The organism is [Chlorobium] sp. 445 (assembly GCA_002763895.1).
Classification (GTDB): Bacteria; Bacteroidota; Chlorobiia; order Chlorobiales; family Thermochlorobacteraceae; genus Thermochlorobacter.
The window spans coordinates 1-57671 of record NSLH01000011.1; the positions used below are offsets into that span (position 1 = coordinate 1).

General features: G+C 46.6%; 45 protein-coding genes, 3 tRNA genes and 5 pseudogenes. 25 read left to right on the plus strand and 28 right to left on the minus strand.

The features are described 5' to 3' along the window. The first annotated feature begins 365 nt into the window (after positions 1-365). Positions 366-956: a HupE / UreJ protein gene (locus tag CMR00_06000; protein ID PIO48156.1), complete on the plus strand. Its 591-nt coding sequence runs from the start codon at positions 366-368 to the stop codon at positions 954-956. A 30-nt stretch (positions 957-986) separates the two neighbouring features. On the opposite strand, the gene CMR00_06005 is transcribed toward CMR00_06000, so the two are convergent. Continuing rightward, positions 987-2063 carry a phosphoesterase gene (locus tag CMR00_06005; GenBank protein ID PIO48157.1) on the minus strand — a complete coding sequence of 359 codons (1077 nt, stop codon included), beginning with the start codon at positions 2061-2063 and terminating at the stop codon, positions 987-989. A gap of 209 nt (positions 2064-2272) precedes the next feature. Between CMR00_06005 and CMR00_06010 the strand changes: the two genes are divergently transcribed. Beyond that, positions 2273-2713, plus strand: coding sequence for a hypothetical protein (locus CMR00_06010; protein PIO48158.1), 441 nt, complete (start codon positions 2273-2275; stop codon positions 2711-2713). A 46-nt stretch (positions 2714-2759) separates the two neighbouring features. On the opposite strand, the gene CMR00_06015 is transcribed toward CMR00_06010, so the two are convergent. Then, positions 2760-3512, minus strand: coding sequence for a hypothetical protein (locus tag CMR00_06015; GenBank protein ID PIO48159.1), 753 nt, complete (start codon positions 3510-3512; stop codon positions 2760-2762). 176 nt (positions 3513-3688) lie between these two features. On the opposite strand from CMR00_06015, the gene CMR00_06020 reads away from it, so the two are divergent. Together CMR00_06020 and dnaG are read left to right on the plus strand one after the other, a co-directional pair. After that, positions 3689-3970, plus strand: coding sequence for a hypothetical protein (locus tag CMR00_06020; protein PIO48160.1), 282 nt, complete (start codon positions 3689-3691; stop codon positions 3968-3970). Next, entirely contained in the window at positions 3966-5609 is a 1644-nt protein-coding gene (gene dnaG, locus CMR00_06025) for a DNA primase (protein PIO48161.1), read from the plus strand. The genes CMR00_06020 and dnaG overlap by 5 nt, the downstream gene beginning before the upstream one ends. A gap of 35 nt (positions 5610-5644) precedes the next feature. On the opposite strand, the gene CMR00_06030 is transcribed toward dnaG, so the two are convergent. Next, the gene (locus CMR00_06030) at positions 5645-6481 is read right to left on the minus strand and encodes a fatty acid hydroxylase (GenBank protein PIO48221.1); all 837 of its coding nucleotides are present in this window, start codon (positions 6479-6481) and stop codon (positions 5645-5647) included. A gap of 189 nt (positions 6482-6670) precedes the next feature. Between CMR00_06030 and CMR00_06035 the strand changes: the two genes are divergently transcribed. Both CMR00_06035 and CMR00_06040 read left to right on the plus strand, forming a co-directional pair. Next, entirely contained in the window at positions 6671-8656 is a 1986-nt protein-coding gene (locus tag CMR00_06035) for a hypothetical protein (GenBank protein PIO48162.1), read from the plus strand. Positions 8657-8722: 66 nt separating this feature from the next. Continuing rightward, the gene (locus CMR00_06040; protein PIO48163.1) at positions 8723-9286 is read left to right on the plus strand and encodes an RNA methyltransferase; all 564 of its coding nucleotides are present in this window, start codon (positions 8723-8725) and stop codon (positions 9284-9286) included. Between the two features lie 16 nt (positions 9287-9302). On the opposite strand, the gene CMR00_06045 is transcribed toward CMR00_06040, so the two are convergent. Next, a complete protein-coding gene (locus CMR00_06045; GenBank protein ID PIO48164.1) occupies positions 9303-10070 on the minus strand; it encodes a hypothetical protein in 768 nt (255 codons plus the stop codon). A gap of 194 nt (positions 10071-10264) precedes the next feature. Between CMR00_06045 and CMR00_06050 the strand changes: the two genes are divergently transcribed. From CMR00_06050 to CMR00_06070, 5 genes and pseudogenes are all read left to right on the plus strand, one after another. Continuing rightward, the gene (locus tag CMR00_06050; GenBank protein PIO48165.1) at positions 10265-10585 is read left to right on the plus strand and encodes a hypothetical protein; all 321 of its coding nucleotides are present in this window, start codon (positions 10265-10267) and stop codon (positions 10583-10585) included. 5 nt (positions 10586-10590) lie between these two features. Beyond that, a complete protein-coding gene (locus CMR00_06055; GenBank protein PIO48222.1) occupies positions 10591-11445 on the plus strand; it encodes a hypothetical protein in 855 nt (284 codons plus the stop codon). Then, positions 11421-12155 carry a hypothetical protein gene (locus CMR00_06060; GenBank protein PIO48166.1) on the plus strand — a complete coding sequence of 245 codons (735 nt, stop codon included), beginning with the start codon at positions 11421-11423 and terminating at the stop codon, positions 12153-12155. The genes CMR00_06055 and CMR00_06060 overlap by 25 nt, the downstream gene beginning before the upstream one ends. Positions 12156-12231: 76 nt before the next feature. Then, complete coding sequence (locus tag CMR00_06065) at positions 12232-12468, plus strand: hypothetical protein (protein PIO48167.1); 237 nt, start codon at positions 12232-12234, stop codon at positions 12466-12468. 80 nt (positions 12469-12548) lie between these two features. Next, positions 12549-15154 (plus strand): annotated as a pseudogene (locus tag CMR00_06070) (DNA mismatch repair protein MutS). A 95-nt stretch (positions 15155-15249) separates the two neighbouring features. On the opposite strand, the gene CMR00_06075 reads toward CMR00_06070, so the two are convergent. The 4 genes from CMR00_06075 to CMR00_06090 form a co-directional block, all read right to left on the minus strand. Further along, entirely contained in the window at positions 15250-18027 is a 2778-nt protein-coding gene (locus CMR00_06075) for a hypothetical protein (protein ID PIO48168.1), read from the minus strand. A gap of 131 nt (positions 18028-18158) precedes the next feature. Further along, positions 18159-18458: a hypothetical protein gene (locus CMR00_06080; GenBank protein ID PIO48169.1), complete on the minus strand. Its 300-nt coding sequence runs from the start codon at positions 18456-18458 to the stop codon at positions 18159-18161. A 27-nt stretch (positions 18459-18485) separates the two neighbouring features. Continuing rightward, positions 18486-19415, minus strand: a complete 930-nt coding sequence (locus CMR00_06085) for a nucleoside triphosphate pyrophosphohydrolase (protein ID PIO48170.1) — start codon at positions 19413-19415, stop codon at positions 18486-18488. 41 nt (positions 19416-19456) lie between these two features. Then, positions 19457-21097 carry an NAD(P)H-hydrate dehydratase gene (locus CMR00_06090; protein PIO48171.1) on the minus strand — a complete coding sequence of 547 codons (1641 nt, stop codon included), beginning with the start codon at positions 21095-21097 and terminating at the stop codon, positions 19457-19459. A 184-nt stretch (positions 21098-21281) separates the two neighbouring features. Between CMR00_06090 and CMR00_06095 the strand changes: the two genes are divergently transcribed. After that, entirely contained in the window at positions 21282-22934 is a 1653-nt protein-coding gene (locus CMR00_06095; GenBank protein PIO48172.1) for a hypothetical protein, read from the plus strand. A gap of 43 nt (positions 22935-22977) precedes the next feature. Here the strand turns inward: CMR00_06095 and CMR00_06100 are convergent, their stop codons facing one another. From CMR00_06100 to dapB, 5 genes and pseudogenes are all read right to left on the minus strand, one after another. Next, the gene (locus CMR00_06100) at positions 22978-23799 is read right to left on the minus strand and encodes a phosphoribosylformylglycinamidine synthase (protein ID PIO48223.1); all 822 of its coding nucleotides are present in this window, start codon (positions 23797-23799) and stop codon (positions 22978-22980) included. 235 nt (positions 23800-24034) lie between these two features. Next, positions 24035-24813 (minus strand): annotated as a pseudogene (locus CMR00_06105) (ABC transporter ATP-binding protein). Positions 24814-24841: 28 nt separating this feature from the next. Continuing rightward, complete coding sequence (gene aroF, locus CMR00_06110) at positions 24842-25882, minus strand: 3-deoxy-7-phosphoheptulonate synthase (GenBank protein ID PIO48173.1); 1041 nt, start codon at positions 25880-25882, stop codon at positions 24842-24844. A gap of 295 nt (positions 25883-26177) precedes the next feature. Next, positions 26178-27272, minus strand: coding sequence for a hypothetical protein (locus CMR00_06115; protein PIO48174.1), 1095 nt, complete (start codon positions 27270-27272; stop codon positions 26178-26180). A 138-nt stretch (positions 27273-27410) separates the two neighbouring features. Continuing rightward, complete coding sequence (dapB, locus tag CMR00_06120; GenBank protein ID PIO48175.1) at positions 27411-28157, minus strand: 4-hydroxy-tetrahydrodipicolinate reductase; 747 nt, start codon at positions 28155-28157, stop codon at positions 27411-27413. 90 nt (positions 28158-28247) lie between these two features. Between dapB and CMR00_06125 the strand changes: the two genes are divergently transcribed. Next, positions 28248-28338 (plus strand) — tRNA-Ser (locus tag CMR00_06125). 41 nt (positions 28339-28379) lie between these two features. Here CMR00_06125 and CMR00_06130 read toward each other — a convergent pair. The 3 genes and pseudogenes from CMR00_06130 to CMR00_06140 form a co-directional block, all read right to left on the minus strand. Next, positions 28380-30516, minus strand: a pseudogene (locus CMR00_06130) (S9 family peptidase). Between the two features lie 12 nt (positions 30517-30528). Next, positions 30529-32307 carry a DNA repair protein RecN gene (gene recN / locus CMR00_06135; GenBank protein ID PIO48176.1) on the minus strand — a complete coding sequence of 593 codons (1779 nt, stop codon included), beginning with the start codon at positions 32305-32307 and terminating at the stop codon, positions 30529-30531. Between the two features lie 112 nt (positions 32308-32419). Further along, positions 32420-34291 carry a hypothetical protein gene (locus CMR00_06140; protein PIO48177.1) on the minus strand — a complete coding sequence of 624 codons (1872 nt, stop codon included), beginning with the start codon at positions 34289-34291 and terminating at the stop codon, positions 32420-32422. A 222-nt stretch (positions 34292-34513) separates the two neighbouring features. Here CMR00_06140 and CMR00_06145 point away from each other — a divergent pair, with 222 nt between their 5' ends. Continuing rightward, positions 34514-35164 carry a hypothetical protein gene (locus CMR00_06145; GenBank protein PIO48178.1) on the plus strand — a complete coding sequence of 217 codons (651 nt, stop codon included), beginning with the start codon at positions 34514-34516 and terminating at the stop codon, positions 35162-35164. Here CMR00_06145 and CMR00_06150 read toward each other — a convergent pair. The 9 genes from CMR00_06150 to CMR00_06190 all read right to left on the minus strand — a co-directional run bounded on the left by CMR00_06150 (position 35161) and on the right by CMR00_06190 (position 41329). After that, positions 35161-36132 carry a hypothetical protein gene (locus tag CMR00_06150; protein PIO48179.1) on the minus strand — a complete coding sequence of 324 codons (972 nt, stop codon included), beginning with the start codon at positions 36130-36132 and terminating at the stop codon, positions 35161-35163. The genes CMR00_06145 and CMR00_06150 overlap by 4 nt on opposite strands. Positions 36133-36217: 85 nt before the next feature. Then, on the minus strand, positions 36218-36514 hold the full coding sequence (locus CMR00_06155) for a hypothetical protein (GenBank protein ID PIO48180.1): 297 nt from the start codon (positions 36512-36514) through the stop codon (positions 36218-36220). Continuing rightward, positions 36478-37299 carry a hypothetical protein gene (locus CMR00_06160; GenBank protein ID PIO48181.1) on the minus strand — a complete coding sequence of 274 codons (822 nt, stop codon included), beginning with the start codon at positions 37297-37299 and terminating at the stop codon, positions 36478-36480. Before CMR00_06160 ends, CMR00_06155 begins: the two co-directional genes overlap by 37 nt. 24 nt (positions 37300-37323) lie before the next feature. After that, positions 37324-37557 (minus strand): hypothetical protein, encoded by a 234-nt coding sequence (locus tag CMR00_06165; GenBank protein PIO48182.1) that lies wholly within the window; start codon positions 37555-37557, stop codon positions 37324-37326. Beyond that, entirely contained in the window at positions 37445-38056 is a 612-nt protein-coding gene (locus CMR00_06170) for a hypothetical protein (GenBank protein ID PIO48183.1), read from the minus strand. The genes CMR00_06165 and CMR00_06170 overlap by 113 nt, the downstream gene beginning before the upstream one ends. After that, the gene (locus CMR00_06175; protein PIO48184.1) at positions 38040-38771 is read right to left on the minus strand and encodes a hypothetical protein; all 732 of its coding nucleotides are present in this window, start codon (positions 38769-38771) and stop codon (positions 38040-38042) included. Before CMR00_06175 ends, CMR00_06170 begins: the two co-directional genes overlap by 17 nt. Continuing rightward, positions 38680-39120: an ATP-binding protein gene (locus CMR00_06180; GenBank protein PIO48185.1), complete on the minus strand. Its 441-nt coding sequence runs from the start codon at positions 39118-39120 to the stop codon at positions 38680-38682. Before CMR00_06180 ends, CMR00_06175 begins: the two co-directional genes overlap by 92 nt. A gap of 20 nt (positions 39121-39140) precedes the next feature. After that, positions 39141-41093, minus strand: a complete 1953-nt coding sequence (locus tag CMR00_06185; GenBank protein PIO48186.1) for a hypothetical protein — start codon at positions 41091-41093, stop codon at positions 39141-39143. A gap of 14 nt (positions 41094-41107) precedes the next feature. Then, positions 41108-41329: an iron-binding protein gene (locus CMR00_06190; GenBank protein PIO48187.1), complete on the minus strand. Its 222-nt coding sequence runs from the start codon at positions 41327-41329 to the stop codon at positions 41108-41110. Positions 41330-41484: 155 nt separating this feature from the next. On the opposite strand from CMR00_06190, the gene hisC reads away from it, so the two are divergent. From hisC to CMR00_06225, 7 genes and pseudogenes are all read left to right on the plus strand, one after another. Continuing rightward, the gene (gene hisC, locus CMR00_06195; GenBank protein ID PIO48224.1) at positions 41485-42576 is read left to right on the plus strand and encodes a histidinol-phosphate transaminase; all 1092 of its coding nucleotides are present in this window, start codon (positions 41485-41487) and stop codon (positions 42574-42576) included. A gap of 19 nt (positions 42577-42595) precedes the next feature. Then, positions 42596-43351: a hypothetical protein gene (locus CMR00_06200; GenBank protein PIO48188.1), complete on the plus strand. Its 756-nt coding sequence runs from the start codon at positions 42596-42598 to the stop codon at positions 43349-43351. Between the two features lie 29 nt (positions 43352-43380). Continuing rightward, complete coding sequence (locus CMR00_06205) at positions 43381-43710, plus strand: hypothetical protein (GenBank protein PIO48189.1); 330 nt, start codon at positions 43381-43383, stop codon at positions 43708-43710. 172 nt (positions 43711-43882) lie between these two features. Further along, positions 43883-44188 (plus strand): NADH-quinone oxidoreductase subunit NuoK, encoded by a 306-nt coding sequence (locus tag CMR00_06210; GenBank protein PIO48190.1) that lies wholly within the window; start codon positions 43883-43885, stop codon positions 44186-44188. Between the two features lie 33 nt (positions 44189-44221). After that, positions 44222-46136 (plus strand): annotated as a pseudogene (locus tag CMR00_06215) (NADH-quinone oxidoreductase subunit L). Positions 46137-46503: 367 nt separating this feature from the next. Further along, positions 46504-50676, plus strand: coding sequence for a hypothetical protein (locus CMR00_06220; GenBank protein PIO48191.1), 4173 nt, complete (start codon positions 46504-46506; stop codon positions 50674-50676). Next, positions 50601-50954 (plus strand): hypothetical protein, encoded by a 354-nt coding sequence (locus tag CMR00_06225; protein PIO48192.1) that lies wholly within the window; start codon positions 50601-50603, stop codon positions 50952-50954. Before CMR00_06220 ends, CMR00_06225 begins: the two co-directional genes overlap by 76 nt. Before the next feature lie 14 nt (positions 50955-50968). Here CMR00_06225 and pruA read toward each other — a convergent pair. Then, positions 50969-52461: pseudogene (gene pruA, locus CMR00_06230) on the minus strand (L-glutamate gamma-semialdehyde dehydrogenase). A 272-nt stretch (positions 52462-52733) separates the two neighbouring features. Continuing rightward, positions 52734-53309, minus strand: coding sequence for a hypothetical protein (locus CMR00_06235; GenBank protein ID PIO48193.1), 576 nt, complete (start codon positions 53307-53309; stop codon positions 52734-52736). Positions 53310-53664: 355 nt separating this feature from the next. Here CMR00_06235 and CMR00_06240 point away from each other — a divergent pair, with 355 nt between their 5' ends. From CMR00_06240 to CMR00_06255, 4 genes are all read left to right on the plus strand, one after another. After that, on the plus strand, positions 53665-54651 hold the full coding sequence (locus tag CMR00_06240) for a squalene synthase (protein PIO48194.1): 987 nt from the start codon (positions 53665-53667) through the stop codon (positions 54649-54651). A 237-nt stretch (positions 54652-54888) separates the two neighbouring features. Beyond that, positions 54889-55272: a hypothetical protein gene (locus CMR00_06245; GenBank protein ID PIO48195.1), complete on the plus strand. Its 384-nt coding sequence runs from the start codon at positions 54889-54891 to the stop codon at positions 55270-55272. A gap of 87 nt (positions 55273-55359) precedes the next feature. Continuing rightward, positions 55360-55434: transfer RNA gene (locus CMR00_06250), tRNA-Arg, on the plus strand. 120 nt (positions 55435-55554) lie between these two features. Then, positions 55555-55629, plus strand: a tRNA-Gln gene (locus CMR00_06255). 215 nt (positions 55630-55844) lie between these two features. Here CMR00_06255 and CMR00_06260 read toward each other — a convergent pair. Further along, positions 55845-57647, minus strand: coding sequence for a hypothetical protein (locus CMR00_06260; protein PIO48196.1), 1803 nt, complete (start codon positions 57645-57647; stop codon positions 55845-55847). Positions 57648-57671: the final 24 nt, after the last annotated feature.

Here is a 57671-nt window from a genome sequence, read left to right on the forward strand (position 1 = left end):
TTTCATTGATTCAGAGCGCGCCGAAGAGCATCCGAAAAATTTTCACGAAGGTGAAATTTCGTTACGAGCTTACAAGCCCCGACGCTGAACTGGCTGACTTAGAGCGTTCGGTTGAACTTTCCATGACGAAGTATTGCAGTGTTTCAGCCACACTTAAAAAAAGCGGGTGCGTGGTCGAGTATGAATCTGTAGTGAAGCGACCAGAGGCAGCTACGTTATCGTAGTTTTTGAAATGCGCGCTGGTAAGGATGTTGGCATGGAAGAGCGTTCTTCATCTTAGCACTAGCGCGCTCTTACTCAAATGCTTAAAAGTGTTTGAGTAAAGTCTTATTTTTAACTTTGGCTGCAAATTCTAGCACATCGCAATGTCAAGTTTTTATACCTTTCTTCGGTTAGGGTTTGAGCACATCTCAGATTTGAAAGGTTACGACCATATTCTTTTCGTCACTGCACTTGCTGCAGTCTATCCACTGCAGGCGTGGCGTCAACTTGTCTGGCTTGTTACAGCTTTTACGGTTGGGCATAGCCTCACACTTGCACTTGCAACTTTACGTCTTATTGACGTACCGACTGATCTTATTGAGTTTCTGATTCCTGTTACAATCATTTTCACTTGTCTTGTCAATATGCTCTGCATGGGCGAGTCGACTGGTGAGCGCAACTGGCTCAAATACGCCGGGGCAACCTTTTTTGGTCTGATTCATGGATTAGGTTTCTCGAATTTTCTGCGTCAGATTCTCGGGGCTGAAGAAAATTTGCTTGGACCGCTTTTTGCGTTCAATTTGGGATTGGAAATCGGTCAGTTGTTTATTGTTGCGGTAGCCTTAGGGTTTTCGTTTGTTATTGTCGATGTGCTGAAGACGTCTCGGCGCGAGTGGAATCTTGTGCTTTCGGGTGGTATTGCAGGCATTGCACTTGTACTGGTCTTTGAGCGTATCGAGCCACTGCTCTCATAGTGCGGTGCCTCGTTTATAGTAAGCTTGGTCTTATGCTGCAACAAAATTCCCTGCCCGCAAAATTTGGATGCACTGCTGCAAGACCTTTGGTATTGTTTCTTTGAGTGGGAATGGTGCGGTGCAGCCTGCCGCGTTTTTGTGTCCGCCACCACCATAGTATTTTGCAAGCAGATTTACGGCAAAATCACCACGAGAACGAAAACTAATTTTTGTGTTGCCGTCTGGCATTTCAATGAACATGATGGCAATTTTTGTCTCTGGCAATCCTAAGAGGTACTCCAGCAACCGCTCGGTATCAGAAAGTCCCACGCCTGTCTCACGCAGCAAGGATTGTGGTACAAAAAGGTATGCGATAGCCCCGTCTTCTAGCGTATGCAAGTTTGCAATGCTTTGGCTAATGAGTTGCAGTGTGCCGAGCGAGAGTGTGTTATAGATATTGTCGTAAATTTCCATTGGTGAGGCCCCCGCATCGAGTAACTCTGCAGTAATGCGGTGGATGCGCGATGTGGTTTTTGGCAGCCTAAATGAGGCGGTATCGGTCATAATTGCTGTGTAGAGCCCTATGGCTACGGTTTTGTCGAGCAGCGAGCGTTCATAGTAGCGTTCCATTTCACGAATGAGTTCATACATCAGTTCGCCTGTTGCTGCAGCGGCGCTTCGGCAAATCATCACGTCGGCAAATTCCTGTGGCTCGAGGTGATGGTCTATACACACTACTTTGACCTTGCCCGATTTTTTGAGTTCGAGGATGTGTCGTTTGATAGCGCGCGTGCGTCCAATGTTATTGGTATCAAGCAGGAAGAAGAGGTCAGCGTCTTGTAAGCACTGAAGATGCTGTTCATTTTTTTCGTCAAAGATCCACACCTCTTTCATGAAAGGCAGGAATTGATAATTCCTCGGTACAAGTGTCGGATTGATGAGTGTTGCCTGCTTACCGATACTTCGAAGCGCTGCCATCAGGGCTACCTCGCTGCCAAGTCCATCGCCGTCCGAGTTTTCGTGTGTAGAAATCACAATGCGCTTTGCTGCATCAATCATCTCGACAGCAGATTGCCACGGCGGGTTCTCAATCTGCAACGTCTCATCTTGCTTGTCGACTTGATGCATCGTGGTAGATTTTTTTCTGCTTGTTTGAATTAAAAGATCAAGTTACGCAAATCTTTTAGTATTTCAAGTTAGACGTTAAAAGTAGAGAATTTAATGTTTTTTTAATACGCAAATTTCATGTGAATTGCTTGGGAGTGCTTACATTATGGAGCCTTAAGCAGACTTGGGGAGAAGTTATGATATCAAAGTGTATAGTTGCGCTACTGATTTTGACAAGTCTTGTCTTTTTACAAAAGCAAGAGGCGCCCTTCCGCAACATTTCTTGGGGCATGCCGCCCTCTGCAGTCCTTTCAGTTGAAACTGCAACTCTCATCAAGGACGGTGGCAACCGTCTATTCTACAAAGCTGAAGAAGAAGGCTATCCGATTATTCTCGTCTATACCTTCATAGAAAATCAACTGGTGCAGGCAACTTGCATTTTCCAATACGACGGGCTGATTTCTACCAGCGACCTTCTCAAAGACCTTGAAAGCAAAGTGTCCAAAAAATTTGGCTCTCCTGAAATTGTTAAGACCAACTACAAAGGGGTTTGGCTCCACAACGGCACGAGTATCAGTCTGACGCTCACTGACGACCAAAAGGTCGTCTTAAACTACTTGAGCAATCATCATGCCAAGCAGTTTGCTGACAAGTGGAAATCCTCTCTGTGATTTTACCTTGCGCATTGCTGAGTGTGATTTAGTGCAGTACCCCCTCTCATCGTTTCTGGTTCAGTTCCACCATCAAGGTATTTTTTACCCAATCATAATCAGGCTTGATAGATAAGGCATGTTGATAATACTGCTTAGCTAAGCCATAATTTTCTTCCTCGAAGGCGATTTTACCTAACCACGCATAGACTTCTTCTTTACCCCAGTCTGGGAACATTGGTGACTCGAGCTGATAGGTTTTGAAAGATTGCTCGGCGCGATTGAGTGCCTCAAGGGCTTTCTTGAGCCCACCGCCAAAGGACTCTGGGATAAGAAATGACGTGATGCCTTCGACGAGGTGCAAGCGTGGATTGTTTGGGTCTGTGATTTTGGCTTTGCCTAAAATTTCAGCGATGCGCAGCGCATACTTCATCACTTCTGCTGGGTTTGCAATGATTCTTTGCGCGTAGATATAGGCTTCTAAGATATGCGCTTCTGCCAGATCGCTTTTCATTGTGAGCGCTTTTTCAAGATGACTCATTGCGGTCTCAAACGAGCGTTCAGTGCCTACCTCATCATCTCGGTTGATGCAGCGAATGGCATAACGCACGCTTGCTAGGGCAATATAGTAGTGCAGAATTGGCACGTGGTCGTACGCTGCAAGCATTTTCTCAAGTGCTGCCACATAGTTGAGCAAGATGTTATCTTCAAGTACATCTGGATTATGCAAAGCGGCACGAATTTCATGGAAGAGCATTTCCCGCTTTCTGGCATCAGGCTTTGCTGACGCTGTGCTAAGAGAATTGGGTTGCATCGTCATCTTTATCGTTTTGGCACAAGTTAAGATGTTTTCTGTCGTGGAATTCTGCCCAGCATTGCTAGCATAGCGCAAGTCTATGCGTCGTCAATGCTTAGCAAAGGCAAGGTACAAACGTAACGTTTTTTTTATACTCACACAGAGTTTTTACAGAAAAATAAAATTTGCCATGCACAAGTATGAGACTAACCGAAGAAAAAATAGAGGAAATTCGTCGATTGGCTAACATCGTCGATATCGTCTCCGATTATGTCTCACTTCAACCTGCAGGCAGAAGTTACAAAGCGCGCTCACCTTTTACGAATGAAAAAACACCATCATTTTTTGTCTCACCTGAAAAGCAAATATACAAGTGCTTTTCAAGTGGCAAAGGTGGCAATGTCTTCACCTTCGTGATGGAAATGGAAAAGGTAGGGTTCATTGATGCGGTGAAAATCGTCGCCAAAAAAAGTTGGCATTGATTTATCCGAGTATGAGCAGTCGCCACAGGCTGGGGCGCAAGAACGCATTGAGTATGATGTGATGCGCTTTGCTGCCAAGTTTTTTCATCAAGCCCTTACTTCACCTGAAGGCAAGCTTTGTCTTGACTACTTTAAGAGTCGTGGCTTGAGCGCCGCGACCATTTCTCACTTTGGGTTAGGTTATGCTTACAATGATTGGGATAGACTGATTTGCGCCGCACAACAAGCCAATTTTTCACTTGACCTTCTCAGTCAATTAGGTCTTGCCGCCTATAGCGACAGATCTCAAAAGCATTATGATACCTTTCGTCATCGTGCGATGTTTCCTGTGTTTTCTTCGGCAGGTAAAGTTGTCGGTTTTGCTGGTCGCCTGCTTAGCCATGAAAAAGATGCACCGAAATACATTAACTCTCCAGAGAGCAAACTTTACGAAAAATCCAAGTTGCTCTACGCGATGAACTTTGCCAAAGATGAGATTCGCAAAAAAGGTGAAGCTATTTTGGTTGAAGGTTATATGGATGCGATTGCCTTACACCAAGCAGGCATTTGCAATAGCGTTGCCTCAAGCGGAACAGCACTGACAAGCGAGCAAGTGCAGCTTATCTCACGCTATGCTAAACAAGTGATTTTCCTCTACGATGGCGACCGCGCTGGCATTGCTGCTATGCTGCGCGGCATTGACGTGATGCTCGAGCAAGGTATTGCGCCGAATATCGTAACCCTGCCCGATGGACACGACCCCGACAGTTTCGTACGTGAGTTCGGCGCCTCAGAAATCAGTAAGTTTATTGCAGCGCATCAGACCTCTTTTCTTGATTTCAAATTGCATGCGCTTGAGCACAGCGGTGCGCTTTCCGATCCGCAGAAATTTCGAGCTGCACTCACCGACCTTGTCGCAATGCTGCTCAAGCTTCCTGACGAACTTTCACAAGAAATTTATTTCAAGACACTAGCGCAAAAACTTGACATTAGCCTCTCTTTGCTTCAGCGCGAAAAAGAGCGTGCGCTTGCAAAGCGCGAAAAGAAGCCAATCTACTCTCGTGCTTACCGCACTGCACCAGATGCTCAGCCAGAGCGTGCAGATACGGCAGTCTCAAGCCCGCTCTCATCATCAGCTGAAAACCTCTCGGTCGTTGAGCGCACCTTTTTGAAAGCTTTTTTGGAAAGTTTGCTGCATGGCTCGGCGGTCATTGAGTTTGTCGACTCACATTCAGCGCTCTTTCATTTTCGGCATCCTTTGGTCAAATCTGCAGTTGAGTTTGTGCTCTCTCGCTATCATCATGCAATAGCACAAGGCGAAACCACACTCGATCTTCCCAGTGCACTTGCCTACATTGATCAGCCCGAACTGCGTGATTTCATTTCCGGCTTACTCATGGAGCCGCCGATCTCAGAGCGCTGGCCACAAGAATCTTCTCATCAACATGCGCGTCGCTGCTTGCAGGCTTTTTTTGATGCTACAAGCAAACTTATTTTGGAGCGTTACGATACCATTCTGAATGAAAATCTTGCCCGCTTGCAAAATGGCTTAAGTGAAGCCGAGCAAGTCTCGCTGTTAGAAGAACGCAAAGCTATTCTTGCACGCCGTCAGGAAGCCAAGCGTGAATTTGACCTTGCTGCGAAATTTTGGCTTAACTGAATTATCGTCTCAAGCACATTGTCTTTGAGGTATACCTAAGCCTGACTTTTTGCTTCGTTGAGTGGTCTGAATGCGTAGAGGTGTTGCTCAATATAACTTTTGGCATCGTACCAGAAGCGAACATGAAGCGGCGCATTCGTGATGCTGAGCGGATAGTGCTCATCTGTGATGCCGTATCCTGTGGGTTTTTCTTTTGGTAGATACGCAGTGCCGAAAAGCCAATCCCAAATTGCAAGTTTGGTTGCATAGTTTAGCCCGCCTTCTTTGATTTCTTGCGCATGATGCCAGCGGTGCATTTCAGGTCCATTGATGATAAATTGTAGCGCGCCACTTCGCACATCGATATTGCTATGAATCCACATGCCCCAGATGCCATCAATAGCGCCTTTTATCAAGAGTACTTCAGGTGAGGCGCCCAGCAGGATAATTGGTGCAAACTCTATGGTTTGATTGATGAAAATCTCCAGCGAGTGCGAGCGCGTGCCTGCAATCCAATCGACTTGCTTTGCGGAGTGATGCGCTTCGTGCAGTCGCCACAGGATTTTGTTGTGGTGCTGCAGTCGGTGAAACCAGTAAATGTAGAGGTCGTGCGTAATTAGAAAAAATAGCACCTGTGCCCACAGCGGCCAGTCGCCTACGAGCTTCAAGCGTGAAAGCCCAGTTTGCTCATCCAGCCAGTAAATTAGCGCCCCAATGAGCAGTGAGAGCACATAACTTTGCAGCAGCGCATAGAAAATCAGGTCGGAGAAAAATCCTTCTCGAAAGAAAGGTTGGTTCTTATCATAAGGAAAGCGTCTCTCCAAGACAATAAACAGCAACGCCGCTGCAAGAATGAGAAATGGCAAAAGCGTCGCAAATGTCCCTAAGGTCATTGTTGCAAAGGTTTTTGTTTGTGTGCAAAAATATGACTTGTTTTGCAAAGTCTTAAATTGCATTATTGTCTTGGCGTTCAAGCCTTGTGACGACTTAATTTTTTGTGCATTCTTTTTTGTGTCTTGTGTAACTTTGATGCATCGTCTGCACGCGCTGTGAGGCTTTGCACACACTATGAAGCACATACCATGAGACTTTTTCGAGTCACCATTTTTTTCCTTGTCCTGAGCACCCCTGTTTTTAGCAACATTGTGTTTGGCCAAAAACGCTATGTTATTGATAGTTTGATGCAAAACCTTCCTGCTTCTTCTGACACAAGCTTAGCACGTCTCTATAACGCCATTGCATGGGAATACCGCTGGTTTGATTTGGATTCAGCACTCAAGTATGTACGGCTCGGCGAAGCTCTTTCACGCCAGATCAATTTCCGAGATGGACTTGCGCAAAATCAAAACTTTGCCGGGGTTATCTATTTTAACCGTGGCGATCTCTCCAAAGCCATGGATTTTTTTCTTAATGCTCTTCAACTCTCCGAACAGCCACCGCGTAACCCCGTCGAACTTGGTTATGCTCTCAATAACATCGGTAATGTCTATAAGCAGCAGGGGGCACTGAAACAAGCCATTGAATCCATGATGCGCGCGCTGCAAGAATTTGAGAGCCTTGGCGACAAGCGTGGCATTGCTTACTGCTGCATCAGACTTGCAGAGAGCTATAAAGCACAAAAAAACTACGATGCCGCCCTCATGTATGCCTACCGCTCACTCAAACTGCGCGAAGACATGGGCGACAAAGACGGTATTCAAAGCATTCGGATTCTCTTAGGCATTATCTATAGTGAAATTGGCGACTATGATAAGGCCCTCAATTTTCATCACAGTACACTGGAATCGTTGCGTGCCACTAACTCGCACTGGGGCATGGCAACAAGCCTCAATAACATCGCTCAGATTTACCTCAAGCAAGGGCGCTTAGATACAGCGCTTTCTACGGCGCAAGTTTGCTACAACGTCGCTAAAGGATTCAGCAGCAAAGAAAAATTGATGGACATTTCACGCACGCTTGGCGACATCTACGCTGCAAAGGGGGATTTTGCAAATGCTTACACTTACCTCAAACGCGCCGAAATGCTCAAAGACTCTGTTCTCAATGAGCAGAATGTACGTGCTGTGGCGAATATGCAAGCCCTCTATGATGCACAGCGCCGCCAAAATCAGATTGAACTTCTAAAGAAAGAAACTGAGTACCAAGCCTTCATTCGCAATTCACTTATCGGCACAGTGCTGCTTTTGTCTGTCATCGCCATTTTAGCAGTGAGCAGTTACCGGCAAAAAAAGCGCGCAGCAGCGCAATACAAAGCTCAAAACGATAGCCTTATTAAACTCAATGCCCTGCTTGCTCAAGAGCGTCAAAGAGCGGAAGTTGAACGGCAGCGTGCTGAAAAAGCCAGTGCATTCAAGACCGAACTTTTGAGTATTGCTGCACATGACCTTAAAAATCCGCTTCAATCTATTCTCGGCTTTTCTATGCTCATTCTTGAAGAGATTACGGAGCGGAGTTTGCTTGCAGACAAAATCAAAGCCATACAGCGTGCGGCTGAACGCATGCTTTCACTTATCAAAGAACTTTTGGAGACCGCTGCGATTGATAGTCAGAAAATCCAGCTCAAAAAACAGAAAACATACCTCGTTGATTTGCTCTACCGTGTCCTTGATGCCAATCGTCTGCAAGCCGAGATGAAATTGCAACAACTCGGCTTTGAAGTTCTTAGTCCAAATGCTGTAGTCGAGATAGACGCCGATTGGATGCGTGAAGTGTTTGAAAACCTTGTGAGCAATGCTATCAAATTCACGCCTTTTGGAAAACACATTAGCGTTGCGCTCTCTGAAAGAGAAGACTATGTTCGTGTGGAAGTCAGAGATGAAGGGCAAGGCTTGAGCGCAGAAGATATGCCCAAACTTTTTGGCAAATTTCAGCGTCTTTCTGCCCAACCTACGGGCAACGAAACTTCCACCGGGTTGGGTCTATCTATTGCAAAGCAAATTGTAGAACTGCATGGTGGCAAGATCTGGGCAGAATCAGAAGGTCCAGGCAAAGGCGCAACATTTATCGTTGAATTGCCTAAAGCACAAACTGACGACGCTCACGCCACGACGCTTACCGTTCGCGCTTAGCTCAATGGCAAGGGTTCAGACTTTCTGATTTTTTTGCTCTAAGACTTCAAGGACGCTCATTCCAAGATGCCGCTTCGCAAACTCTCTGGTGCCGAGATGCAGCGTCTTTCGCCGGATGAATTTCATCGTGCGCCGAAACATCCGATTTATGTCATGCTTCAAAACATTCGCTCTATGTGGAATGTCGGCTCTATTTTCCGCACTTGCGATGCTGCCCGCATTGAGCAAATTATCATCACGGGCTACACAGCCACGCCGCCACGCAAAGAAATTGAAAAAACAGCACTCGGCGCTACCGAAACCGTTAAATGGTCATATTTCGAGCATGCACTCGATGCCGTAGCTTGGCTTAAAACAAAAGGTGTGCGGGTGTGCGCCCTCGAAATCACAGATAGCAGTCGCGCTTACGATACCGTTCGTCCCGAGGAATTTCCGCTATGCTTGGTTGTCGGCAATGAAGTCAGTGGTATTGATGATGAGGTCTTAGCAGCATGTGACTTTGCCCTTGAAATTCCACAATATGGCACGAAACACTCACTTAATGTCGCTGTGGCTGTAGGTATCGCTGTCTTTGAGCTGGTTAAAATTTCTCGTCAGCACGCTGCCGCATCGCAGTCTGACTCACGCTAAGACCGCTTTGCTTGCATTACAGCTTCACGTTTTGCTCTCTACTTTGCTCGAGTGCCCTGTGTATGGTGCGGTCAACCAGTGTCGCTTTTCGGCGCACACGAATGTTGATGCTCTCCACGAACAGTGAAAATGCAATAGCAAAATACATGTAACCTTTTGGAATCTCGAAGTGCAACCCTTCTGCGACCAGCACCACGCCAATCATCAAGAGCATGGCTAAGCCCAGCACTTTCATGGTTGGATGCTGCTCGACAAACTCGCCGATGCCTTTGGCAAAGAGTGCCGTGACCGCTGTTGAGAGCACAATTGCCAGCGCCATAATCAAGACTTCGCGCGCTAGCCCAATTGCTGTCACAATCGAGTCTATCGAGAAGACAACGCTCAAAACGGTAGATTGTAGCAACACACCGATGAACGTATCCGCCGGTCTTGCGCCTTCTTCTTTTTCACCTTCGAGTTTGCTATGAATTTCTGTAATCGCTTTGAACATCAGGAAAAGTCCGCCTATGATCATGACCACAGCTTTGCCTGAGATATCAAGCCCAAAGACTTGAAACAGTGTTTGGTTGAGTGAAGCCACCCAAGCAATTGCTAGCAGAAATAAGAGGCGCAATGCCAACGCAATCAGCAGGCTTGAAAAGCGTGCACGTTCTCTCAACTCAGATGGCAAGCGTCCAACAAGAATTGCAATGAAAATCACATTGTCAATTCCTAAAACGATTTCCATGATGGTGAGACTAAAGAGACTGAGGATATTTTCTGGCTGCAGCAATATGTCAATCATACGATATAAATCTCAAGGATTAGTACAGAGGCTTTCTTTTGTTTTGTTTGTCTTTGTAAAGTGCTGGGCGCGATGCATTTACAACGCTATGAATGTTTGCGAAAAACACAACATTGGTTTAACAGTAAGATTATTAAATTCAGTCGAAACAAAACAACAAGCAACTGTGCAATCACTACAAACTTTCTTGAAATATGCTTGACCTCTTGAAGAAGTTAGATGCGAAAATTCAATCTGCAAATGACCCGCGCGATATTGTCGACGCACTTAACGATTATGCTTGGAGCGTGATGCGCACCGACCTTAAAAGTGCCATGTCCCGCACCGAGCAAGCCTTAGAACTCTCAAAAATTTTCTCTATGAAGCAGGCATCGCTCGCAGTCTGCGCAACCGTGGTCTTTGTCATCAACAATACTCAGACTACGAATCAGCGCTGCGTGATATCAACGAAGCCCTGTATCTTTTCCGAAAAGTCGGTGATGTCTCTGGCGAAGCCAGTGCCCTCAATAACCTAGGCAGCATTTACTCTGACTTAGGCGACTACCCACGCGCGCTGGATTACTTTGAGCAGAGCCACAAACTCTATGGCAGTCTAGATTACAAAATCGGTGAAGCGGCATGCATCAATAACATTGGCAGCATTTATTTTAAGCTCGGAGAGTTTTCACGTGCACTGGGCTACTTCCAACAGAGCTTGCAACTCTACAAAGAAATCAAGCATAAGCAAGGAGAAGCCACCTCACTTGCCAGCATTGGTAATGTGTATTCTGAACTGGGCGCACATACTCAAGCTCTGAACAACCTACTCGAGAGCCTCAGACTTTTCGAAACCTTGGACGACAAACAAAGCGTAGCAACCACACTCAAAGATATTGGTGCGGTCTACGAAAAACTTGACCACAGTGAGCAAGCAATTGAATATTTCGAGCGTAGTCTTTCGCTAATGGAACAAATCGGTGATAGACACGGGCAATCTGTTGTTCAACTTGCTTTAGGCAGTTTCCTTTTCTCGAAGGAAATGTTGGATAGTGCGAGAATGCATCTTGAAAAAAGCCTTGAAGTTGCCGAAGAAATCAATGCCAAGCCTGAAGTCTACAAGGCACACAAAGCTCTTGCGGAACTCTACAAACAAAGCTGCAATTATCGTGCGGCGCTTGAGCATATTGAGCAGTATTATCAAGTCCGTTCCGAAGTGATGGGTGAGGAACTCAACCGCAAACTCACCAATCAACAAATTACCTTTGCTGTCGAGAAAGCCGAGAAAGAAGCCGAAATCTATCGCTTGAAGACAGTCGAGCTTGCTAAAGCTAACGAAGCCCTGCAGGAAGCCAATGCACTTAAACGGAACTTTTGCACATTGCCGCCCACGATCTGAAAAATCCACTAACCGCTGTGATGACCTTCGCTGAACTTATTGCTGAACAAGCTGATGATGTAGAGTTTGTCAAAAGTCATGCCCGCTCAATTTACCAGTCAACCGAGCAAATGTTTAACCTTGTCAAATCTCTGCTCGAACAAGCAACGATTGAGAGTGGCAAAGTAGAACTGCACAAAAAGCCTGTCGACATTGCTATGATTGCAGAATTTGTCGTCAAGCACAACGAAGTGCAAGCTCAAAACAAAAATCAACACATCAATCTTTCTCTCGAACGCGAGGCTTATGCAGAAGTCGATGTCGAAAAAATGCAAAGCATTTTCGATAACCTTGTCTCAAATGCCATTAAGTACTCTCCACCGGGTCGAAACATTTGGGTGAGTGTTAAAAAGAAACTACTTACGATTGATGGCATTACACCCACAAATGGCGCGATTCCTACAAAGGTCATTTTTGAAGTGCGCGATGAAGGCTTAGGGCTGACCGAGGAAGATAAGCAAAAGCTCTTTGGCAAATTTCAACGCCTCTCTGCACGTCCTACTGGCGGCGAGAGCTCATCAGGCTTAGGGCTTTCAATTGTCAAACAGTGGGTAGAGTTGCATGGCGGTCGAGTCTGGGCAGAATCGGAAGGTCAAGGCAAAGGCTCAACATTTTTCGTAGAACTTAACGCCATCGAAAAACCAGAGTCAGCAGATATCGTCAATGTCTGATGCTCTCCTGTGTTGTCATTTAGTGCTGCAAATTCTGTTGGCACATTCCTAGTAAAAGCAAAGAGGGGAATCAAGCTTGCAACTTACACCGTCTTACCTGCAAATCGAATTCATCGATTTACTTGGTTTTGCATGTAAGCCCTTCTCTCTTTGCTCAACTAGTGCATTACTCCATGCACAATGCTCAATTTGCCTACCATGTAGCTTCTTCTTGCACTTTTTGCTCTTTTTTCCTTTGCTTTTTTTGCTTGCAACTTTTTGCTTTGCTACACTGCTCCACGCACGACTCGCACAAGTTCAAAAAAATCTTTAAAATTGAGGTCTAATCTTTATACGCTTCTTCCAAAACGAGCAAGTTCTTCTGTGGCAAAGAAACAAGATGATACGCCGCTGATGCGGCAATACGAGAAAATTAAGTCGCAGTACCCTGGCGTTATTTTGCTTTTTCGTGTTGGCGACTTTTACGAGACCTTCAACGAAGATGCGAAACTTGTCTCTGAGGCTGTCGGCATTGTGCTCACCAAGCGCGCCAATGGGGCTGCGGCTGAAGTGCCACTGGCTGGCTTTCCACATCATGCCCTTGAAAATTATGTCGCCCGTCTTGTGCGCAAAGGCTTTCGCGTTGCGGTCTGTGAGCAGATGGAAGACCCTAAATTTGCGCGCGGCATTGTCAAGCGTGAGGTTACCGATGTTATCACGCCCGGTGTGAATTTTAGCGACAAACTGCTTGACGAAAAGCGTAACAATTATCTCTGTGCCCTACACTTTGCTAAAGACCTTATCGGTGTTGCGTTTATTGATGTAACGACCGCTGAATTTCAAGCCTTCGAAGTTGCACGTGCTCACCTTGGTGATGCCTTGCAAGCCATTCAGCCTTCAGAAATTCTCTACTCCAAAAACAAAAAGCTGAACGTGACTTTCTCACCTTGCTTACCTCTGCGCACATGGCTTTCACCGAACTTGACGAATGGCTTTTTAATCTCGACTATGCTGAACAAACTCTGCATAGCCATTTCAAAACACAGTCGCTCAAAGGTTTCGGTCTTGAAACCATGCATGCTGCTAAAGTCGCTGCTGCAGTCATTCTCAACTACCTTGCCGATACACAGCGCAGCAAGTTAGAGTATATCAACAAACTCTCGCGCTTCGATTTAGGTGAAAGCATTGTGCTCGATGCACAAACCAAACGTAATCTTGAAATCATCTACTCCATGCAAGATGGCTCGCGCGAGGGCACACTTATTGCAGTTCTTGATAAGACACTGACTTCAATGGGCGCACGGCTACTCAAACGCTGGATTTCTCAGCCGTCCAGAAATTTAGACATGATTTCTTTGCGCCTTGATGCTGTCGAAGAACTTGTCTCATGCAAGTCGGTACGTGAGACGTTGCGCGAGACACTCAAAATGCTTTGTGATCTTGAACGCGTACTCACACGCATTGCTACAGGACGTGCTACACCAAAAGATGTGCTCTTGCTTGGCGAGTCGCTCTCTTATCTGCCCACAATTCAATCGCAACTGACTGCACTACATACTTCTCTGCTCTCCAAGCTTCGCACCGAGATTCAACCTTGCGACGAGCTTGTCGTGCTTATTCGTTCTGCAATTTCGCCCGATGCGCCCGTCTCACTCTCAGATGGCGGGGTCATTCAACCAGGCTACAATGCTGCACTCGACGCGCTGCGCAATTTAGCCAGCAATGCTAAAGACCAACTGCTCAAAATCCAAAGTGAAGAACGCGAGAAAACTGGTATCTCATCGCTCAAAGTGCTCTACAACAAAGTCTTCGGCTACTACATTGAGGTCAGCAACGCAAACAAGAACAAAGTGCCACCATACTACGAGCGCAAACAAACCATGGCAAACGCTGAGCGTTACACGATTCCTGCGCTCAAAGAATATGAAGCCCAGATTCTTTCTGCTGAAGAAAAAATCCTCGAGCTTGAAGCGCGTCTCTTTGCTGATGTATGCCAAAGTATTGCCCTTGCATCGGAGCGTATTCAATCAAGTGCACGCGCTATTGCTGCGCTCGATTGCCTGCTCTCTTTTGCAGAAGTCGCCTCACTTTACAATTACACAAAACCGACCGTTACACTTGACGACACTCTGACCATTGTGGGCGGCAGACACCCTGTTTTGGAACGCTTAATGCCACTGGGCGAAAAATATGTGCCGAACGATTGCATCTTTGATGATGAGACACGCATCATGCTCATTACAGGTCCAAATATGGCAGGCAAAAGTTCATACTTGCGGCAAGTCGGTCTCATCGTCTTACTTGCGCAGATTGGATGCTTTGTGCCTGCAGAGCGCGCCGTTGTTGGGCTCGTAGACAAAATTTTCACACGTGTTGGCGCTAGCGACAATCTTGCTGCAGGCGAAAGTACATTTCTTGTTGAAATGCATGAGACCGCAAACATTCTCAACAACGCCACATCCAGAAGTCTTGTTTTGCTCGATGAAGTTGGACGCGGCACCAGCACTTACGACGGCATGTCGATTGCCTGGGCTATGACAGAATACCTTCATGATGTTATTGGCGCAAAAACACTCTTTGCCACACACTACCATGAACTTTCTGAATTAGAAGCACATCTTGCCAAGGTTAAAAACTTTAACGCCACTGTTGCAGAGACGGCCGACAAAGTTATTTTTCTTCGTAAAATTGAGCGTGGTGCGGCACAGAGCAGTTTTGGCATTGAGGTTGCTAAAATGGCGGGCTTGCCTGCCAGCGTAGTTGCGCGTGCAAAAGAGATTCTTGCCCGACTTGAGCGCGAGGAAGCAGCACGGGTCTTGAAAGAAGAAGATTTGCGCAGTAAAGTCCAGCAAATAGAGCGTGCATCAGTCCCCTTGCAAGATCACTTTCAAATCTCACTTTTTGATATGAGTGATGGCAAACTGCGTGAAGCACTTCTTGCACTTGACCTCAATCGGCTTACTCCCATAGAAGCCTTACTCAAACTTGCTGAGCTGCGTCGCCTTGCTGAGTCTTTATAGCTTTTTTACGATGGCTTGAAGCCAAAGCAACTCACACTGCACAGTGCACAATCCTGACCGAGTTTCATGCAGCCATGGATTACGATCGTTGAGTCTCACTTAATCAGCATCATTTTCTTTGACTCACTGAATGAACCTGCACGCAAGCGGTAGAAATACACGCCGCTTGAAAGTGCTGAGGCGTTAAACTGCGCCATGTAACTTCCTGCTGCCAAGCGTTCGCTTACCAGCGTGGCGACTTTTCGTCCAAGCACGTCAAAGACTTCTAAGCGGACATCTTCGCTTTGCGGGATTGTAAAGCGGATTGTTGTCGTTGGGTTGAAAGGATTAGGATAATTTTGTGCAAGCTCAAACTGCTGCGGCAGTCCGCTGCGTGTCTCTTCCACCACGGATGAGATGCCCGACACGGTTGTAATCACTGGACGAATCATCAAGTTTGAGGTGCGTGGTATGCCTGTGAAAGGTGAATTTGGTCCGTCAAAATTTGCCCACTGTCCATTTTGAAAGATTGAAGAGCGATTTGTCGGCGATGATCCGTTGTCGCCTGCAAGGATCAGGGTATCTGTAGAAGTTGGATTTGCCAGCGAAAGCACAAGATGATAATCCGTACCTGCATTGACATCCGCACGTGTGCCCAGCAAATCTAAGTAAGCATTACCGCCGCTGAGTTGTGAAAAACTTTGTGTTACCAAGTTTCCAATGCGTGTGCCAGGCAAGCCTGCATTATCACTGAATACTTCGAGGTTCAGCGGTCCTACGCCTGTTACAGGTGCGCTGCCTCCTGCTGGCGTCAGTCGAATAAATGCACCCGTTACGCGCCCTGATACAGTAGGCGTAAAGCGCACGGCAAAACGGCGTGTGTTGCGCAAGCCAAAGGCTACTCCGACCACGTTTTGATCGTAGGTTAGCACTGTTTGCCGCGTTGTAGCATTGCTTTGCACTGTGCGAGCAACGGCTTCAAGCGCATCTAATTTGCCTGCGCCCCATGTGTTGTTCGGCACAGCGCCGGTGAAAGCATCTGCATTTGCAGTTTGTTGAATCGTGGTGCGTATTTGCTCCCAAGTTAGTGTCGGATTGATCGCTAACATTAAAGCCGCAACGCCTGCTACCTGCGGCGCTGCCATACTGGTTCCGTTGAGTACTTGATGCTGCCCACCAACCGCAATGCTTGAAGCTGCAGGTGGAGTGGTTATTGTTCTCGAAAGTGCAGAAATAATCATTTGCCCCGGTGCAGCAATCTCAGGCTTGACTCGCCCATCACGTGTAGGTCCAAGACTGCTAAATGTAGAGATGTCTCCTGTACGATCTGCTGCGATCAAGCCGAATGTAGAACCATTTGATGCCTGCCAGAACCAGCGTGTTACATAACTGCCTGCGCTAATGGCTCGGCGTGCGCTGTTTAGCCCTCCTCCAATTGTTTGCTGATTATCTGCTCCAATAACGCGCACTGTATAAGCACTGCTCAGCGTATTGCGATACCCATCAAAGACAACAGGCAAACTGGGATTGGATAGCGTCAGTCGCCATGTGCCCGATGCTGGTGGTCTTGTAGTATCGCCATCGACCACACCGAAAAAGACACGTCGATGATTATTGCCCGCAGCGATGGTATTAGAAAACGATATGGTGCCTTTCGTATTATCTGCTACCGTGCTGCTTTGTCCATCTGATGCTGTAAACATCGCACTTCCATCTGGCGCGATAAGCGTAGCTGTAACGGTAGCATTGTTATTGAACCACACTTCAAACTGAAAGCCATCATTTGAGGTACCTGCGGTGAAAGAAGCTGTGGTGCGTTGCACTTGAAACTCGATTGTTGCAGAGCCACCTGTGGCAATTGTCCCTGCAATGTGCAGTGAATCTGCGCCGCTATTACCTGCGGCTGGCACGCAGACTCGTCCCGGCGTGTTACTAAATGCATCAATTGCGGCCGATCCTGCATCTGTGCCATCATGCGGTCCAAGAGTTGAGCCAAAGCTCATGTTTACGACAATTGGTTTGCCGGCTGCATTTGCGCGGTTTTGTGCATACTGCAAGCCATCAATCCATGTGCCACGAATTTCCCGACCCACACCTGCACGCACGATGATAATATCTGCTTCTGGAGCAATCCCTGTAAAACGTCGATTGGCAAGGTTGCCTGTTGTGGCTGCAAAAGCTAGACCATTGCCCACCGCTATACCTGCCACATGTGTGCCGTGTCCATTTTCATCTCGTGTGCGCAATGGTGTTCCACCAGCCAGCGCAGCATTGATTTGTGCTTGCGTGTACTCTACGCCATAGTTAAAGCCTTGTGGCGGCGCTTCACCGGCTTGTGCCGTGAGCGTCTGGTCCCAAATTGCTAAGATGCGTGTGCGCGTAGTATCGCTCGGGTCACGAAAATCCAAATGTTGCCAGTCAATGCCCGAGTCAATAATCATCACAATGGCGCCGCGCCCTGTGTAACGCTGTCCTGCTAAGAATCCCGCATGCAACAGATTTGCACCAGTTTCGGGCAGACTTACATCATCGGTGATTTCGCTTGTTGGCACCCTGTCAATGTAGTCTGTCTCTGGCGCTTGCACGAGCTGTTCCAAATCGCAAGGTGTGAGCATTGCAGTAACGAATTTGCCGAAGTCAGAATTGATGTGGATGCCGCGGGCGCGCAGTGCCGCTGCATTTTTTGTCCAGATTACAGCATGCACACGTCCATCGTGCAAAGTAACATCGCGTGCAAGCGTAGCTGCTACTTCAGGGAATTTATCGTCTCGAGCACCAGTTGCACGCGCTTGACGCAGCAGGTCCTGGAAGGCCGGGTGCAATTTCGCACGCTCTAATTCTGAGAGTGTTACAGCGCGCTTTTGTGCAAAGAGTGGTAAGGCAAAAAAACACAAAGCAGCAAAAAAGAGATCGCTTGCAAGCGTTTCATCTTGTTTTGTCGTTTTGCATTATTGATTTTGTTGATATAGTTCTGCTTTCTGCGGAGCTTCTATGGCTTTCACACTTGGTAGTTTGGCAATTTTCTTCATCTCTTCAATTGTGCAGCGCGCCGTGATAATTTCGCCAAGCGCACTATTGACTGCAATACCAAGTTTGCGAATGTCGTCGGCTGAAGAGCCACGCACGATGATGCCGTAAATTTTTTTCCTTCTTTATTTGTCGATACATCATAATCCGACTCCACAATATCAGCTTGACCTGAAATAAGCGGCAAAAGACGTGGGTCAAATTTTGCCTTCTCAGCATCTGTCAGTTCAAGTGAACTCTGGCAGGCAGCCAATATCATCAGCAGCAACAGCGTAGTTTGCAAGACATGTTTTTGCATCGCTTATGTGAGTTGATTTGAATCGTTCTATTGTACTGGAGTGATCACGTGCTTGCTTTTGGATTCCTTTGCTTTCGCTGCATTCCAGAACGCATCGAGTTCTGCCAGAGAAAATTCGCTCCACGTTTTTCCGCTTTGTAAGACTTGCTCTTCCACGAAGCGAAAGCGCTCAATAAACTTTTGTGTGGTTTTGCGCAGTGCATCTTCTGGATTGACCTTAATAAATCGGCAGTAATTGACAAGTGAGAACAAAATATCGCCAAGTTCTTCTTCTCTTTCTTCGGCACTAGTAGCCGCATGCAACTCCAAAATTTCTTCTTGAATTTTCTTGAGTACCTCGTTGCTATGCTGCCAATCGAAACCTACGCCTGCAGCTTTCTCTTGCACACGATACGCACGCAAGAGCTCTGGCATTGACTTCGGGACGCCCTCGAGTACAGATTTTCGCCCTTCTTTCATCTTGAGTTTTTCCCAGTTGCGAGTTACTTCATTTGCGGTTTCTGCATGCTCTGAACCAAAGACATGCGGATGTCGGAAAATGAGTTTTTCAGCAATCGCATCCAAAACGCCTGCCATGTCAAATGCCTCTCGCTCTTTTGCTAAAACTGCTTGAAAGCAAATATGCAGCAGCAAGTCGCCCAGTTCTTTTTTAAGCTCATGCTCATCTTTTGTATCCACAGCATGAATCATTTCATAGACCTCTTCAAGCGTCAGGTGCACCAGTGAATCTGGCGTTTGTGCCCTATCCCATGGACATTGCGCTCGAAGCAATTCAACAATTTCGTAAAGGCGCTCAAACTTCTTGCCCAGCGCATCTGGTTGAATGCTTTGTAGATGTTGCTTTACACTTGTCGTGTTGTGTGTTTGGGTTTTGCTTGAGTTGCGCCTGACACGTTTTGCTGCCCTTGGCTTGCTTGTTGTCTTTGCGCTTGAACGGCTGTCTTTCTTTTTTGGCATCGGCTCTAAGAATCTGTTTAATCAGTTTTGACTTGACGAGATTAAAGCGCACGCAAAACATCGGTTGCTGAAACCATTCCGACTTCCTCTTCCGCTGTTCTACCTGCTTGACCATGCAAGTATGCGGCAATTGCTGCAGCTACATCGATTGAAAGTCCTTGCGCTGCCAATGAGACAATCATACCAGCGAGCACATCGCCGGTGCCTGCTGTTGCAAGTGCTGCTGTGCCTGTGTCATTCAAATACAGTTTGCCATTAGCGGCAATCAGTGTGGGCGCGCCTTTGAGCAATAGTCCGATTGCGTAACGCTTCACAAACTCGCGCACGAAGTAGAGCCGATCTGCATCAACCTCTTCGGCATCAATACCTGTGAGGCGTTCAAATTCACCGAGATGTGGCGTAAGCAGTGCCTGAGAGAGTTTCAATTGCTCCAATAAGCCAAGTTCTGCGATTGTGTAAAGGGCATCGGCATCAATGACGAGCTTTTTGTCTTGGAAGTCAGGCGCCGTGAGCAATCGTGCAATAAAGGCTTGTCGCTCAGGCGTTCTGCCTAGTCCGCATCCGATGAGAATGGCATCTGCCCAGCGTGCCCGTTCATAGATTTGTTTTTCATCTTGTCCAATGAGCACGGCTTCAGGAATAGCAAGATGCACAGTGTTGAATGCTGAAGGCGGCACCGATGCGCAGACATAGCCGGCACCCATTTTTACTGCGGCACGAATTGCCATCAAGGCTGCACCCATCATGGAACTTTGCTCTGTCTGTGAGCCGACGATTGCCAAAACCTTGCCGTTTTCGTGCTTTGCGCTGTTAGGCAGGCGTAAAGGCAAATGCGCACCGACAAATTCTTCATCAATCAAATTGCAGTGCTCATCTTTGGTCAGAAATTCAGGAATGGAGATATCTGCCACTACCACTTCCCCAGCACACTCTCGCCCTTTGCCAAAGAAAAATCCTGTTTTCAAAAAGCCCAGTGCAATGGTTAAATCAGCTTCAACTGCAACTTCATCCACTTCGCCGCTCGTCCCATCGACCCCTGTTGGGATATCGATGGCAATAACTGTTGCGCCTTCACTTGCACCTTTTTCATTGATGAGTAAAATTGCGTCTTTGATTAGAGGACTAAGTGCAGGTCGCAATTCTTGTTGCAATTCCACAGGCAGTGGCGTCGGCTCAGCAAGTGCCTCTTCGGAGATTTTCGGTAGAAAAGGATTGTTTTCTTCGCGCCGTTTTATACCGCGCGGGTGATCGGTACGCTTATAGCCTGTACCTAAAATGGCGTCAATGACAAAATCATATTTGGTTTCAATCACAAATGCTGGAATCATCTCATCTGCCTCAACGGCACGCAATCTATCAGTGTAGCTCATGTATTGCGAGAGAATTTTCAGTGTCGCTGCACCATCTTGTTTGAGCAGAGAGGTTGGACAGAGATAGACCAAATCAACCTTTGCCCCTGCATTGACCAGATGACGCGAGAGCACAATCCCATCGCCGCCGTTGTTGCCTTTACCACAGAGCACTAGAAACGATTTTCCTGCAAGATTGCCATACTTTTGCAAAAGAATGTTGCACGACTCCTTTCCTGCAAGTTCCATTAGCTGTTTTTCGGTGATGCGCAGCTTGACGACAGCATCATAATCTACTTCGCGCATCTCTTGCGCCGTTAGCACTTTTCGCATAGTCTTTTGCCGTATTAAAGTTGATTAAGAATACAAGATAGTGCATCGCAGACAATCTCGTGTTGTGCAAAGCTGAGCACAGCTCACCTTTCAGTTTTTTGTAAGGAACGAAACCGCTGGCTTATGCATTTTTTGTAGATGCAAGTCACATGTTTTTTACTTTAACTGTACCACAATACTTTGTATGGCATCCAAGCGTCCGCTTACTTTCCTTGCTGCACTACTTACACTTCACTTTTTTATCCCTGCATCACCCAGCCTTGCTGCGCGTCATGCCGATTCACTTGCTGGCGCAGCACCTGACTCTATCCTAGCCTACGGCGTTTTACTTTCACAAAAAGCCGTCGGGGCTGAAGCACGCGCCAGTGCGCTTTACCAGCTTGCGCTGTCTTACTTCAACATGAATGACCGTAATCGCGCACAAACACTCTGGCATGAGGCGCTAGGTGAAGTCAATCGCTTAGTGCAACCCGAGACACGCTCACTTTATCTTCTACAACTTGTGAATTTAGGAATTACGCTTGGACTTGAAGATAGCGCTTACGCCATTGCTTCTCAGATACCTTCTCCCAGAGAGAAAACACTTGGGCTCTTTGCGCTTACACAATCTTTTCTTGCAAAAGATAAAGCACGTTTCGAGAAATTAGCTGACGAGACTTGGACTGCCGCCGAAGAACTTTCTCAAGTTCCCTCAGCCGTTGCAATACTCTCACGCCTGTCACTTCTTTACCTCAAAAGTGGCGCTACAAAGTCTGGTCAAGAAGCTCTCAATCAGGCTTTAGGGATTCAGTTGTTGCCCAGTGTTGAAACTGTAGAGCTTTTTGGCAAGCTCGCTGTAGAGTTTTTCCAAGCTGGTCAAGCTCAGTATGGTGATAAACTTTTGAAAACTGCGCAGTCTTCTCTTTCCAAGATAAAAAATGACAGAGAGAGCGTTTCGTCAGCGCGCTTTGCCTTATCGCTTTTGCTGATTGATGCTGGTGAGTTAGAGCGCGCCCGTCCTATCGTTGCAGCTATCACGAATGTCATGGATCGGCTTTCTGCAATGCAAAAACTTGGCTTCGGCTTTGCTCAGCGCAATCAACCTGCGCAAGCAGTACAACTTGCCCAACAGATGCGTCAGATTAGTCAATCGATTCGCAATACTTCCGACCGTGCTACCGTTTTAGGTTTGATTGCAACACTCTTGGCAGAAGCTCAATCTCAAGCAGATGCCGCAGCAGATGAAGCGCTGGCAGCCATCAATGCCATTCCTGTGGCTTTCGACCGCTCTATACTGCTCGGCGAACTTGCTGCCAACTTTGCAGAAGTGCGCCTCTTCGACAAGGCTGAACTTGCTCTGAGTCAGGTGAGCATCCCACAACATCGTGCCACGTCGGCGTATCGTGTCGGTAGAAGATTTGCTCTTGCCAATAGGCCTGACAAAGCCAAGCCACTTTTTGCCGAAGCTCTTGCGCTGCGCGATAAATTTACCAATGCAGAGTTTAAAGCCCGAGCACTTATGCACATAACCGCAGAGAGTTTCAAATTTCAGTTTGACCTTGCTGATTCAGCCTTTAGCGCTGCGCTCACAGCTATTGCTGATGTGTCAGCGCCTACCCAACGTGCTGAACTCCTACGCGCTTTTGCAACTGACCTTGCCAGCCTTGGCAAACTTCAACATGCGATGCTTGTTATCCAAAAATGGAGAACCCTGCTCAAATGGCAATCTCACTTTCCGACCTTGTGCGCATTGGCTACGAGAAAAAAATACCCTTTCCCAATGAGACCATTGCCACACTTAAATCCATTGTGGAATCTAGTCCGTAGCAGCGCCTGCAGCATTCGCCTCTCTGTTTAGCTTTGGTATCACCACTCTATCGCAGCGGCATTGCGTAAATGGTCTAATGTGGGGGTTCATAGATAAGTCGGAAAAAGATGCCGAAGCGGTCAGCATCACGCCGCAGTGGCACACTAACCACGATACCGATGAGCACATTGTCTGCAATGCCCAAGCGCATTTGCGGACGCAGTGTGATGCTGGCTTCCCTGTCTGAAAAGTACTTGTTGATTTCTACTCCGATGAAATTGCGCGTGCCACGAATCATATAGTGAATGTTGGTGTGCCATTCGTATTCGAAAAAGAGTGAGGCTGTCTTGAAAAAGGTATGCTCAATTCTTAGGCCTGTATAAATCATCGTGTGAAAATTGTATCCCCATCGCTTTGCTACAATGAAAAAGGGATTATAGAGATTGCCCTTGAAAAACGGGGCTTGGCGTAGCACATTCAAATCGCTTAGTTCAAGCTCATTGACGTAACCGAGTGCCATGGAGGTTGCAATGTCTTCAGAGACAAAGAAACTCCACTGCACTGCCGCTTTGAGCGACTCTATTCGGTTTGATGGCACAAAGCTCTCACTGCGTGCCGAGTATACTGTAATAGGCACTTCAAACTCCACGCCTAAACGATGAATCGGCGCAAACTCATATTCAATGAGCATGTTGTAACGATCATAGTCCAATTGGTCGGTTAGCCCAAAGCCGAAGTTCCACTCCGCCTCACCTTTGCGCGCCCCTAAATCACGAATCAAATCAATAAACAACGGCTCGGCATGAAGCACTTTATCTGGTCCCTCAATTTTGTCCTCGACCTCATAGATATACAGTGTATCTTTAATTGTTTTTTTATCAAGAGGTCTTTTCTTATCCAAAGTATCTGAAGTCATCTTAAACGCTGCCTCTGCAGAAAGTGGGAGCAAAAGGTAAAAAAGAAAAAGACTAAACCGCATGAATTTTACTCGGTACAATTCCACCTCCTGTTAACGATCGTTTTTTGAAGTGATGCGCGTTTTGCTTACCCTTTCTTCTTGACCTGTTTTTCTTGATAGTTTTTCATACTTGCTTGAACTCCATGCTTTTTGTGCTGCTCTCACAAGATGCATGCGCTCAGACCTTCTTCTACTACGCTTGTTTCTTACCGAGTTGCTCTATTTCTTGTTCAATCTCTACATCATGGTAGGAGTTACGATCGACAAAGTTGCGAATGATGGGATCTTTGGTTTCAGCAAGTTTCTCTGGTGTGCCAAAAAGTATATTTTTCCCTCATGCATCATCGCCACGCGATCGGCTACTTTGTAGACACTTTGCATGTCGTGCGTTACAACAACTGATGTTACGCGCAGCGTTTTTGCTAAGTTTTGAATCAGAGTGTCAATCGAGTCGGACATAATCGGATCAAGGCCTGTTGTTGGCTCATCGTAGAAAATGTATTCAGGGTTAGTTGCCAGTGCGCGTGCTAATCCTACTCGCTTGCGCATACCGCCTGAGAGTTCTGAGGGCTTTAGATGTTCAATGTTTGGTAGCCCGACCATTTCTAATTTTTCGGCTACAATTCTGCGAATCTCTTTTTCTGAGAGTGTCGTGTTTTCTCTGAGTGCGATACCGACATTTTCACCGACGGTCATAGAATCAAAGAGTGCGGCGCCTTGAAAAAGAAACCCAAAGCGCAGTCGCAATTTGTAGAGTTCAGCTTTGCTCAGCTGCGAAATGACTTTTCCATCCACGCGCACGGTACCTTCGTCGGGCATGAGCAACCCCACGATATGCTTGAGCAAAACGGATTTGCCACACCCGCTTCTGCCAATAATTACCATGGTCTCGCCCGTCTGAATGTCAAGCGTTACGCCTTGCAATACATGCTTATCACGAAAAGTTTTTCTCAAGTTTTCAATTTGGATCATCAGACCCTTCTAGCAGATGATTGAATTTTTAACTGACTTCTTCTTCTGCAAAAATAGGCAGTTTTCTTTTCACGGCAGTTGCAACAGGCACAAGTTCTTTCAGGAGTTGCTCAAATTTTTTCGGCTTCAGCGACTGCGGTCCATCGGAGAGCGCGCATTCTGGTTTTGGGTGCACTTCAATCATCACGCCATCTGCACCGGCTGCCACGGCTGCTTTTGCCATAGCTGGTACATATTCCCAGAAGCCTGTGCCATGCGATGGATCAGCAATAACAGGCAAATGCGACAGCGCTTTGATGACTGGAATGGCAGAAAGATCAAGCGTATTGCGCGTGTAGGTCTCAAAGGTGCGAATACCGCGCTCGCAGAGAATAATGTTCGGATTACCGTTGGAGTAAATGTATTCGGCTGCCATTAGAAATTCTTCGATTGTCGCAGCCAGTCCACGCTTGAGCAAAATAGGATGCGGATACTTAGCGACCGCTTCCAGCAGGGAGAAATTCTGCATATTGCGTGCCCCAATTTGTAAGATATCGGTATGCTCTGCCACCAACGGTAAGTTCTCTGTGTCTTTCACTTCAGTTACCACCAGCAACCCATACTTTTCTGCCGCATCTTTGAGCAGTTTCAAGCCTTGTGCTTTCAAGCCTTGAAACGCATACGGTGAAGTTCTCGGCTTGAATGCGCCGCCGCGCATGATTTTCACACCCGTTTGCCTCAGCAGCACCGCAACTTCGTTGATTTGTTCTTCACTCTCGACAGAACACGGTCCTGCCATAATCTGCAACTCTTCAGCACCGATTCTGATGCCACCGACTTGCACCACAGTATCTTGCAGTTTGACTTCACGGCTGACAAGCTTAAACGGCTTCGTGATACGCACGGCATCCACCACGCCGCTCAAACTCATAAAAATCTCGCGCTCGATAGGTCCCTTATTGCCTGTAATGCCGATAGCGGTTCGCACATCGCTTGGAATTGGATGCGGCGTGAAGCCTAAGGCACGAATGCGCTCGCAGACCGCATTGATTTGTTCTTGCGTAGCATTGCAACTCATAACAACAAGCATGGGAATGCTCCTTTCTTTGAATGGTTTATGTTGGTATTGGAAAAAGAATCAGAGACAGCGTGATGACTAAAAAGTCAAGCAGATTAGCTACGCCAAGCGCAGCCTTGCCAAGTGGGGCGTCGCCAATATCGAGTGGCGCAGTATGTTGGCTTGTAGGTTATCATAAAGTAATTATAAGCAAAAATGCAGTATCGCGCAAGTTTTCTCTATCTTGTTATCTGCCTGCAATTAGGACTATTGCTTGAATGAACTTGCTCTAGAATGGTGTTAAAATTCCCGCTCTGATTTTCATTGTTTAGGCTTCTCTTAATAGGCGCGAAAACATCAGACAACATATGTCGTTATCGTTGTTAATCTTCAAGATTGGATTTCGTCCCGCGTCTTTTTCAATCTCAATGCCATCGCTGTACGGCGTGAAGGCTAAAATTTGTGCCATGCGTATGGTAAAATTTCGTTTTGACCCCATGAAAATCACACGCTTATCGGTCAGGTAAAGATTTCCGCTATCGATGTAGGTGAGTTCTTCGCTCGTGATGCGCTGCGGTGCAATGGTGCCGACCCTGTAATAAATGCCTTTTGCAATTCTCATGCGCCCGCTAAGACCAGCATAGTTGATTCTTTTCGTGACGGTTCTCAGTTCATACCATTCCGCATGGCTCTTGAGGTAGCACCTCTCATTTTTTTGAAGTTTAATATTAACAAACAGATTAGGCAGTTGAGATAAATCTGCATTTTCAATATACCAATAGAGGCGCAGCCGGTCTAATTGCGCTTTTGTATGGGCATCGAACTTTGGGGCAACGCCTAAATTTTTGCATAGCATTTCAAATTCTGCATCTTCGTCAGGCGAGAGTCGGCCATCCTGAATTACTCGGCTTATAAAATTTGCAAGGATATCATGGCTAAGCTCTGCATAGATTCTCTCTGCAATTCTTTTTGGTAGCAGGAGGTCTTGTTGGAGTTTTTCTAAGAAGGCATGTTCTTGCTCGTCTAATCGATTATCGGTAAGTGCTTGTTTGAGACTTTCTCGATAGATTTCGCTTACGACATTTTCATGCAGAATCTCGATCTCTCTGTCAGAAAGGTTCAGCAGTTTTTTTAAGTGCTGCAGTTCCTCAATGTCTTTTTCAGAAAAAGCTTTATCCTGCAAGCAATGCTCAAGATAGCGTTTGTAGAGCTGCATAATTTCACTCCTGAACTCCTCAACGCGGTTGAGCTTTTTGTATTTAGCGAGACTTTGGCTTAGCTCTTCAAAGCTAATCTCTAAAATTGGTTTTGAGGCAAGCAGATTATTAAGTTCAATGAGCGCATTCTCAGGCGGGTGTTTTCCGAACAACTTTTGAAAAAATGTACGTTCCTCGAGTGGCTTTACCTTGAAGACTTGAGTCATGATTAGCACTGGAAGTTTAGCTGTGTAAATGTATATCCATGTATAAGACCGTGCCGTTACTCGAACAACTGGTCTATAGACTGCTGGTCTATAGACTAATTATGCCGATCTGTGACAATTCGTTCAGTTAGAAGTGTCTTACAGGCGTTCGAGTTTCAATTTTTCAGCAAGGAAATCCTCGAAGGAAAAGAAGCCTTGTCTGCCTTGTAGCCATTCGGCGGCTTGCAGTGCGCCTTCAGCGAAGCCTCTACGACTTTTTGCAGTGTGTGTGAGAACCAGTTCATCAGCAGGTGAATCAATGTGAAGGGTATGCGTGCCGAACACACTTCCCAGACGCAGCGAAGCAACCAGCAACTGCCCTTTTTGAACTGGAGCGTTATCGGCAAGCGATGTGCGTAGCGTGGTTTTTCTTGGTAAGGCAGAAAGCACATGATCAACTGCTTTGAGTGCCGTGCCGCTTGGGGCATCTTTTTTTCGGATGTGATGAATTTCAGATAAGGCGAGGTCAAACTCTGGGAAGGGCGCAATCAGTGATGCTGCTACTTTGACTAATTGCAAGAACAGATTCACACCCAGCGAGAAGTTTGGGGCATAAAGCAACGCACCGTTGGCGGCTTGCACCTTTTGCTGCACTTCACCCAGCTGATCATACCAGCCCGTTGTGCCAACCACAATCGGCTTTTTGGCTTGCAACAGTATTGGGAGATTTTCCAGAAACGCTGCAGCGGTTGTAAAATCTATACAAGCATCTGCCTCGGCAAGCGCTTCTACATGGGGCGGTTCTTTTGAGCTGAATGTTGCAATTATCTGATGCTGTTGTGTTTCGGCAAGCAGTGCGGCAATAGCTTTGCCCATATTGCCATTGCCGACGAGAACGATTTTCATTGGGGCGTATCCACTTTATGTTGAAAACTATTATCTTTGTAATTCAATATCTTTTTTTAGCTGAAAGTAGAATTTCTCTTCCCAGAGCTTGGAGAGGTCGCATAGTTGGTCTAGTGCGCTCGCCTGGAAAGCGGGTAGGGTGTAAAAGCCCTCGCGGGTTCGAATCCCGCCCTCTCCGCCACTTCTCTGCACCAGTTTGTTTTGTTTTCCATCATTCCAGTCTCACTGTGAGTCTGCGCCAAACTTCGGTGTCAGACCCATGTTGTAGAAAATGAACGCATAAATATCGGCAGCCGCTTCAAGCGCTTTTTTTGGTGCTTACAGCGCCATGTCCTGATTTTGTCTCAATGCGAATCAGCACAGGATTTTTACCCTTGTATTTTTCTTGAAGCGTCGCGGCATACTTAAAACTATGCGCCGGCACAACACGGTCGTCATGATCTGCGGTCGTGATGAGTGTGGCAGGATACTCTACGCCTTCTTTGATGTTGTGCAACGGCGAATAGGCATAGAGGGCTTTGAACTCTTCGGGATTTTCGCTTGAGCCATAGTCAGCAATCCAGTTCCAGCCAATCGTGAATTTGTGGAAGCGCAGCATATCCATCACCCCTACTTCAGGAATAGCCACTTTGAACAATTCTGGACGCTGATTGATGACTGCGCCCACCAATAGCCCGCCATTTGAGCCACCTTGAATTGCTAAGCGCTCTGCCGATGTATAATTTTCTTTGATGAGATATTCAGCGGCTGCGATAAAATCATCAAAGACATTTTGTTTTTTGAGCTTCATGCCTTGTTCGTGCCACTTTTCACCGTATTCGCCGCCGCCACGCACATTCGCTACGGCATAGACACCCCCTTGTTCAAGCCATGCCACACGTAGCGGATTAAAATTCGGATTGAGACTGATATTGAACCCACCATAGCCATAGAGCAATGCAGGATTGGAGCTATCTTGCTTCAGACCTTTTTTGTGCACGATGAACATTGGCACACGCGTACCATCTTTGCTCTGATAAAACACTTGCTTTGTTTCGTAATCGTCTGAATTGAACTTGACTTCAGGCTTTCGGAAGACTTCAGATTTGCGCGTAGCAATGTTGTAGCGATAAATCGTGGGTGGAAAGGTGAAAGATGTAAAGGTGTAGAAGACTTCTTTGTCGCCTTTTTCGCCTTCGAAGCCAGCTACTGTGCCCAGCGTTGGCAGTTCAATTTCATTTTCAAATTTGCCAGTAAGGTCATAGACATAGACACGATGCGCCACGTCTTTCATGTAGGTTGCAAAGAGCTTTCCGCCCGCCGACGTAATGCTTGCCAGAGGCTCTGGCTTTTCAGGCAAAATCGTCTTCCAATTTTTCTCCTCTGGGGCATCTGGATCAACTAAGACAACTTTTCGGTTTGGGGCATTTCTGTTTGTTACAATCAGCAACTTATCCTCAAGGTTATCAATCACAGCAAAGTCGTCATCGAAGTCTGTAACGATAGGGCGAAAGGTTTGGTCACCTTTTTTGTGATCGCGCACATACAGCGCATTGCCATCTTTGCCCTTGCCTCTGTCGGAAATCGAGAGAATTGAGAAGCGCTCATCTTCTGTTGTGCCTACAAAATGGAAGCGCAATGGGTTTGCTTTATCTTCATAGACCAGCTGATCGTTTTCTTGTGTATCGCCGATTTTGTGATAAAAGACTTGATGATTTTCGTTCTTTGCTGAAAGTTTGCGGTTGGTGTCAGTCGGTGCGGGATAGCGACTGTAATAAAATCCATTGCCTTGCCAAGCAATGCCTGAAACCTTTACCCAGCGCAATCTATCGGAGAGTTGTTTTTTTGTAGCAACCTCCATCACATAAATTTCTTGCCAATCCGACCCACCTGATGAGAGTCCATACGCCCAGTACTTTGCATCTTTGGAGACGGCATTGATGCCCAAGCGCACGGTGCCATCTGCCGAGAGTTGATTAGGATCAAAAAACACTTCCGGCTTTCCCTTTAAGCCTTTTTGGATATAAATCACGGCTTGATTTTGCAAGCCATCATTTTTGGAGAAAAAGTAATACTTGCCTTTTCGCGAGGGCGCAGAGTATTTCGGATAGTTGTAGAGTTCTTCGAGCCGCTCGTAGAGTTGTTTGCGAAACGGGATATTTTCCAGATAAGCAAAAGTTACCCTGTTTTGGGCTTCCACCCATGCTTTGGTTTCAGCCGAGTAATCATCCTCGAGCCAGCGATACGGATCAGGGACTTTCACGCCGAAGTAGTCATCGACTTGGTCGACTTTTTTTGTCACAGGATATTGAATGGATTGTGCGTCGGCAAGTGATGCTGTAACAAAGGTCATAGCAAGTAAAAGGATTATGGGTTTCATCTTGATAGTTGATTAGGTGTTGCTTTCTTCAGCCGTGAGTGTTTTTGATTTTGAATGTCTCCCTGCATCTCGTGATTCTGAGAGCGGTTTTGCGGCAGCAATAAGTTCTTGTGCTGATTTGAGTGCCGCTTCGGTTACATGTGAGCCAGAGAGCAGGCGCGCCACTTCGTATTGATGTTCTTCGCTATTCAGGCGTTCTACGCGTGAGACTGTGCGACCGTTTTCTGATTCTTTGTGTACTCGGAAATGCACGTCGGCTAAGGCTGCAATTTGTGGCAAATGTGTAATGGCAATGATTTGATGATAGCACGAGAGTTCTTTCATGCTTAGCCCTACTGTTTGCGCAATTTTGCCGCTGATGCCGGTGTCAATTTCATCAAAGACCAAAATGGGCAAGCGGTCCGACTTTGCCAGTACACTCTTCAGGGCAAGCATCACGCGTGAGACCTCGCCGCCAGAGGCAATTTTGACAAGTGGCTTTGGCTCTTCACCTAAATTGGTTGAGAGTTTGAATTCCACGCGGTCTATACCGCTTGAGAATGCAGTATAGCGATAGCCATCCATGCACACTTCTCCCTCTGCATTTTGTTCGCGCTGCAGCGAGACTTCAAATTTTGCGTGCGCAATGCCTAACTTTTGCAGCTCTTCGACAATCGCGCGACTTAGACGCTTAGAGACTTCCTGACGCTTTTGCGAGAGCCTGAGTGCCACTTCAAGTAGCAATTGATGCTTTTGCTCTACATCTTTTTGGCGCTTTGCAATTTCATCTGCAAAATTTGTTGCCACGCTTAGTTCCTCGCCAATGCTACGCCGATAGTTTAAAACCTCTCGCAGCGATGTGCCGCCACCATATTTCTTTTTGAGCATGACCAGTGCTGCCAGACGCTCGTGCACTTCCTCGAGCCGCTCTGCGTTGAACTCCAAGCGTGAGTTGTAGCTTTGCACAAACTTGTTGATTTCATCCACTAAGGCTTGTGCTGAACGCGCATCAGTTGCAGCATCGGCAAAACTCTTATCTATACGCGAAAGATCTTGCAGCAAATTTCTCGCTTGTACTAAGCGGTTGTGCACGGAGTCATCTGCACTGTAGAGAATCTCGTGCAGGTAGTTTGTTACGGAGAACAGTTTCTCGGCGTTTTCCAAGACATTTTGCTCGGTCAGCAGTTCTTCCTCTTCATTTTCTTCTGGCGCAACGGCATCTATCTCACGAATTTGAAACTCGAGCAAGGCTTTTTTTTCAAGCAAGTTTTTTTCCTGCTGCCGCAGGGCATCTAGATTTTTCTTGCTCTGACGCAGGGCTTCAAGTTGAGCTTGATACTCTTCGAGCAATCCGCCTAAACTGCCATACTCATCCAGCAGGCGCTGATGCGACTCTACGCGCAGGAGTGATTGATGCTCATGCTGACCATGCAAATCAATTGAAAGCTCACTTACAGCTTTAAGCAGCGCAAGTGTCGCTGGAGAATCGTTGATGAAGCAGCGCGATTGCCCTTTTGCAGAAATCTCCCGCCGCACAATCATTTCGTCTCGAAACTCATGTTTATGCTCAAGAAGTAAGTTTCGCAAGCGCTCGTTGTTGGACGCATCAATGACTGCTTCAATAATCGCTTTCTCTGCGCCCTGTCTGACAATGTCAAAATGCGCCCGATCACCTAGCACCAAACTGAGCGCACCAATCAAGATAGATTTGCCGGCACCTGTCTCACCTGTGATAATGTTTAAGCCACTTCCAAACTCAATTGTCAGTTCTTCAATGAGCGCAAAATTTTTGATGTACAGCGTCTTCAGCATAAATGAGTTAATTCGGGCATTGCTTCTCCTAGCGCTTTTGCAAAAATATCAAAATCGTAACAGATGCTCTCACCAATAAAGCCAAGCACATTTAAGTTGTGCCCGCTTCATCTCAAAATTCGTCCCACTTGACTTTTAGCCACGATTCTGCAATTTCTTTCTGGCGCGCATTTGCATTTGCTTTCTTTGAGACATCGTAAGTCAACGATGCAGTAAGCTTGACACTTTTTTCCATCAATTTTCCATCTCGGAAAAAAGAGATTTTGACCGTAGCGTCGGGTTTGACTTTTGCTAATACCGATTGCAGCGTTTTGCCCATGAGTGATTCGCCATCGATTGCCACAATCATATCGCCTTTGTCAAATCCGGCTACTGCCGCTGGCGACTCTGGCACCACCATATCGATCACCTGAAATTTGTCTTCTGTCTTGAGCGTTGCGCCAAAGTAAGGCTGTGTTGGGAACTTTCTGACTTCGAGTCCTGCTATTGCCAGTGTCTCTTCAAACGGCAGTTCTTCGGTGCCATAGACATACTTTTCAAAAAATTCAGCAAATGATGATTTGCCCACGCGCTCGACGAGCTTTTCAAAGTCACTGGCAGAAAACCCTTTAGCTGCTTGTGCAAATTCGGTGTTGAGCAATCGCATCACGTCGTCAAGTGAGGCACGATTATCGGTGCGCCTGCGAATTTCAAGATCGAGCAACATCCCGACCAGTTCGCCTTTGCTATAAAAGTTCACGGTGCTGTTTGCACGTCCTGTACCGTAGCCCGAAAGCCATGCATCGAACGACGACATTGCCAGCGACTGCACCTTGCGTCCATACTGATTTTGCATATTGGTGATGTTCGCAGAAATTTCATTCAGGTAGCGCCGTGGCGACCAGAGTTTGCTGCGCACCAGCGTCAAATCGCCGTAGTAACTTGTGAAGCCCTCAGAGACATAGAGCATCGGTGTATAAGACTCTTTGGTGTAGTCGTAGGGCATAAACTCCTTTGGCTTGATGCGCTTGATATTCCAGACGTGATAAAATTCATGTGAAGTAATGGATAAAAATCGGTCGTAAAATTCAGGTGTGTTGACAGCGTCAATTGGTCCGAGCACGATAGAGGTAGAATTTTTGTGCTCTACGCCATGCCCAAATGGATAGGGCATGATGTGGTAAAGAAACCAGTATTCTTTGAACGGCACGTCGTTCATCATCTCAAATTGTTCGCGCACAATTTTGCTGATATCTGCTGAAAGCTGTTGCTCATTGAAGCGCACGCCGCCCAGTGCATTTGGATTGTGAAAACAGATGTGAATCGTTGCACCACTTACCTGAGTTGAAAATTGTGTGAGTGTGGGACTTGCAATTGTCGGGGCATCAATCAGGTCGTCGTAAGTTTCTGCAGAGAAGAGTTTGGGGTCGCTCGTTCGATTCAGTTGCGTTGCTACTCTCCAGCCTTTTGGATAATCTATGTAGAGACTGACTGGCTTGAAGCGTGTTTCGGCAGTGTACATGAAAAGATTGGAGCCATTGAAATACATTTCATCACGCCCGACATAAGAATTACCCGCATCGAGCTGTGCGCCAGCGTAGTATTTGTAAGAGACACTCACTTCGCTTTGGTTATCGGTCTTCACGCGCCATGTTTGCTTATCGATTTTCATAGCAAACAGTGGCTTATTAGCTGCCTTTGCACTGAACTCCTGCACGTTTGCCGCATAGTTTTGAATCTGATAGCGTCCCGGTCGCCATGCTGGCAAGATGAAATCAAGTTCTGGTTTCTGCTCTGGATTTTGAACCGTGATAGAGATTTGATAGATGTGCAAATTTGGCTCTAGCGATTCAATCTTGTAGGCTGCAGCATATTTCGGCAGTTCTGAATCTGAAGCACGATAAGAGGATTTCTTATGCGGTTTTGCTTTCGCCACTGTGGGCATAGTCAGAAGTGTTAAAGTTAGAGTTGAAAGAAAAATCCAACGCATGTTTTGATCTGCCAATTGTTAAATGTCAATTGTTAAAAGAAATTTTGAAGATAGAAGTTTGCTTGCCAAAAGAAAAGTGTCTGGCGATGCAAGACCTTACACCTCGTTTTCTCTCTTTGACTTCTTTTTTCAAAGTGCGCAAGGCGTGCGTATATTGCACAAGTTTTTTTGAAGAACGCATTGCCTGATGGCACAGCGTTTCTCAGATGAACATTTCAGAAAGGCAAGTAGTTAAATATGCCGATAAAGTCAAAAGTTTTCTTTGGCGTCGACCTTGCAGGTCGTATCGATGAACCTACCGGCATTGCCGCTATCTCCGACAAGCGCGAGCTCCTGCTTGTCAATACCGTCAAACCCGATATTGCCATCAGCAACTACATTGAATATCATCGTCCGATTCTCATTGGGATTGATGCGCCGCTCTCACTTCCGAGCGGTCGGTATGGCACTTATGCAAGCCGCAAATGCGATAGAGATCTTTCCACCTTGGGTATTCCCACTTTTGCAACATCTATGCTTGCGCAGCTGACCTTTCGCGCTATTTCTTTGCGTAAGCATCTTGAACCGAAGTACGATACTATTGAGATTTATCCTCAAGCCACCAAAGTCCGCTTAGGCATCGCGTCCAACAGCAAAAAGAATGGTATGGATTCACGTGAGTTTTTGCAGACCAAACTCTCGCGTTTTGTCAAAAACGTGCCTCGCGCTTCCAAAGTGCTGCTCAGTGATGATGAACTTGATGCTATTCTTGCTGCCTACACGGCATACTTGCACTACCACAAACTCACAGAAGGCATTGGTGATAGCCAAGAGGGGCTGATATACATTCCTATCATAGATGCCCAAAAGCACCTCTCTTCCCTTGATGCTTCATCGAAGTGCAATTAGCGCAAGATAAAGCCAAACTGTAAGATATTTGATGAAATGCTTGTGCGTCCAAAAGCTCGATTGTTGTAGTCGAAGTATGCACTGAAGGTAGGAGTGAAAAAGAGCTCAAATCCAATAGCAAGTTGCAAGTAAGATTCATCACCGACGAGGCGGATAGGGCGATTGCGCTGGAAGTTTTCTATGATGCCTACTGGACTTTGAAATTCTCCTAAGGTCACGATGCCATTGAGCGATGTGCGCAGCATCAACTCTTTTGCGGCAGCAATGCCAAACTCCACGCGAAATGGAACTTGATTGCCAAACTCACCGCCACGCCAGCGAAACCCTGAATCGAGAATCAAATAGCTTGGAATTCCTGAAATTTTGTGTTGCGATTCAGCTAACAGGCGCAGTTCGTAATCCAAGTAACCTGTGCCTGTTGGGACACGCAAGGTTACATCGCCAGTTGGAAATTTAATACCAAGTTGCACTGCTACACCGATGCCTTCGTTTTGAACAATAGGGCGAATTAGCGCATAGCGCGCTGCAAGCCAAGAATCATCGAACCCACTAACTTCCACGCGAAATAGTCGCTCGCTTGGTTGCAGCCTTGGATCGAGATTGTCAATATAAGTAAAGAGAATAAAGCGATACCCCATTCGTGCCACCAGTGTCAAGCGCTCCGCTAACCCGTATTCGTAGTGAAGTGTGAGCAATCGTTCAGAGAATCGACCATCACTGAGGCGCTCGCCAGAAAAGAGTGGGCGGCGAAATCCATCTTCAGCAAATTCTTCGCTGCCATCAAGAAATACAGACTCAAACTGAAAATAGGAGCGTCCCAAAGGTTGATTTTGAACCATGGCTGCCATGCGCGGTTGCGCTGGTGTGCACAGCGGCACCAGCAGCATCAGCCAAAGCCACAGTGCAGAGTATTTCATGAAGAGGGCATTAGCATCATTAAGCCGCTTACAAGCGCACTTTGCTGGCATATTCTTGCTTTTGCACACACGGGTTCTTTACTGACCTAGCTTTGTTCGAAATACAAACTTTTCCAGTGATGCGGTTCAGCGCGTTTTACATAGGCTGCGACTCTGCAGGTGGCGTAAATCCAAGTTCTTGAGCGCGTTGCGCATTATGCACAAGTTTGCGCACTTTAACTGGACGCAAGCCTACAGCTACCAAATCACCAGTATCGAAGTATTCAGCTGCGGCTTCACCGGCTTGATAGCCCCACATGTAGAAATCAGCACCATATGCAATGGTCGCGCCACGCTTGACTAAACCAATTTCAGATGTTACAATCGGCACTTTCTTTTCAAGCGTTTCTTTCAAAATCACTTCGAAACTGGCAAAGACAAGATTATCAGGCAAGGCAAAAACACATCGGGCTTTTTGCTCAGAATGGCTTGCACGGCTTGCTGTGTTTCAGCTGTTGATGTAATGGAGCGAGCTTCGAGTTTAAGATTATTTTGCTTGCACTTCTTGCGCAGTTCTTTCATCGCATTGGTAGAATTTGGCTCTGCGCTGTTGAAAATCACACCAATAGTTTTTGCATTTGGGAAAGCGCGCCGAATGAGTGCAATACTTGAATCAATGTAAGCCAAGGTTTCATAGACACCGACAAGGTTTGCAGGTGCTTTGACATTTTCTCCTTGCTTAATTGTTAAATCGTTGATTGTGGGCGCAGGACCCACCATCATGAAAATCGGTATATCTTTTGTTTTCTTCAGGGCGGTCATCATTGGCAACGTAGCATTTGCAGCAATGCAGGTTACCTTATCGGCAATGAATTTATCAATGATTTGGTTGAGCGTCGGAATATCGTTTTGTGCATTTTGGTAAATGATTTGCGCTGTACCCGCTGTGTCAGAGTAGCCTCTTTTGGCAAGTGCATCAATGAATCCTCGGCGCGCTTCATCGAGTGTTTCATCATCGACAGGCTGCACAAAGCCGATTACCACAGGCTTTTTGGCAGGTTTTTCAATTGAACTTTCGGGTTTCTTAGGTTCTTCTGGTTTTGAGGTACAGCCTACTGCATAGATGATTATGCCAAACGTCATAAGCAGCACCATGCGCCTGAATGCGTGGCTGCAGTGATTGTGCATCATTGTTGGTGTGTTTTTTGGTTGTCTTGGTTGTTTTGCAAAAGTCGTCATACTCTCAAACTGCACTGCGACACTTTATTTGAGTTCAATTTCTTCGTCCTTCAGCATGAGTTTTTTGGTCAAATCTGTGCTCAAAACGCCTTGCAGCGTTGCCCACATCGATGGATTACGATTTAGCAGTTTTCTTAGTTGTTCCTTAGACCACGCTAAACAACGCGTCTCTTTTGTCGCTCTGACCGTTGCCGTCGGTAAATTGCCCGTCAGAAAACTCATTTCGCCAACAAAAGCCCCATCCTTTAGCGTCGCAATTTTTTTTGTCCTTGAGCGTGACTTCTACTTCTCCATTGTAGATTAGCATCATGTGCGGTGCAGGTTGCTGCTCGACAATCAACACCTCACCCGGCGTGCACGTCTTCCACTCTCCGATACGCAGCAGTTTCATGAACTCTACTGGTGAAAACGTGCCAAAGAGCGTGTTGTAGAGTTCTTTTTCTTCTTCGCTGAAACTGACGCTTCGGCGCTCTTTGACAATTACAACAATCCAAGTTACATTGACGCCGATAAACACCACATTCCAAATGATGTTAATCCAGAGTGGCTCAGAGAGCGCAGCGTAACTATACACGATACTTGCTAGCGATGACACAATTGAGATTGAGCGTAGCCAGAAAATGTCGCGTACCAGGTATGACAGGGCAATGAGCGCAAAAGCTAAATTACCTAACAGCAGTCCTACAAATTCCGGCATAGCACACAGCTCAAGAAATGTTGCGAAGATACGATTTTCAACACTATTCTTTTGTGACATTCTTCGCCGCCACAGGTCGCGGCAACTCAAAGCGATCTTTGACGCCTGAATACCACAACCCACCTAACCGACCAATCGGGTCTAAGACCTCGACATCAATTTTACCATCCTTGAAGACTTTATCGGACAGATGTGCCAGCAGAATTTCTCCCATCACCAGTGTCCCCCCCATGGGTTCTGTGCCGATTTCAATGAGTTTGTAGAGTTTGCACTCAAAGTTGATATAGCTTTCTGCAACACGCTTCGGCTTGACCAACAGCGACGGCTCACGCGTCAATCCTACTTCATCAAACTCGCTCACATCGCGATCATAGTCGTAACTTGTTTGGTTCATAGCTTCCACCAAATGCCGACTGACCACATTGACCACAAACTCGCCTGTTTCTCTAACATTGACGAGTGTATCTTTTGGCACACCTACAGTTTTATTTTCAGCGCGCTCACTTTTAATTGCTGGCGCAAAACACAGTACAGGTGGATTGGCGCTTGCGACTGTAAAAAATGAAAATGGTGCAAGGTTATCAACGCCCTCTTTGCTCACCGTTGATACCCACGCAATCGGACGTGGCAAGACAGAACCGATTAAAATCTTGTAGAAATCTTTTGCAGATACTTCTCGCGGATTAACGATGCTTTTCACCACAGTTGGATTTAGGTTTGAACTTGATGCGGAACCGGACCGTCGTGCCTCTGTCAGAAAATTCGTAGCGCACATCCTCCGCAAGTTGCTTAATCAGAAAGACACCACGACCTGAGGGCTTGAGTAAGTTCTCTTCATCGAGCGGGTTGGGCAATGCGTTGGGGTCAAAACCGCTGCCTTCATCGCGCACTTCCACATAGAGTTCACAGCCAGAGACTTCGCAGCGTAGCCATGCGCGTTTGGAAGTGTCAAGTCTATTGCCGTGCAGCACCGCGTTGTTCGTCGCTTCCGTAATCACTAACATCACATCGTGCAAGCACGAGTCTGAAAAGCCTTGCTCTGCGGCTATTTTCTTGACGAACCGTTCAACTTTGCGAACTTCTTTAATCTCACTTTTCAGCCTAAGTTCGTAAGTTTTGTTCATCAATTTAACTTCTGAGCTACTTACCACGAAAATTGCACCGCTAAAATTAAGTTTGGAATAATGCGCTGCACTGCCCCATTGATTTGTTCAACTTGATACCAGCCTCGGGCTTCAAACTCGGCATTCTGCGCTCGATACTGCACTTGCGCTGTAGGACCGATGTAAAGCACTTCTTGCTGCAAAAACTTTTCTGCGTTCAAAAACCCAAATTGCTGACGCAAAAATGCTTTTACGCCCAACGCAGTCGTGAGCACATCTGTCTGTAACCATAGTTCAAAATGTACAAGTCGATCGTTAAACGAATTGAGCGGTCGCTCAGCAAACTCTCCCCAAAACAGTTCTCCGCGTTCATAGATACGCTGGTCGTAGAGAAATTTAATAAAGAAGTGTTTGGAAAGAAAAACTTCAGCGGAGTCAACCACACTAAACTGACGAAATGAAAAACTGCGCACTTGCAGCGGCGTCTCAAAAGGATACACCGTGTAGTTTGCTAGCACACCAAACTCGGCATAGTTTCTGAATCCTTTACACACTTGCCACACCGCTGCTGGCGAAAAACGCAAGATAAAATTATCGGTGCTATTTGCACTTTGCTGGCGAAAAATAAATACATTACGACTCCACACCCCTATCGCTGTCAGGCTCAAGCCCAAAAAATCACTCACGCGCACACTATCAGACACAGCAAGAAAATAACTAACCTCATCACGGTCGTCATTGTTTTCAGCCGAAGGTGTGTCGAATCGGAATCCGCGCATCTGATACTGCACACTGAATCGATTGAGCGTCAGAGCATCTGCATTTTGAATAGCCCAGCCAAGTGAAAACGCCAGCGATGCTGCTTCAAGTGCGTTATCTCTTAGACGCTCCAAGCGCTGCGCTTCTGGCAAGTTTTGCAGCGCATTGATAGGACGATAGTTCTCTGCTTGCTGCTGATATAAAAATGACAGCGCCAGATTCAGCGACGCAGTCTGATAAGTTGCCCCTAAAAAAGTAGAGAGACGTTGCTGCGTGATTTCATTGTCGTACAGATTGCGTGTGATGTCTAAAAATTGCTGACTGTTTTCACGCGTTATGGTTCGGTATCGCAGTTCAAATCGTGCCGCTGCACTGAGTCTTTCATCAGCTTGATATGTCAGCGAATCAACTGTGTAAAGATTGCGTTCTGTTCGGCGTTCAACTGTGGTCGTAAAACCTTCAGGAGCATTTGCTATGAAGACGTTGGAAAAGAAATCACGCTGCGCTCGTTCAAATCCACCTAAGAAAAATAGAGCGGCAGTGCGACCATAGGTTTGGCGTAGTGCAGCTTGTGCGTTCAACAGTTGATTATGGCGCGGTTGCAAAAATTCCTCACTTAGCCTTGCATTTGTTGCGAAAAGAAAATTCCCGAAGGCAAGGCTATCGAGTTCTGCCCTCACCGCATAGGTGAGCCCGCTTGAAGGTTGTCCAAGTTGCTGCTCAGCTTTTGCTCCAAGTCTCGTCTCCAGCAGTAGCCATGTCCATGGCGTATAGAAGACACCTGTTGTAAGTGCGTTTGCTTGCGCATCGTTGCGAAATAAACTGCGGCTATCGGAGAGCAAAAAATTTGAGACCTGCACCTGAACGCCCCACGTCTGACTCCAGCGCTTTTTTGCCTCGGCTTGAAATTGATTTTCATCTCGCACAGCGCGCTCGCTGGCAGTGCTAAGAAATTCTGCCAGATTCGATGTAAAATTCTCACTTGCTGAAAGCTGCCAATCGCCAAATGTGTGAAAGTATGTGGCTCTTGCACGCCAGAAATACGTGTTCAAAAAACGCTCAAAGGAAATGTCTGAAAATCCATTTGCATCTGACAGCGTTTGATGAGGCTGCACATGCAGTGAGTCGGGCAGGCTCCTGTTTATGTTGCTCGAATCATGTGTCTGCGCTTGCAACGCATGCACCAGTGCACAAATACATGTGAAACTGCATATTGCTGCTTGCCCGACCCACACGCTGCATTTGGGAATTATTTGTTTGCATCCGCTTTCACTTCAGAGACAAAATTGCATGTGCGGTGTGCACCATCGCAGAAAGGCTTCTTTTGACTTGCCCCGCATCGGCAAAGGAAGATGGTCGTTTTGCCTGCAAGGTCAAATGTTGCGCCGCTGGCGTCGCAGAGTTGAAAGGCTTCCTCAATGCCCTCGATTTTCAGAGGACCGTTGTTCAACACAGTGATTTTGATTGGCATGATTAAAATTAGATGAGTGTGAAAAAAGTTTGCATAAAAATACAAAAAATGTCAGGATGAGCCAGCGCTGCTCGAGCACCAAGTTAGGACTGCAGCAGAAACTTTCTTTTTGTTTTAGATTTGCCAGATATTTTATCACAAAATCAAACTTGATTATGCCGCTCTCATTTCAGCTTGACGCTAATGTCTTAGATCACATCAAGCCAAGTGTGCGTGCGCTGTCGCCCTACACTGTAGAAGGGGGTCAGAACGCTGAAATTAAACTCAATCAAAATGAAAATCCTTACGACCTGCCCGACTGGCTCAAGCGTGAGATTATGGAGGCGTTTCTCAAAGAGCCTTGGAATCGCTATCCAAACACGTTTCCAGAGGACGCTATTGCGCGCTATGCGCAGTTTATCAACCTGCCCAAAGAGTGCATCATGATGGGCAATGGCTCTAATGAACTGATCTACACCATTTTCTTAGCCACGCTGCGTGCTACAGCTTCTGTACTGATTCCTGCTCCATCATTTTCGCTCTACGATAAAGTCGCTGCGCTGCTTGAAGCCGAGCGCCTGCATGTTGCTATGACACCCAGCTTAGACTTTGATACCGAGCAAATTCTCGAAGAAGCTCACCGCTCACAGCCAACTCTCATTGTGCTTTCAACGGCAAATAATCCGACCAGCAAATCCATGAAGTTTGACGATGTCGAGCGTATTGTCGCCGAAGTGCGTGCACTCGTCTTGGTCGATGAAGCCTATGCAGAATTTTCTCGTGAGCGTTCGGCGCTCGAGCTTCTGGAAAATTATTCCAACGTGATTGTTCTGCGCACGCTCTCAAAAGCCTTTTCCATGGCAGGTCTGCGCATTGGCTTTGCAATTAGCAATCCTATGCTTACAGCCCAGCTTCTCAAGCCAAAGATTCCTTTTGCTTCCTCACGCCTTGCTGAAATTGCAACTATCAAGGTTTTAGACAACTATCACATTATTCAAGAGACCATTCAGAAAGTGCTTGCAGAGCGTGAGCGTGTATTTCATGCACTTCGCGCTATTACACCGATTCAAGTACTGGAGAGCGACACAAACTTTCTCATTGTGATGGTCCCTTATCCGAAAGAGACTTTTCACGCGCTGAAAGCCAAAGGCATTTTGGTGCGCGATGTCTCAAAATACCCGATGATGGAACGCTGTTTGCGCATTGGCATTGGCTTGCCTGAAGAAAACGACCGTTTGCTCGAAGTATTGACTGAACTCTTTGGCTAAATTTTACTTTTGAAGCCACATGCAACACATTCGGCTGTTTCTGACGCTGCTTGCATTGTCTTTTTGCTTTACGCAACTCTCTTGCTCACAAGTTATGCCCAGCAATCATTCTGTTCATTTTGAAGATGCTGCTCCTGAGTTGCAGCGCATTCCGACCTTGCCTAACATTCGCGCGCGCATGGTTCAAACCCCTCGGCTACGCACACGCGTGCTTTTTTCGGGCAATGAAACAGGTATACCGGTCATTTTTATCCATGGCAATCTTTCTTCAGCGACGTGGTGGGAAGAGACTATGCTGCGTCTGCCAGCCTCATATTATGCCATCGCACCGGATTTGCGTGGATTCGGCGCTGCCGATAGCAGTGCATTCGTTGATGCACGTCGTGGTGTCGGCGACTGGGTCGACGATATTCTGGCTCTTGCAGACGCTCTGAACATCCAGCGATCTCATGTCGTTGGCAATTCACTAGGTGGCAATGTCGTGTGGGGCTTACTCTTGCGCTGCCCTGAACGTCTTATCAGCGCAACGCTTGTCGCCCCAGGCTCTCCCTTTGGCTTTGGCGGCACAAAAGATACACTTGGAACGCCTTGCTTTCCTGACTATGCTGGCAGTGGCGCCGGACTTGCCAATTCCTTCTTGCTCAACTCGATTAAGGCAGGCGACCGAGGATTATCTGCATTTTCACCACGCACAGCACTGCGCAATTTTGTCTTCAAGCCCGGCTTTATTGCATCGCGTGAAGAAGACCTCTTGACAGCAATGATGAGCGTCTAGCCAATGGACTCCTGTTTGGCTCTCTTGCTGTGCGATATGTTTCAGCTTATGATTTCATCTCGGGCGTTCATTTTGCAGGTCGCTTCGGTGAGGGCACACGTACGATTGTGCCGCGCGACCCCAGCCAGCCCCTTGGTCCAACAAATCCTGCTGCGGCTACTTTTCTTTTCAACCGTGGTCCCTTGGGCGGATTTGTTACCGTCGATTTGAACCTTGGTATCAATATCACGAAAGATCTGCTCTTTTCTGTCTCTGCCACGAATTTGCTGAATACCGTTCAGCGCGAAATGGTCGCCTCGCCTGCTATCCCACGCTTTCTCTTAGCGGAGGTGCGCTATAAGATTCCTGCCTTCTATTGATTGTTCTTTTGTCTTGAGTCTTATTGCAGTTGCGCATTGCTGTTGTTACAGAGAAAAAGGCTTGCGTGCAAGCCTTTTCTTTTTTGCTGAACACGCCATGCTCAGAGAAAAAGAGGTAGTAAGTTTTTGTATATTGCTTTAAGTTTTCTCACACAAAAACGGAGCTGTAAGCATGGAAATTTCTCTTTACCACTACCTTTGGCTCTCTGCATTCATGTTCACGGTTGGCGTGGTTGGTGTGCTGGTGCGGCGCAATGCCATTGTGATTTTTATGTGCATTGAACTGATGCTGAACGCCGTCAATCTTTCCTTTGTCGCTTTCTCACATTTTCTTGTTGATATTCAAGGGCAAATGATGGTGTTCTTCGTGATGACCGTTGCGGCTGCCGAGGCTGCGGTCGGCTTAGCTATTATCATTTCGCTCTTTCGCAATAAGCAAACCATCAACATCGATGAAATCAATCTCCTAAAAGGCTAAACAAAAAAATTTCACTAGCTAATCTGCAGTTTTATGCATGACTACATCTTCCTTGCAGTGCTTTCACCCCTTGCTGGATTTCTCATCTGCGGCTTGCTCGATCGCTTGAATTTCATCCGTGAAGGCGAGACCTCTCGTGAATTCTTGCTTGGACTTCTTTCTACGCTTAGCGTTGTTCTTCCTTTTGCGATTGGCATTGGGATTTTGTTTGAGCTGCTCTCACTTCCAAAAGACTTGCGACTTTTTATCACACCAATCTATGAGTGGTTTGCGGCGGGTGATTTGCGCATCACTGTGGCTTATCAGATGGATACACTTTCCATCACGATGATGCTGGTGGTTACAGGTGTGGGCGGCTTAATTCACTTCTATTCGATTGGCTACATGCACGGCGATGCTGGCTTTGCACGGTTTTTCAGTTATCTCAATCTTTTCATTTTCGCCATGCTCAATCTTGTGCTCGCCTCAAGCATGCCGCTGATGTTCCTTGGCTGGGAAGGCGTTGGGCTTTGTTCATACTTGCTGATTGGATTCTGGTATGACCGTCGCTTCGATGGTGTGGGTATTTCCACGACAACCGATGCTGCCAATAAAGCCTTCGTGATGAATCGCATCGGTGATTTTGCTTTGCTGGTGGCAATGTTTCTCATCTTTCAGCGTATCGGCACACTTGACTTCAATGCCATACTCGAGCAAACCTCCGCTTTTGATGACACACATCTGTTTTGGATTACTTTACTGATTTTTATCGGCTGCACAGGTAAATCTGCACAGATTCCGCTCTACACTTGGCTACCTGACGCTATGGCTGGTCCAACGCCGGTCTCTGCTCTTATTCATGCGGCGACTATGGTTACAAGCGGCATTTACCTTATCTCACGCCTTGCTCCACTTTATGCGCTTGCTACATCGACGATGATACTTATTGCCGTGCTTGGTGCACTCACGGCACTTATTGCTGCCACGATTGCACTCGTGCAGCACGACATCAAAAAAGTCTTGGCATATTCTACTGTTTCGCAACTTGGCTACATGTTTTTAGCGCTGGGTGTTGGAGCATTTTCAGCCGCCATGTTTCATTTGGTAACACATGCTTTCTTCAAGGCGTGTTTGTTTTTAGGCAGCGGTTCAGTCATTCATGCTTTGCACGAAGAGCAAGACACTCGCAAAATGGGTGGCTTACACGCCTCCATGCCAGCTACATCAATCACTTTTCTTGTCAGTGCGCTTGCCCTTGCAGGCTTTCCACTCACAGCAGGATTTTTCAGTAAAGATGAAATTCTGGCACAAACCTTTGCTTCTGGTCAGTTCTTGCTCTATGGGGTTGGGATTTTTACCGCCGCACTCACTGCCTTTTACACCATGCGCCTTTATGTGCTCACATTTTTTAGGTGCACCGCGCTACGACACACATCAGCCTCCGCATGAGTCGCCACTGACCATGACCTTGCCCCTCTGGATCCTTGCTGTGCTGTCTGTGCTGGGCGGCATGTTAAATTTGCCTGCCGTCTTGGTCGAGCATGGCATTCTACACAGTTGGCTTTCTTTGCCGGACCTCACGCATGCACTTTCACACACGACGGAGTGGGTCTTGCTTGGTGCCTCGAGTGTGATTGCTTTGGGCGGGTTATGGCTTGCATATTCATCTTACTCTAAATCACCGATGGAGACAGAGAGCAGATGGCGTTTTCTACTTTCTAAAAAGTATTATATTGACGAGTTATACGACGCAGTAGTCACTAAGCCTTTTCAAGGGCTATTGGCGCGCGGCTCCGATGCGTTTGAGAGGCTATTTTTAGATGGTGCTTTTAATAGCTTAGGTAAAGCTACGCTTGCTTTGGGTGGAGCGTTGCGTCAGTTGCAGTCTGGTACTGCCCAAAACTATGCCATTGCTATCGCCCTTGGTCTGATGGCAATCCTCACTTTTATCGTCTTTAATATCTCGTAGTATCTCGTAGTATTTTGCTCTGGCTGTATAGGTTAGTTCTGCTGGGAGGTTGGTGATACAAATAAGAATGCAAAACAATAGAACCGACATAGACCCTGACCGCGCGAACGTTTCTGTCCCCTCGACAGCGAGTGAGTCGAATTCTGCATCCTCGAGTGTGAGTCCGACACCTAATTTTTTTCAGAAATGCATAGCGAGCCTCCGCGCCACTTGCGCTATCGCTCTCCCAAACTTATTTCAGAGGAGTTGCAATCTTATTTGCAAGAGTTGGAGCGTTCTCATTCAGTTGCTCATGCGCTTGATCTGCTCTCTTCGAGTCTTGCACGCACACTTTGCTTTTCGTTTGTAGCAACTGTCTTGTTCAAAGATGATTTTTCGATTTGCTGTGCGAATTTTCATTCGCTTCAATCTCGCACTGTCCAGCGCGATCTTTTTTCTTGAGCACTTAGCTGCATCCGCACACACGCTCAAGCAGTTCTACAACGCGCTTTTTCAACATAAGAAGTACCGTTTCCACAACATCTACTGCTTTGAACAACACGAACTTGAACAGACATTAGGGACGCTGTACTTACCAATACCCTTTGTGGAAATGACCTCTACTGGCAACCATATCGCCTCTACTCAAGCAAAGTCGACTGCGTCTTCTCTGGAGCGCATATCACGACACACCGCAAGTGCCGCAAGCTTACATAAAGCCTCATCGCGCAAAATTCCACTTGAAATTCTTTTTCTGTTCTATAACGTCTCTTCGCGCCAGCAGGTGAACGGACACTATGCTGTGATGCTGCCGCTGCGTAAAACCGATGGCTCACTTCTCGGCGCCTGCTTCATCGGCGAAAGTTTGCGCGACATTGCCCTCTCTCAAGAGCAAGTCTTGGAGTTACAGCAAGTCCTTGACAGCTATGTTCGCACTGCAGAACTTGCAATAGAACGCCGCCTGCATTTACTTGAAACTTCTGCACCCCATCAGATGTCGCAAGTCCCTTCTTCTGATGTGTCTGTGGGACTTTCCGATGCTCAGCCCGAACAAACAAGCGAAATGAGGGCAGTAACCGATACGCCCTTTTCACTCAATACTGCAGGCAGTGCAGATAATCATCTGGATTTGCTTCTTGCTGTTGCACAGCAGATTCGTGAGCAAAAAACGATTGAGTCTAAAACTCAAGTCTTGGGACATGCTCTGGTGAATCTGTGCAGTTTTTCTCACTGTGCCATTATGCTTTTTCAGTCGTCTGATGAATCTCCGCAAGGTCATTTTTACGCTTCATCGGTAAAGCCTTCACCGCGTCCTTTCTTATTGCCTAACTTTGCTCTACCGCGTTACTTATGCGATTTCATCGCTTCTTCTCCTACGCTCAAAGTTGAGCACTCATACTGCTTAAGCGGCGAACAACTTTCAGCGATTCAAACTGCTTTGGAGAATGGGGTTAAAGTTCCTGATGAATGGCTTTCCACTACGCTCTCGCAGAAACTATTAGCGCGCTTTTTTGAAGATACCGACATTGGCTTGTTTTTGTTTTTACTCTCTGGCAATACCGTCCTAGGCTATATCAGCCTTGACCTTGAACCGGCTGAGGGGCAAGAGCGTCTGGACACCCTTGCGTTTTTACAGCGTCAGACTAAGCTTGCTTCACTTTTGAGTGATATGTTTGCGCACGACATAGCTCGACTGCGTGCACAAGCAGACTGCAAGCAGTATGCCTTGCTCAACAAAACCCTGCATGAACTTTTAGATTCTTTTTTCCTAACCAGTTCGCGCATTCAATCTGCAAAGACAATTTCAGAGAAGTTCGCTATTGCTTCCGAAGCTATTGTTTTGGAACTCGGTTTTACTTCTGCTTCAATTGTTTTGTATGATCGTACAGGCCATGTTACGGCAGCACATATGTTTACTCATCCGCAAATTGACGCCGATTCTGAGAAAATCAAGTTTGAACAGCGCTATCAGCCCGGGCGTCCCGTACCTTTACGCGTGTTAGATACTCTCTTCTCGCCGAGTTTCTCAGTAGGGTATTGCTATTTCTTCGAGCCCAGGCAATTACGCGCAGTGGCATCAGGTCAAACCTTGCATGTCGGCGCTGCGCTCTTGCAAGACTACTTCAAAGGGCATCTGCATGTTCGGATGATGATTCCCCTCTATACAGAGCACAAAGAAATCACAGGCTTTATTCGCCTCGGCGCGTGGATGCTACCTGCTGATGAGCAATTTACTGCTGAATTCATTGAGCATACGAGAATCATTACACTCTTTGCTGAGCGTCTCTCTCATGAATGCTCCTTACTTCAAATTGCAGTGCAGCGCGAACAGGAGCTTGCTGCTAAATTGCGCTTAAGTAAGACTCTGACACAGCTCTTTGAAGGCAGTAGCAAAATTTCGCAAGCTACTTCACTTAGCGAGAAACTCCAGAAACTAACCAATACGCTCGTTGAGGCTGCCGGTTTGGATTTTTCTGGCGTGGTTTTGTACAATCCGAACGGTATCGTGCAATATGGCTCAAGTGCAATGGCTGGCGCAGTACCCCATAACCTAAAAGACTTCATCCACAATCTGTTTCGTCCCGGCGTAAAAATTAACTATGAGGCTTATACGACACTTTTTAGGCACGATGATTTCAGAATCTTTCCTCTGAAAGTCTACTGTTGCGATTTGCGTCAAGTTAAAGTGCTTATGCGGGACTCTTCCTCTTCACTGTCGGCTTCGACGACCACACAGGCAAATATGCTTGAAGTCCATGATACAGCAGAGCCCTTGAGCGGTGCGCAAAACTTAGCACGGTATTTTCAATGCATGTGTGAGTCCTCACCTGAAGCTGACTATTATACGCTGGTCGTACCGCTCAATGTTGGTGCCCAAACAGATTTGCAAGTCTCAGGTTTTATTTCTCTTGGCAACTTTTTGGATTGCCAAGACTTGAATGAAGCCATGACTCGCTTGACCGCAATTGACCTTTTTATCAGCGTCGTAGCAGCAGATTTGACAAACTTTTTGCTCACGGAAAATCTTGCGCAAGAATCTCAAGAGCTTTTCCAAAAGAGCCTCTTTATCCAAAAACTTTTGGAACTCGATGTGCATCTTGCGCAACCCATCTCCGCACACGACAAAATTAAAATGGTCTGTGAGCGTTCTGTTGAACAATCCAGTTTCCGCTATGTACTCTGTGCTCTTATCAATAAAACACAACAGACGCTTACAGATTTCTACTACATGGAGCACCCCGAACTTGTTGCCTTCTCAGATGACCAGCCCAGCAAGTCTATTGCGCCACTTATCCAAAGTTATTCTCAGGGCGTAGCCACCTATAATCCGCTCTTTTTGGAACTTTCTATGAGAGAGTGCAATCGCGTCAAACAAGTTGGACATGCTTATTGTTATGATTTGCAGTGGCTTGAGTATGAAATGCATCGCCGCATGCAAGCACCGCATGCCTCAGAGCCCGAATCTGTTGCTGCGCTGACGCCCGAAGAAGCTTTTGCGGTCTTTTGTGGACACGTCGAACGAGAAGATCGTCTTATCAACTTTATCATTCCTCTTGTTGGCTCTCAAGGCAAACTCTATGGATTTCTTTCTCTTGGTAGAATGCTTGCGCGTGTCAAAAAGTCTGTTCAAGAGGTCATGGACGATGTACGCCTCATTGAACTTATCGCAGGCAGTTTAGCGACACACCTTGAAAACATAGAATTGAATGAGAATCTCACTGCTTCAGAAGCTAAATTCCGCAATATCGTCGAAAATGTCGAGTATGGCTTTATCATCTTTGACCAGGAAGGCAAAATCGAGTATGCCAATGCTGCGCTCAAGCGTCTGCTCAACCGTGGCAACGACTTGCTGTTAGGTTACTCACTTGAACACATTGCGCATCCAAGCTCTGTAGAAGCTGTCAGGCGACAAATTTCCGTGCTCTTCTCAGGCGGCGTGCCATCCGAAGAACAAATTTTGCTTGTCAGTAGCCTCGGTGAAGCTATCCCGTTCAGAGTGACGGCTGAACCGCAACTTATTCTTCGTGCAAGCGGCGAAGTTTCCGTGACAGGCGCTTTTGCTGTGCTGGTCGATCTGCGCAAACAATTGGAACTTGAGCGAGAGCGCAAAGAACTTGAGACCATTCGCAATAATTTCTTTGCGATGGTCGTGCACGACATGAAGGTGCCACTCTCTGCCATTTTTGGCTACAGCGAGATGCTCAAGCAAACAGATTTCAGCCAGATGCCACCTGAGCACTTGCGCAACATTATGGATCAGATTCACCTATCATCTGCAAATATCACGCGCTTGGTACAAGAAATTTTGGATTTCTCCAAGTATGAATCCCGAATGGTGAAATTAGACTATACGCACCGAAATCTGGAACTCTGCATTGATTTGGTGTTGGAGCAAAATCATTTTGACTTGCAGGCAAAAGAGATGATAGCAAAAAATTTGTCGCCCCTGAAGACTTCTCGTTCTACTTCGACTTTGATAAAGTCGTGCGCGTTGTCAATAATCTGGTCAGTAATGCTATCAAGTTTTCGCATCCACACTCGCAGATTGAAGTGCGCTTAGAGAAAATTTTGGAGCGCTTTACCCCCTTTGCACAAGTTACTGTGATTGACTACGGTGAAGGCATTTCACCCGATGAAGTTGAACTCATCTTTGATGCTTATCGCCAAGCCAATTCCAAGCATGGCTCGCGTGGTACAGGACTTGGTCTTTCTATTGCTAAGCAAATTGTCGAACTACACGGGGGCAAAATTTGGGCAGAGTCAGAATTAGGCAAAGGCACCACCGTTACTTTTACGCTTCCTATGCACCAAAATCCTCCGCGCTTACCCTCGCACTAAGCGCGCATGATTTTCTAGCCTACTCTTTTTGCAATGCTTTTACCTTGCACAAAAAGTAATAGATAATCGTTGCTACCCGTCTTGCTGCATGTTCCAGAGAGGTTGAATCCGCCGAAAGGATGTACGCCGACCAGTGCACCTGTGCATTTGCGATTGAGATACAGATTGCCAACATAAAACTCTCGCTTGGCGCGCTCTAACTTCTTTGGGTTTTTCGTATAGACGCTTCCTGTTAGCCCATACTCTGTCCCATTTGCAATTTTTAGGGCTTCATCAAAATCTTTGGCTTTGATACACGACAGCACTGGTCCAAAAATCTCTTCTTGTGCAATGCGCGCTGTGGGTGCCACATCTGCAAAAACAGTCGGTGCAATAAAAAAGCCTTTGCTTTTGTCGCATGTTCCACCAGTGAGTAATCGTGCTTCACTCTTACCGATCTCGATATAGGATTTGATTTTTTCGAAGGCGCGCTCACTGGAGACGGCTGTTACAGGGGCATTACTTTCCGCATCACCGACTTTTAGGTCTTCAACTTTTTTAACCAGCAGGTCTAAGAACTTGTCATAGACTTTCGCATCGATAATGGCACGCGAGCATGCCGAGCACTTTTGTCCTGAAAATCCAAATGCCGATGTAACCACGCCCGTTACTGCTGCTTCAAGATCAGCTTCTCGGTCAACGATAATCGCATCTTTACCGCCCATTTCTGCAATGACACGCTTTATCCATTTTTGTCCTTCTTGAGTTTTTGCTGCCACTTCGTTGATGCGCAGTCCTGCCGCTTTTGAGCCTGTGAAGGAAATAAATCGTGTTTTTGGATGCGCCACTAAGCTTCGCCTACATCAGCGCCGCCATGAATCACATTGAGGACATTTTTTGGTATTCCGACTTCTTCCATCACCTCGTAGAACATGTGCGCAATGAACGGCGCATCAGGGGAAGGCTTGAGCACAACGGTGTTGCCAGTTACTAACGCTGCGGTTGTCATTCCCGCCAGAATCGCCAGCGGAAAGTTCCATGGTGGCAAGATGACGCCTACACCAAGCGGGATATAGACCATTTCATTTTTTTCTTTGCCAACCCATTTCGGCGTCGGTGTTACAGGTTGTTCGTCCGCTAGTCGGAGCACGCTACGCGCATAGAATTCCAGAAAGTCAATCGCTTCAGCTGTATCCATATCCGCTTCTACCCAATTTTTTCCGACTTCAAATACCATTGCCGCTGAAAACTCGTGCTTACGCCTACGAATCTTTTCTGCGGCTTTTAGGAGCAATTTTGAGCGCCATTTCACGGGCGTATATTGCCAGTGCTCGAAGGCTTCTGATGCCGCCTCAATGGCTGCATTAACATCATCAAGTGTGTTTTTCGGGAATGTCGCAATGACTTGACGATAGTTGCACGGGTTGACGGAAATGATTTTCTCATCGCGCCAGATTTTTTCGCCTGCAATGATTGCAGGATAATCGCCACCAAGTTTTGCACTTACTTTTTGCAAAGCCCGCTCCATTGCACGGCAATTTGCAGGATCGCTGAAGTCTGTAGGTGGTTCGTTGACAAACGGTGGGAGTTTCTCGTTTTTGTTTTTCGCTTTATTGCTTTTTGCTTTCTTGTTTTTCATTGCTGCAGTACATAAATGTTTTGAAGCTCGCACATGTAGAGTCTAGCAAACTTAGCAAAAATCATTCGAATTGCACTACCTATGATTTGAGAGCGAGCTAAAAAATGCAGCAGCACTAAACAAGAGCAGCAAGCTGGGCCAATTAAGGCTTAAACTCGCCTCTAAAATTTTGCAGGGTCGACTTCGAAGCGTGGTTCTAATTCAGACTTGAGGATGTTCTCAAAAGCTTCTTTCTGGTCGTTCTGTACCCGAATTACGGTTACATTTCGACGTACGAGCTTCTTGCCTTTTTGCGTGGAGACTGTGTTGTAGAAGAAATGATACTCAACGCAGTTTGTCTTTACCTTAGCGAAATAGTCTGTGATAGCGCCCCATTTCAGCAGAGCATTGCGGCGCGAGTTGACGCTGAGGTAAATCCCTTCATCTGTTACGACGCGTTGCTCTGACGCCCACGCGCCTAGGAACCAAAAGAGGCTTGCCAGAAAGTAGAAACTGAACTTGATGGCAGAGTTTTCATCACCAATAGCAAGAGCGATTACGGCACAAAGCACTTGCACCAATGCATAGATACTTGGCATCAGTGGGTATCCCCAGAGCGCGCCATGTCGTATGGCAAGTTTTACTTGTTTGATACGAAATCGATTGATGAGGGAGACCACTGCGAACATAGGCATCGCAAGTATCACCACAAAGAAGAAGTAACTTTCTATCGTCATCACGAGGCTTTTCAAATCCATAGCTTTACTCCTGACGAGGTTTGCTCATTTTTTTGCTTTGAATTTAATTCAGTGCTACAATTTTTCAAGGGCAATAAACCATTTTTTTGCCTAAAAATTTCTTTGTGTCAAGTGCTTTTCATTTGTTTGGTGCAGCTACGCTCTGCAGAGCTTTGATGTGTTGCTATGTTCATCATTTTCAGTCTTGCTATGCGCTCATTTTTTACAATCCGAGAATATCGCTAAATTGAAAAATTGTTTGTAAGTGCCTACCGTTCATTTAGGATAGGAAATGTTTAGGAGTGATGTTAAAGAATGCTAAAGAATTAGCTGCTTTTCCTCATTGTTAAAACTCTGAAACTTGAAAAAATCCTTTATGCACCTTGAGCAGAAAGCGTTAGTAAACCCCGCTGTCCCGAAAGCAGCGGACCCTGATGCCGCTCTAAATTCCACGGCTCAACGACGACGGTTTCTGTCTGAGATTGATGCAGAGACGCTCACACTTGCTTATCAGTATTGCAGTAAGGTCTCGTGGAAGCATGCCAAGACGTTTTACTTTGCTGCGCACTTTTTGCCCGCTCAAAAGCGTGCTTCTGTGCATGCTGTCTATGCGCTTTGCCGCTATGTCGATGATCTGGTCGATCGCTCTGAAGAAAGTCGCCAGTCGCTCACCAAAGAAAAAATTGCTGCCCTGCTCGATCAATGGCGTTCTGACCTTGACCTTTGCTACAGCGGCATGATTGTCGACCACCCGATTATGATCGCATGGCATGATATGCTTCAGCGCTATCGTATTCCAAAATCGCTGCCGCTTGAACTTATTGATGGAGTCTGCATGGACTTACAAGTCAGTCGCTATCAGACGTTTGACGACTTGTATGTGTATTGCTACAAAGTTGCTTCCGTTGTTGGCTTAATGACCTCAGAAATTTTTGGATACTCTAACAAAGATGCGCTGGACTACGCTGTCAAACTTGGTATTGCCATGCAGCTTACCAATATATTGCGTGATATTGGTGAGGATGCATGCAAAGGTCGTATTTACCTGCCACTTGAAGATTTGAAGCGATTTGACTACAGCGAGCAAGACATTTTCAACAGGGTGATTGATACGCGCTTTAAAGCCTTGATGCAGTTTCAAATTGAGCGGGCGCGCCGCTACTACACTGAAGCCGATGCTGGGATTGATTTGCTTTCCAAAGATAGCCAGCTTGCGGTGCACGTGAGCCGTGTTAATTACAGCAAAATTCTTGACCGCATTGAAAAAAATCACTACGATGTTTTTTCTCGACGTGCTTTTGTTTCACTTACTGGAAAACTCGTGAGTTTACCTTACCTTTGGCTTAGGACTGTGCTTTCCTGACACCTGTTCAGTTGGTGTAGTGAAAGTCCGGAGAAAGGAGAATACTATGGAAGTCATTGGTAAGTCACGCGGTCAAGTGGTCTTGAACGGCAGTCTCGATCGCGTCTATCCGTTTTTGCAAATCAGGAGAAAATTCTGTCGTTCAATCCCTTCTGCAAGGAAGTCTCTCGTACTGAACTTGAAAATGTCTATCGCTGGGACTTCGAGATTACAGATCCGCAGTCGCATCCTATTCGCTTGATTTTCTTTGTCGAGCAACTTGAGCGTGCACCGCTTGGGCTTTCCGAGAGTCAGATTTTTTGGAAAGATTATCCCGTCGTCGTTGAAGGTGAAATGCCTGATGATCACACGTTCATTGGAAAAGCAGATGGCGAAATGCTCTTGAAACCCCTTTCGCTTCATCAAACTTTTGTTGATGTCAGTATGAAGATTCAAGTTGATTTCGCTGTGCCCACGCTCTTGAAGTTTTTTCCAGAACCGATTATCAAAGTGATGTCAGAAGCCGCGATGAGTTTCGGTATGCAGCATGTATCGCGTAGGATGTTGGAGCGGATTCAGCAAGAGTTTTCATGCACGGTGTTGGAGTCGACAAATTTTGGTTCAGCAGTTGTGCACGAGTAGGGCTCAAGGTCAGAGAAAATTTTTGAAAAAATCTCACGCCGCTGTATATTTGCGGCTCTTCTGAGACTTAGGAGGCTTTTTAGGCATGCACCCGTAGCTCAGTTGGATTAGAGCATCTGACTACGAATCAGAAGGTCTGAGGTTCGAGTCCTCACGGGTGCACATCACTTTTCCATTTACTCAAGCACACAGCGACTTCAAGTCTAGCTAGCGTCCCTGTTGCGCAGTCTTCGGTGCGTCCACAGCATTAGCAGACTTGCCGCTTTACCTGTCTTGCCTTATTGAGGAGTAGCCAAGTGGTAAGGCACCTGACTCTGGATCAGGCTACCGCAGGTTCGAATCCTGCCTCCTCAACCCTTTACTTTCGCCTTTCACTGTATCTGTCTCTGTTAGCTACCTGCAGCTTGCACGCGTACGTTGTGCGCACTTAGCGTAGGACTTGCGTCGATTCTGCCATCTTGAATTGACGAATCGCGTTTTGCAGTTGCTCGGCTTGGTTAATCAGGTCTTGAGAGAGTTGGATAATTTCTTCAGATGCTGTCTTATTTTTGAGGGCTGTTTCAGAGAGGGTTTCAATGGCTTTCAACATTTTTTTGTCCCATTGCACGCTGTAATTCGTTCTGCTCTATGACTTGCGAGGTACGAATTGTCATATCGGTTGTTTTCATCGTTACTTGCTGTCCGCTACGCATTTGGGCATCAATTAACCCTGACAAGCGACTCATAATGCTGCTTGAGCGAGAATAATACTGTGTGATTTTGTCTAAGGTTTTCTCGGCATCCTTTACGGTTGCCATGCTATCGAGCGCAGCTTGATTTGTTTCTACGATGGTATCTACAATTCGCATCACGTTTTGACGAATCTCGAGAATCATACTTTGAATCTGCTGCGCTGAAGCCGATGACTGTTCTGCCAGGTTTCGTATTTCAGATGCCACCACGCGGAAGCCTTTGCCTGCTTCGCCAGCGATAGCAGATTCAATTGAGGCATTGACAGCAAGCAGGTTTGTTTGCTTGGCGGTACGTGCTGCAATATCTGTCGTTCCGGTCACTTCACGCGTATTGCGGTCTAAGATTTGAATTTGATTGATGAGGCCCTCGAGACGCTCTGAGATGCCCAGGATAGATTGGCTAATTTGCTCAATGCCAAAGCGTCCACCCTGCACCTCATTGATCACTTGACTAAAGACTTGGTTTGCATCTTGAATACTGCGTGCGGCTTCCTGAACGGTACTGATGAGGTCTTCAATCGCTGTTCTTGTCTCACGTACATTGATTGTCAGTCCTTGTACATCTTCTGTTACCGCATTGAGCGACACACTCATTTTACCAATCGTTTGTGAGGCTTCTTTGAGAATCGCATTTTGATTTTCAGCGCTTTTAGCAATGCCTGTTGCTGTATTGCTGATGTCCAATGCAACTTGGTTAAGTTTCATGGTCAGATCCACGATTTCACGCACTGTATCCTTGACACTATCGACCAGTGTATTGAAATGTTCGACGATTTCGCCTAACTCATCGGGCTTATCGTAGAGCAGTCGTTCGGAGAGATCGCCTTGAGCGACACGTGCTGCGGTGCTAGCGATTTTCCGAACTGGCTCAGCGATTGTCTTTTTCATGATGATAAAGAGCAAGGCCATGATCACAACACCGGAGAGCAGCACAGCGCTCACAATCAGGAGCGTATCGTATAAGCGGCTCTGCTGAAATGTTTGCGCAGGCACAATGATAGAGACCGCACCACGCAAGTCACCGACTTTGTAACCGTATCCTGTTTCGTAATTCTTTTGCACATACTCTGGGGCTTGTGCCTTATCGCCATGGCAGGTTAAGCATTGCTTTTTGATGATAATCGGCTGCGTATAGCGAATCACGTCTTGTCCGTTGATTTTACTCTTATCCCATATTGCGATTTGCTTGCGCAGTTCTGGCTCCGATAATCCTTTTGTGCGGTATTCAATCATGCGCTGCTGCAATTTTGCAAGCAGATTTTCTTCATCAAGGTCAGCAGGTTTATTGCGAATGTTGCGGAAGTTTTGAGAGATTTGGCGCACCTTGAAGCCCGATATGGTCGCATCGGCCTTTTGTTCTTTCTGCCCGAGTTGAGCGATGCTGGGGTTGTAGTGAATCATCATCAGCAACGTGTAGCTTGTGTCGCTGAGCGTTGCATGAGATTTGACGAACATTTCAGCGTTGAATGCCCACATGTCTTGAAGCGTTTCAGCCGTTTGAATGGCTTTACTTTCAAACTCTTCTTGCACTCTTGATGCATAGCGATTTTGAAACAGCACCGTTAGCACCACCAGGACTATAGCTACTGCAATAGCAAGCGTGATTAGGATTTTCTTATCAAGACGGCTGTTACGCTCCTCCATAAACTTGAATTAGTAGGGCATTCA

Excerpts from the sequence above, each read along its gene's own strand:
- CMR00_06050 (PIO48165.1), top strand. The coding sequence starts at position 10,265 with ATGCTTGACCTCTTGAAGAAGTTAGATGCGAAAATTCAATCTGCAAAT.
- CMR00_06040 (PIO48163.1), top strand. The coding sequence starts at position 8,723 with ATGCCGCTTCGCAAACTCTCTGGTGCCGAGATGCAGCGTCTTTCGCCG.
- CMR00_06190 (PIO48187.1), bottom strand. The coding sequence starts at position 41,329 with ATGCCAATCAAAATCACTGTGTTGAACAACGGTCCTCTGAAAATCGAG.
- CMR00_06005 (PIO48157.1), bottom strand. The coding sequence starts at position 2,063 with ATGCATCAAGTCGACAAGCAAGATGAGACGTTGCAGATTGAGAACCCG.
- hisC (PIO48224.1), top strand. The coding sequence starts at position 41,485 with ATGCCGCTCTCATTTCAGCTTGACGCTAATGTCTTAGATCACATCAAG.
- CMR00_06235 (PIO48193.1), bottom strand. The coding sequence starts at position 53,309 with ATGGATTTGAAAAGCCTCGTGATGACGATAGAAAGTTACTTCTTCTTT.
- CMR00_06100 (PIO48223.1), bottom strand. The coding sequence starts at position 23,799 with ATGACTTCAGATACTTTGGATAAGAAAAGACCTCTTGATAAAAAAACA.
- CMR00_06175 (PIO48184.1), bottom strand. The coding sequence starts at position 38,771 with ATGTGCGCTACGAATTTTCTGACAGAGGCACGACGGTCCGGTTCCGCA.
- CMR00_06220 (PIO48191.1), top strand. The coding sequence starts at position 46,504 with ATGATTTTTCGATTTGCTGTGCGAATTTTCATTCGCTTCAATCTCGCA.
- CMR00_06015 (PIO48159.1), bottom strand. The coding sequence starts at position 3,512 with ATGACGATGCAACCCAATTCTCTTAGCACAGCGTCAGCAAAGCCTGAT.
- CMR00_06150 (PIO48179.1), bottom strand. The coding sequence starts at position 36,132 with ATGCCAGCAAAGTGCGCTTGTAAGCGGCTTAATGATGCTAATGCCCTC.
- aroF (PIO48173.1), bottom strand. The coding sequence starts at position 25,882 with ATGCTTGTTGTTATGAGTTGCAATGCTACGCAAGAACAAATCAATGCG.
- CMR00_06145 (PIO48178.1), top strand. The coding sequence starts at position 34,514 with ATGCCGATAAAGTCAAAAGTTTTCTTTGGCGTCGACCTTGCAGGTCGT.
- dapB (PIO48175.1), bottom strand. The coding sequence starts at position 28,157 with ATGAAAATCGTTCTCGTCGGCAATGGCAATATGGGCAAAGCTATTGCC.
- CMR00_06115 (PIO48174.1), bottom strand. The coding sequence starts at position 27,272 with ATGACTCAAGTCTTCAAGGTAAAGCCACTCGAGGAACGTACATTTTTT.
- CMR00_06085 (PIO48170.1), bottom strand. The coding sequence starts at position 19,415 with ATGCCAAAAAAGAAAGACAGCCGTTCAAGCGCAAAGACAACAAGCAAG.
- CMR00_06035 (PIO48162.1), top strand. The coding sequence starts at position 6,671 with ATGAGACTTTTTCGAGTCACCATTTTTTTCCTTGTCCTGAGCACCCCT.
- CMR00_06200 (PIO48188.1), top strand. The coding sequence starts at position 42,596 with ATGCAACACATTCGGCTGTTTCTGACGCTGCTTGCATTGTCTTTTTGC.
- CMR00_06020 (PIO48160.1), top strand. The coding sequence starts at position 3,689 with ATGAGACTAACCGAAGAAAAAATAGAGGAAATTCGTCGATTGGCTAAC.
- CMR00_06030 (PIO48221.1), bottom strand. The coding sequence starts at position 6,481 with ATGACCTTAGGGACATTTGCGACGCTTTTGCCATTTCTCATTCTTGCA.
- CMR00_06090 (PIO48171.1), bottom strand. The coding sequence starts at position 21,097 with ATGCGAAAAGTGCTAACGGCGCAAGAGATGCGCGAAGTAGATTATGAT.
- CMR00_06095 (PIO48172.1), top strand. The coding sequence starts at position 21,282 with ATGGCATCCAAGCGTCCGCTTACTTTCCTTGCTGCACTACTTACACTT.
- CMR00_06240 (PIO48194.1), top strand. The coding sequence starts at position 53,665 with ATGCACCTTGAGCAGAAAGCGTTAGTAAACCCCGCTGTCCCGAAAGCA.
- CMR00_06210 (PIO48190.1), top strand. The coding sequence starts at position 43,883 with ATGGAAATTTCTCTTTACCACTACCTTTGGCTCTCTGCATTCATGTTC.
- CMR00_06045 (PIO48164.1), bottom strand. The coding sequence starts at position 10,070 with ATGATTGACATATTGCTGCAGCCAGAAAATATCCTCAGTCTCTTTAGT.
- CMR00_06080 (PIO48169.1), bottom strand. The coding sequence starts at position 18,458 with ATGCAAAAACATGTCTTGCAAACTACGCTGTTGCTGCTGATGATATTG.
- CMR00_06180 (PIO48185.1), bottom strand. The coding sequence starts at position 39,120 with ATGAACAAAACTTACGAACTTAGGCTGAAAAGTGAGATTAAAGAAGTT.
- CMR00_06260 (PIO48196.1), bottom strand. The coding sequence starts at position 57,647 with ATGGAGGAGCGTAACAGCCGTCTTGATAAGAAAATCCTAATCACGCTT.
- CMR00_06000 (PIO48156.1), top strand. The coding sequence starts at position 366 with ATGTCAAGTTTTTATACCTTTCTTCGGTTAGGGTTTGAGCACATCTCA.
- recN (PIO48176.1), bottom strand. The coding sequence starts at position 32,307 with ATGCTGAAGACGCTGTACATCAAAAATTTTGCGCTCATTGAAGAACTG.
- CMR00_06160 (PIO48181.1), bottom strand. The coding sequence starts at position 37,299 with ATGACGACTTTTGCAAAACAACCAAGACAACCAAAAAACACACCAACA.
- CMR00_06170 (PIO48183.1), bottom strand. The coding sequence starts at position 38,056 with ATGTCACAAAAGAATAGTGTTGAAAATCGTATCTTCGCAACATTTCTT.